Origin of the sequence: Metabacillus hrfriensis (assembly GCF_030127205.1) — a bacterium.
In the GTDB taxonomy this organism is placed as follows: domain Bacteria; phylum Bacillota; class Bacilli; order Bacillales; family Bacillaceae; genus Bacillus_P; species Bacillus_P dongyingensis.
Map to the genome: position 1 here is coordinate 115343 of NZ_CP126116.1, position 55310 is coordinate 170652.

Annotated in this window: 69 protein-coding genes, 2 rRNA genes, 1 pseudogene and 2 other annotated features (2 of these 74 running past the window's edge); of the genes and pseudogenes, 70 read left to right on the top strand and 2 right to left on the bottom strand. The window is 41.9% G+C overall.

Features of this window, described 5'->3' with window-relative positions; translation table 11 throughout:
• The 66 genes and pseudogenes from disA to QLQ22_RS00935 all read left to right on the top strand — a co-directional run.
• Positions 1 to 770 carry the 3' portion of a DNA integrity scanning diadenylate cyclase DisA gene (disA, locus tag QLQ22_RS00610; RefSeq protein ID WP_284015808.1) on the top strand. It extends 313 nt beyond the left edge of the window, so the window shows 770 of its 1083 coding nt (coding positions 314-1083); its start codon lies beyond the left edge, outside the window; it ends in the stop codon at positions 768 to 770.
• A 193-nt stretch (positions 771 to 963) separates the two neighbouring features.
• On the top strand, positions 964 to 2064 hold the full coding sequence (locus QLQ22_RS00615) for a PIN/TRAM domain-containing protein (RefSeq protein ID WP_223438920.1): 1101 nt from the start codon (positions 964 to 966) through the stop codon (positions 2062 to 2064).
• A 12-nt stretch (positions 2065 to 2076) separates the two neighbouring features.
• Entirely contained in the window at positions 2077 to 2763 is a 687-nt protein-coding gene (gene ispD / locus QLQ22_RS00620) for a 2-C-methyl-D-erythritol 4-phosphate cytidylyltransferase (RefSeq protein ID WP_223438921.1), read from the top strand.
• Positions 2763 to 3239, top strand: coding sequence for a 2-C-methyl-D-erythritol 2,4-cyclodiphosphate synthase (gene ispF, locus QLQ22_RS00625; protein ID WP_284015809.1), 477 nt, complete (start codon positions 2763 to 2765; stop codon positions 3237 to 3239). Before ispD ends, ispF begins: the two co-directional genes overlap by 1 nt.
• Before the next feature lie 76 nt (positions 3240 to 3315).
• Positions 3316 to 4773 (top strand): glutamate--tRNA ligase, encoded by a 1458-nt coding sequence (gene gltX, locus QLQ22_RS00630; protein WP_252207853.1) that lies wholly within the window; start codon positions 3316 to 3318, stop codon positions 4771 to 4773.
• Between the two features lie 38 nt (positions 4774 to 4811).
• Positions 4812 to 5054: a binding site (T-box leader), on the top strand.
• A gap of 65 nt (positions 5055 to 5119) precedes the next feature.
• On the top strand, positions 5120 to 5815 hold the full coding sequence (gene cysE / locus QLQ22_RS00635; protein WP_223438924.1) for a serine O-acetyltransferase: 696 nt from the start codon (positions 5120 to 5122) through the stop codon (positions 5813 to 5815).
• Complete coding sequence (gene cysS, locus QLQ22_RS00640) at positions 5766 to 7163, top strand: cysteine--tRNA ligase (RefSeq protein WP_223438925.1); 1398 nt, start codon at positions 5766 to 5768, stop codon at positions 7161 to 7163. Before cysE ends, cysS begins: the two co-directional genes overlap by 50 nt.
• Positions 7164 to 7165: 2 nt before the next feature.
• Positions 7166 to 7582: a Mini-ribonuclease 3 gene (locus tag QLQ22_RS00645; RefSeq protein ID WP_223438926.1), complete on the top strand. Its 417-nt coding sequence runs from the start codon at positions 7166 to 7168 to the stop codon at positions 7580 to 7582.
• A 2-nt stretch (positions 7583 to 7584) separates the two neighbouring features.
• Positions 7585 to 8328, top strand: coding sequence for a 23S rRNA (guanosine(2251)-2'-O)-methyltransferase RlmB (rlmB, locus tag QLQ22_RS00650; RefSeq protein ID WP_223438927.1), 744 nt, complete (start codon positions 7585 to 7587; stop codon positions 8326 to 8328).
• Positions 8329 to 8332: 4 nt separating this feature from the next.
• Positions 8333 to 8842 carry an NYN domain-containing protein gene (locus QLQ22_RS00655; protein WP_223438928.1) on the top strand — a complete coding sequence of 170 codons (510 nt, stop codon included), beginning with the start codon at positions 8333 to 8335 and terminating at the stop codon, positions 8840 to 8842.
• Positions 8843 to 8909: 67 nt separating this feature from the next.
• Complete coding sequence (gene sigH / locus QLQ22_RS00660) at positions 8910 to 9566, top strand: RNA polymerase sporulation sigma factor SigH (RefSeq protein ID WP_284015810.1); 657 nt, start codon at positions 8910 to 8912, stop codon at positions 9564 to 9566.
• 95 nt (positions 9567 to 9661) lie between these two features.
• The gene (rpmG, locus tag QLQ22_RS00665; protein WP_223438930.1) at positions 9662 to 9811 is read left to right on the top strand and encodes a 50S ribosomal protein L33; all 150 of its coding nucleotides are present in this window, start codon (positions 9662 to 9664) and stop codon (positions 9809 to 9811) included.
• Between the two features lie 63 nt (positions 9812 to 9874).
• Entirely contained in the window at positions 9875 to 10054 is a 180-nt protein-coding gene (gene secE, locus QLQ22_RS00670; RefSeq protein ID WP_223438931.1) for a preprotein translocase subunit SecE, read from the top strand.
• A 209-nt stretch (positions 10055 to 10263) separates the two neighbouring features.
• The gene (nusG, locus tag QLQ22_RS00675) at positions 10264 to 10797 is read left to right on the top strand and encodes a transcription termination/antitermination protein NusG (protein ID WP_101569391.1); all 534 of its coding nucleotides are present in this window, start codon (positions 10264 to 10266) and stop codon (positions 10795 to 10797) included.
• A 170-nt stretch (positions 10798 to 10967) separates the two neighbouring features.
• A complete protein-coding gene (gene rplK, locus QLQ22_RS00680; RefSeq protein WP_029282857.1) occupies positions 10968 to 11393 on the top strand; it encodes a 50S ribosomal protein L11 in 426 nt (141 codons plus the stop codon).
• Between the two features lie 101 nt (positions 11394 to 11494).
• Positions 11495 to 12193 (top strand): 50S ribosomal protein L1, encoded by a 699-nt coding sequence (rplA, locus tag QLQ22_RS00685; protein ID WP_223438932.1) that lies wholly within the window; start codon positions 11495 to 11497, stop codon positions 12191 to 12193.
• A gap of 49 nt (positions 12194 to 12242) precedes the next feature.
• Positions 12243 to 12388: a sequence feature (ribosomal protein L10 leader region), on the top strand.
• A gap of 54 nt (positions 12389 to 12442) precedes the next feature.
• Entirely contained in the window at positions 12443 to 12943 is a 501-nt protein-coding gene (gene rplJ, locus QLQ22_RS00690) for a 50S ribosomal protein L10 (RefSeq protein ID WP_223438933.1), read from the top strand.
• Between the two features lie 57 nt (positions 12944 to 13000).
• The gene (gene rplL / locus QLQ22_RS00695; protein WP_070875241.1) at positions 13001 to 13366 is read left to right on the top strand and encodes a 50S ribosomal protein L7/L12; all 366 of its coding nucleotides are present in this window, start codon (positions 13001 to 13003) and stop codon (positions 13364 to 13366) included.
• A 135-nt stretch (positions 13367 to 13501) separates the two neighbouring features.
• Positions 13502 to 14107, top strand: coding sequence for a class I SAM-dependent methyltransferase (locus QLQ22_RS00700; RefSeq protein ID WP_223438934.1), 606 nt, complete (start codon positions 13502 to 13504; stop codon positions 14105 to 14107).
• A gap of 259 nt (positions 14108 to 14366) precedes the next feature.
• Entirely contained in the window at positions 14367 to 17948 is a 3582-nt protein-coding gene (gene rpoB / locus QLQ22_RS00705; protein WP_223438935.1) for a DNA-directed RNA polymerase subunit beta, read from the top strand.
• 46 nt (positions 17949 to 17994) lie between these two features.
• Complete coding sequence (gene rpoC / locus QLQ22_RS00710; RefSeq protein WP_223438936.1) at positions 17995 to 21594, top strand: DNA-directed RNA polymerase subunit beta'; 3600 nt, start codon at positions 17995 to 17997, stop codon at positions 21592 to 21594.
• A 126-nt stretch (positions 21595 to 21720) separates the two neighbouring features.
• Positions 21721 to 21969, top strand: coding sequence for a 50S ribosomal protein L7ae-like protein (locus QLQ22_RS00715; RefSeq protein WP_223438937.1), 249 nt, complete (start codon positions 21721 to 21723; stop codon positions 21967 to 21969).
• A gap of 107 nt (positions 21970 to 22076) precedes the next feature.
• On the top strand, positions 22077 to 22499 hold the full coding sequence (rpsL, locus tag QLQ22_RS00720; protein WP_029282841.1) for a 30S ribosomal protein S12: 423 nt from the start codon (positions 22077 to 22079) through the stop codon (positions 22497 to 22499).
• A 50-nt stretch (positions 22500 to 22549) separates the two neighbouring features.
• Positions 22550 to 23020 (top strand): 30S ribosomal protein S7, encoded by a 471-nt coding sequence (gene rpsG / locus QLQ22_RS00725; protein WP_070875236.1) that lies wholly within the window; start codon positions 22550 to 22552, stop codon positions 23018 to 23020.
• 53 nt (positions 23021 to 23073) lie between these two features.
• Positions 23074 to 25152, top strand: coding sequence for an elongation factor G (gene fusA / locus QLQ22_RS00730; RefSeq protein ID WP_223438938.1), 2079 nt, complete (start codon positions 23074 to 23076; stop codon positions 25150 to 25152).
• Positions 25153 to 25263: 111 nt separating this feature from the next.
• Positions 25264 to 26454 (top strand): elongation factor Tu, encoded by a 1191-nt coding sequence (tuf, locus tag QLQ22_RS00735; protein ID WP_223438939.1) that lies wholly within the window; start codon positions 25264 to 25266, stop codon positions 26452 to 26454.
• A gap of 342 nt (positions 26455 to 26796) precedes the next feature.
• Positions 26797 to 27105, top strand: coding sequence for a 30S ribosomal protein S10 (gene rpsJ, locus QLQ22_RS00740; protein WP_029282834.1), 309 nt, complete (start codon positions 26797 to 26799; stop codon positions 27103 to 27105).
• A gap of 42 nt (positions 27106 to 27147) precedes the next feature.
• Positions 27148 to 27774 carry a 50S ribosomal protein L3 gene (gene rplC, locus QLQ22_RS00745; protein WP_223438940.1) on the top strand — a complete coding sequence of 209 codons (627 nt, stop codon included), beginning with the start codon at positions 27148 to 27150 and terminating at the stop codon, positions 27772 to 27774.
• A gap of 27 nt (positions 27775 to 27801) precedes the next feature.
• On the top strand, positions 27802 to 28425 hold the full coding sequence (gene rplD, locus QLQ22_RS00750; RefSeq protein ID WP_223438941.1) for a 50S ribosomal protein L4: 624 nt from the start codon (positions 27802 to 27804) through the stop codon (positions 28423 to 28425).
• Positions 28425 to 28712 carry a 50S ribosomal protein L23 gene (gene rplW, locus QLQ22_RS00755; RefSeq protein WP_070875231.1) on the top strand — a complete coding sequence of 96 codons (288 nt, stop codon included), beginning with the start codon at positions 28425 to 28427 and terminating at the stop codon, positions 28710 to 28712. The genes rplD and rplW overlap by 1 nt, the downstream gene beginning before the upstream one ends.
• A gap of 29 nt (positions 28713 to 28741) precedes the next feature.
• Positions 28742 to 29572 carry a 50S ribosomal protein L2 gene (gene rplB / locus QLQ22_RS00760; protein ID WP_101569376.1) on the top strand — a complete coding sequence of 277 codons (831 nt, stop codon included), beginning with the start codon at positions 28742 to 28744 and terminating at the stop codon, positions 29570 to 29572.
• Between the two features lie 57 nt (positions 29573 to 29629).
• On the top strand, positions 29630 to 29908 hold the full coding sequence (gene rpsS / locus QLQ22_RS00765) for a 30S ribosomal protein S19 (protein WP_029282824.1): 279 nt from the start codon (positions 29630 to 29632) through the stop codon (positions 29906 to 29908).
• 17 nt (positions 29909 to 29925) lie between these two features.
• Positions 29926 to 30267, top strand: coding sequence for a 50S ribosomal protein L22 (gene rplV / locus QLQ22_RS00770; protein WP_029282822.1), 342 nt, complete (start codon positions 29926 to 29928; stop codon positions 30265 to 30267).
• Positions 30268 to 30270: 3 nt separating this feature from the next.
• On the top strand, positions 30271 to 30927 hold the full coding sequence (gene rpsC, locus QLQ22_RS00775) for a 30S ribosomal protein S3 (RefSeq protein ID WP_223438942.1): 657 nt from the start codon (positions 30271 to 30273) through the stop codon (positions 30925 to 30927).
• A gap of 1 nt (position 30928) precedes the next feature.
• A complete protein-coding gene (gene rplP / locus QLQ22_RS00780) occupies positions 30929 to 31363 on the top strand; it encodes a 50S ribosomal protein L16 (protein ID WP_070875228.1) in 435 nt (144 codons plus the stop codon).
• Positions 31353 to 31556: a 50S ribosomal protein L29 gene (rpmC, locus tag QLQ22_RS00785; RefSeq protein WP_029282816.1), complete on the top strand. Its 204-nt coding sequence runs from the start codon at positions 31353 to 31355 to the stop codon at positions 31554 to 31556. The genes rplP and rpmC overlap by 11 nt, the downstream gene beginning before the upstream one ends.
• A 20-nt stretch (positions 31557 to 31576) precedes the next feature.
• Positions 31577 to 31843 carry a 30S ribosomal protein S17 gene (gene rpsQ, locus QLQ22_RS00790; RefSeq protein WP_070875226.1) on the top strand — a complete coding sequence of 89 codons (267 nt, stop codon included), beginning with the start codon at positions 31577 to 31579 and terminating at the stop codon, positions 31841 to 31843.
• A 38-nt stretch (positions 31844 to 31881) separates the two neighbouring features.
• Positions 31882 to 32250: a 50S ribosomal protein L14 gene (gene rplN / locus QLQ22_RS00795; protein ID WP_223438943.1), complete on the top strand. Its 369-nt coding sequence runs from the start codon at positions 31882 to 31884 to the stop codon at positions 32248 to 32250.
• A 39-nt stretch (positions 32251 to 32289) separates the two neighbouring features.
• Positions 32290 to 32601 (top strand): 50S ribosomal protein L24, encoded by a 312-nt coding sequence (gene rplX, locus QLQ22_RS00800; protein ID WP_070875224.1) that lies wholly within the window; start codon positions 32290 to 32292, stop codon positions 32599 to 32601.
• A gap of 24 nt (positions 32602 to 32625) precedes the next feature.
• Positions 32626 to 33165, top strand: coding sequence for a 50S ribosomal protein L5 (gene rplE, locus QLQ22_RS00805; RefSeq protein WP_029282808.1), 540 nt, complete (start codon positions 32626 to 32628; stop codon positions 33163 to 33165).
• A gap of 21 nt (positions 33166 to 33186) precedes the next feature.
• Positions 33187 to 33372, top strand: coding sequence for a 30S ribosomal protein S14 (rpsN, locus tag QLQ22_RS00810; protein ID WP_010285078.1), 186 nt, complete (start codon positions 33187 to 33189; stop codon positions 33370 to 33372).
• 32 nt (positions 33373 to 33404) lie between these two features.
• Complete coding sequence (gene rpsH / locus QLQ22_RS00815) at positions 33405 to 33803, top strand: 30S ribosomal protein S8 (RefSeq protein ID WP_029282804.1); 399 nt, start codon at positions 33405 to 33407, stop codon at positions 33801 to 33803.
• Between the two features lie 30 nt (positions 33804 to 33833).
• Positions 33834 to 34370, top strand: a complete 537-nt coding sequence (gene rplF / locus QLQ22_RS00820; RefSeq protein ID WP_223438944.1) for a 50S ribosomal protein L6 — start codon at positions 33834 to 33836, stop codon at positions 34368 to 34370.
• A gap of 33 nt (positions 34371 to 34403) precedes the next feature.
• The gene (gene rplR, locus QLQ22_RS00825) at positions 34404 to 34766 is read left to right on the top strand and encodes a 50S ribosomal protein L18 (RefSeq protein WP_284015813.1); all 363 of its coding nucleotides are present in this window, start codon (positions 34404 to 34406) and stop codon (positions 34764 to 34766) included.
• Between the two features lie 23 nt (positions 34767 to 34789).
• Positions 34790 to 35290: a 30S ribosomal protein S5 gene (rpsE, locus tag QLQ22_RS00830; RefSeq protein WP_029282798.1), complete on the top strand. Its 501-nt coding sequence runs from the start codon at positions 34790 to 34792 to the stop codon at positions 35288 to 35290.
• Positions 35291 to 35303: 13 nt separating this feature from the next.
• Positions 35304 to 35486, top strand: coding sequence for a 50S ribosomal protein L30 (gene rpmD / locus QLQ22_RS00835; protein ID WP_101569366.1), 183 nt, complete (start codon positions 35304 to 35306; stop codon positions 35484 to 35486).
• Between the two features lie 31 nt (positions 35487 to 35517).
• Positions 35518 to 35958 carry a 50S ribosomal protein L15 gene (gene rplO, locus QLQ22_RS00840; RefSeq protein ID WP_223438945.1) on the top strand — a complete coding sequence of 147 codons (441 nt, stop codon included), beginning with the start codon at positions 35518 to 35520 and terminating at the stop codon, positions 35956 to 35958.
• On the top strand, positions 35958 to 37253 hold the full coding sequence (gene secY, locus QLQ22_RS00845) for a preprotein translocase subunit SecY (protein WP_223438946.1): 1296 nt from the start codon (positions 35958 to 35960) through the stop codon (positions 37251 to 37253). Before rplO ends, secY begins: the two co-directional genes overlap by 1 nt.
• A 56-nt stretch (positions 37254 to 37309) precedes the next feature.
• A complete protein-coding gene (locus QLQ22_RS00850; protein WP_223438947.1) occupies positions 37310 to 37963 on the top strand; it encodes an adenylate kinase in 654 nt (217 codons plus the stop codon).
• Positions 37960 to 38706: a type I methionyl aminopeptidase gene (gene map, locus QLQ22_RS00855; RefSeq protein WP_223438948.1), complete on the top strand. Its 747-nt coding sequence runs from the start codon at positions 37960 to 37962 to the stop codon at positions 38704 to 38706. The genes QLQ22_RS00850 and map overlap by 4 nt, the downstream gene beginning before the upstream one ends.
• A gap of 17 nt (positions 38707 to 38723) precedes the next feature.
• Positions 38724 to 39058: pseudogene (locus QLQ22_RS00860) on the top strand (KOW domain-containing RNA-binding protein).
• The gene (gene infA, locus QLQ22_RS00865; RefSeq protein WP_070875217.1) at positions 39036 to 39254 is read left to right on the top strand and encodes a translation initiation factor IF-1; all 219 of its coding nucleotides are present in this window, start codon (positions 39036 to 39038) and stop codon (positions 39252 to 39254) included. Before QLQ22_RS00860 ends, infA begins: the two are co-directional and overlap by 23 nt.
• A 32-nt stretch (positions 39255 to 39286) precedes the next feature.
• Positions 39287 to 39400 carry a 50S ribosomal protein L36 gene (gene rpmJ, locus QLQ22_RS00870; RefSeq protein ID WP_003156543.1) on the top strand — a complete coding sequence of 38 codons (114 nt, stop codon included), beginning with the start codon at positions 39287 to 39289 and terminating at the stop codon, positions 39398 to 39400.
• Positions 39401 to 39423: 23 nt separating this feature from the next.
• A complete protein-coding gene (gene rpsM / locus QLQ22_RS00875; RefSeq protein WP_070875216.1) occupies positions 39424 to 39789 on the top strand; it encodes a 30S ribosomal protein S13 in 366 nt (121 codons plus the stop codon).
• Between the two features lie 21 nt (positions 39790 to 39810).
• Entirely contained in the window at positions 39811 to 40200 is a 390-nt protein-coding gene (gene rpsK, locus QLQ22_RS00880) for a 30S ribosomal protein S11 (protein WP_029282777.1), read from the top strand.
• Positions 40201 to 40386: 186 nt separating this feature from the next.
• Positions 40387 to 41331, top strand: a complete 945-nt coding sequence (locus tag QLQ22_RS00885; RefSeq protein ID WP_070875215.1) for a DNA-directed RNA polymerase subunit alpha — start codon at positions 40387 to 40389, stop codon at positions 41329 to 41331.
• An 80-nt stretch (positions 41332 to 41411) separates the two neighbouring features.
• Positions 41412 to 41774, top strand: coding sequence for a 50S ribosomal protein L17 (gene rplQ / locus QLQ22_RS00890; protein WP_070875214.1), 363 nt, complete (start codon positions 41412 to 41414; stop codon positions 41772 to 41774).
• Positions 41775 to 41983: 209 nt separating this feature from the next.
• Complete coding sequence (locus QLQ22_RS00895; RefSeq protein WP_284015826.1) at positions 41984 to 42826, top strand: energy-coupling factor ABC transporter ATP-binding protein; 843 nt, start codon at positions 41984 to 41986, stop codon at positions 42824 to 42826.
• On the top strand, positions 42802 to 43668 hold the full coding sequence (locus tag QLQ22_RS00900; RefSeq protein ID WP_284015827.1) for an energy-coupling factor ABC transporter ATP-binding protein: 867 nt from the start codon (positions 42802 to 42804) through the stop codon (positions 43666 to 43668). The genes QLQ22_RS00895 and QLQ22_RS00900 overlap by 25 nt, the downstream gene beginning before the upstream one ends.
• Positions 43665 to 44462, top strand: a complete 798-nt coding sequence (locus tag QLQ22_RS00905) for an energy-coupling factor transporter transmembrane component T family protein (RefSeq protein ID WP_284015828.1) — start codon at positions 43665 to 43667, stop codon at positions 44460 to 44462. The genes QLQ22_RS00900 and QLQ22_RS00905 overlap by 4 nt, the downstream gene beginning before the upstream one ends.
• A gap of 6 nt (positions 44463 to 44468) precedes the next feature.
• Positions 44469 to 45212, top strand: a complete 744-nt coding sequence (gene truA / locus QLQ22_RS00910) for a tRNA pseudouridine(38-40) synthase TruA (RefSeq protein WP_284016726.1) — start codon at positions 44469 to 44471, stop codon at positions 45210 to 45212.
• 159 nt (positions 45213 to 45371) lie between these two features.
• Positions 45372 to 45809, top strand: a complete 438-nt coding sequence (gene rplM, locus QLQ22_RS00915; protein ID WP_070875209.1) for a 50S ribosomal protein L13 — start codon at positions 45372 to 45374, stop codon at positions 45807 to 45809.
• Between the two features lie 20 nt (positions 45810 to 45829).
• The gene (gene rpsI, locus QLQ22_RS00920; protein WP_029282760.1) at positions 45830 to 46222 is read left to right on the top strand and encodes a 30S ribosomal protein S9; all 393 of its coding nucleotides are present in this window, start codon (positions 45830 to 45832) and stop codon (positions 46220 to 46222) included.
• A gap of 138 nt (positions 46223 to 46360) precedes the next feature.
• On the top strand, positions 46361 to 46807 hold the full coding sequence (locus tag QLQ22_RS00925; RefSeq protein ID WP_307428390.1) for a DUF2521 family protein: 447 nt from the start codon (positions 46361 to 46363) through the stop codon (positions 46805 to 46807).
• A 70-nt stretch (positions 46808 to 46877) separates the two neighbouring features.
• Positions 46878 to 47591, top strand: a complete 714-nt coding sequence (gene cwlD / locus QLQ22_RS00930) for an N-acetylmuramoyl-L-alanine amidase CwlD (RefSeq protein ID WP_223438955.1) — start codon at positions 46878 to 46880, stop codon at positions 47589 to 47591.
• 116 nt (positions 47592 to 47707) lie between these two features.
• Entirely contained in the window at positions 47708 to 48766 is a 1059-nt protein-coding gene (locus QLQ22_RS00935) for a P-loop NTPase (RefSeq protein ID WP_284015829.1), read from the top strand.
• 52 nt (positions 48767 to 48818) lie between these two features.
• On the opposite strand, the gene gerD is transcribed toward QLQ22_RS00935, so the two are convergent.
• Entirely contained in the window at positions 48819 to 49466 is a 648-nt protein-coding gene (gene gerD, locus QLQ22_RS00940) for a spore germination lipoprotein GerD (protein ID WP_223438957.1), read from the bottom strand.
• A 142-nt stretch (positions 49467 to 49608) separates the two neighbouring features.
• Here gerD and QLQ22_RS00945 point away from each other — a divergent pair, with 142 nt between their 5' ends.
• Entirely contained in the window at positions 49609 to 50223 is a 615-nt protein-coding gene (locus QLQ22_RS00945; protein WP_223438958.1) for a KinB-signaling pathway activation protein, read from the top strand.
• Between the two features lie 31 nt (positions 50224 to 50254).
• Here the strand turns inward: QLQ22_RS00945 and pdaB are convergent, their stop codons facing one another.
• Positions 50255 to 51019 carry a polysaccharide deacetylase family sporulation protein PdaB gene (gene pdaB / locus QLQ22_RS00950; RefSeq protein ID WP_223438959.1) on the bottom strand — a complete coding sequence of 255 codons (765 nt, stop codon included), beginning with the start codon at positions 51017 to 51019 and terminating at the stop codon, positions 50255 to 50257.
• A 120-nt stretch (positions 51020 to 51139) separates the two neighbouring features.
• On the opposite strand from pdaB, the gene QLQ22_RS00955 reads away from it, so the two are divergent.
• From QLQ22_RS00955 to QLQ22_RS00965, 3 genes are all read left to right on the top strand, one after another.
• The gene (locus QLQ22_RS00955; RefSeq protein ID WP_284015830.1) at positions 51140 to 51352 is read left to right on the top strand and encodes a hypothetical protein; all 213 of its coding nucleotides are present in this window, start codon (positions 51140 to 51142) and stop codon (positions 51350 to 51352) included.
• A 239-nt stretch (positions 51353 to 51591) separates the two neighbouring features.
• Positions 51592 to 53129, top strand: a 16S ribosomal RNA gene (locus QLQ22_RS00960).
• A gap of 234 nt (positions 53130 to 53363) precedes the next feature.
• Positions 53364 to 55310 (top strand): 23S ribosomal RNA (locus QLQ22_RS00965) (it continues 984 nt past the right edge of the window).
• Together the 16S and 23S rRNA genes form the textbook arrangement of a ribosomal RNA operon.

Sequence of the window (55310 nt, forward strand, 5' to 3'; positions counted from 1 at the left end):
AAACAGGTATGCGTCACCGTACGGCAGAGAGAGTGGCGAAGCAGACAGGCAATCTGGTAGTAGCCATTTCACAAAGAAGAAATGTTATTACTCTTTATTACGGAGAGCTTCGTTATGCACTGAGAGACATCGGGGTAATCTTAACGAAGGCAAACCAGGCCATTCAGACGCTTGAGAAATACCGCACCGTTCTTGATCAGTCAATCATAAATCTTGGAGCACTGGAATTTGAAGAACTTGTAACATTTGATGAATTGCTGCAGGTGATTCACCGGATTGAAATGGTTCTTAGAATAAAAAATGAAATCCTAAATTATATTAATGAACTTGGAACGGAAGGGCACCTGATCCGTTTACAGCTGAACGAATTGCTGTCAGATATAGAAGAGGAAGCAGCGCTTGTCATTAAAGATTATTGTTTTGATAAAACACTTGATCCTAAATATGTTCTCGATCAATTTCAGGTTCTCACAAATACAGAGCTCTTAGATGACATGGTCCTGCTGAGGCTTCTTGGATATTCAGCACATTTTACCAATCTTGAGGATTTAGTTATGCCCCGGGGCTACAGAGTTCTTAAAAAGATTCCTCGCCTTCCGCCTGTAATAATTGAAAATTTAGTGAACAAATTTACAAATCTGAAACTTATTACGCGTGCAACCGTAGAACAGTTGGATGAGGTTGATGGAATTGGCGAAGTTCGGGCGAAAAAAATTAAAGAAGGTCTGCGCAGGCTGCAGGAGCAACTGCTGATTGATCGTCAAATATAGCGAACTTTTTATGAAACTTTTTGTTTGAACGTTTTAATCCGGCAGATTTAGGTTATATTATTCTTGTTTTTCTTTTTTGGGAAAAGGTATAATCTGTTCTAACATTTCAATCTGTTTACAGCTTTTGAATTTCATATCTTTGGCGTTTTAATTGAATTAAAGTGATTATAATAGATAAAAAGGAGGTGGAGGTATGTTAAAGCGTATTGTGCAGATCTTTTTCCTGTTTCTTGGAGGAACTCTAGGCATTTTCTTTATGCCGGAGCTAATGAGATTGTTAAATCTACAAGACATACCTTTTATTAATTCACCATATGCATTAGCCATTTTAGGAGCAATATTATTCTATATAGCAACGTTCTGGCTTGTCGATTATGTAATTAACTGGGTAAAGCTCTTAGAAGAATCACTGGTAAAGGCACCTGTAACGGATGTTCTATTTGGTAGTTTAGGATTGATTGTCGGACTTATAATTGCCTTTCTTATCGTAAATGTTATTCCGTTTAAAGACATCCAATATCAAGTGTTCAGTACGATTATTCCGATCTTTCTTACACTTTTGCTTGGGTACCTTGGTTTTCAGGTCGGATTCAAGCGGAAAGATGAGTTAATCAATCTTTTCTCTATTTCCGGCAAAATCGGAAAGAAAAAAGGCGCTGGCGAGGAAGAAACAGAAACAGAAGACAAAAAGCTTAAAATTTTGGATACAAGCGTAATTATCGACGGCAGAATTGCAGATATCTGCCAGACGGGATTTTTAGAAGGCACAATTGTGATTCCTCAATTTGTACTTGAAGAACTGCAGCACATTGCCGATTCCTCTGATGCATTAAAACGAAATCGCGGAAGACGCGGACTTGATATCTTGAACCGCATTCAAAAGGAGCTGTCCATTAAAGTAGAGATTTATGAGGGCGACTTTGATGAAATACAAGAGGTTGACAGCAAACTCGTAAAACTGGCCAAGCTTACATCAGGCGTCGTGGTAACAAACGATTTTAACTTAAACAAAGTATGTGAGCTTCAGGGTGTAGCAGTATTAAATATCAATGACTTAGCAAACGCTGTGAAGCCGGTTGTATTGCCTGGGGAAGAAATGAAAGTACAAGTCATTAAAGATGGAAAAGAACATAATCAGGGCGTCGCCTATTTAGATGACGGCACGATGATTGTTGTTGAAGATGGAAGAGATTATATAGGCAAGCACATTGATGTTATTGTTACTAGTGTGCTGCAGACATCTGCCGGAAGAATGATTTTTGCTAAACCCAAGCTGCTGGAAAAAGCATTGTAGGGGAGTAAACGAATGAAGTATGAAGTAGTCATTCCTGCTGCAGGACAAGGAAAGCGAATGAATGCAGGGAAGAACAAGCAATTCATTGAGCTTGATGGAATACCTGTCATTGTTCATACATTGAAAGTTTTTGAATATGATCCACAATGTACAGGCATTCTCTTAGTTGTAAATCCGAACGAAAGAGATATTTTTGCCGCCATGGCTGACCAATACGAAATCAGTAAGATTAAAGGTTTGATCAGCGGGGGCAGTGAGAGGCAGCACAGCGTGTATAATGGTCTCAAGGCAGCATCTTCCGAGATTGTTCTTGTCCATGACGGTGCACGTCCATTCATCAAGAAAAACATGATGACAAAACTAGTTAAAGCAGCAAGTGAAGATGGAGCTGCAACGGTTGCAGTCCCTGTAAAGGACACCATTAAACGTGTTCTAAACAGCGAAGTGATTGAAACAGTTGAACGTTCTAGCTTGTGGGCCGTACAGACCCCACAAGCTTTTCGTCTTTCAGATATCCTCACTGCCCACGAGGAAGCGCTGCAGTCTGGGTTCTTGGGAACCGATGACGCGAGTTTGATTGAAAGAAGCGGAAGGAAAGTTCAAGTGATCGAGGGCGACTATACAAATATAAAACTAACGACACCAGATGATCTGCTGCTTGCAAAAGCCATCTTAGAAAGTGAAAGAGGGGAAACGTAATGTTGAGAATTGGACAGGGATTTGATGTGCACCAGCTCGTAGAAGGCCGCCCGCTCATCCTCGGAGGAATCGAGATTCCATATGAAAAAGGACTGCTGGGCCATTCGGATGCAGATGTTTTGCTTCACACAGTAGCTGATGCATGCCTTGGTGCTATTGCTGCCGGTGATATCGGCAAGCATTTTCCGGATACCGATCCTGAATTTAAAGATGCAGATTCCGCAAAATTGCTGCAGCATGTTTGGCAGCTCGTAAAAGAAAAAGGATATACGCTTGGAAATATTGATTGTACTGTCATTGCTCAGAAGCCTAAGATGGCTCCATATATTGATCAAATGAGAGAAAGAATTGCTGAGTTGCTTGAGGCTGATGTCAATCAAGTGAATGTAAAAGCAACAACGACCGAACAGCTTGGTTTTACGGGCAGAGGAGAAGGAATAGCTTCACAGGCAACGGTTCTCATTCAGAAAAAATAATCACGGATCATCTTTTGAACAGAGTGACTTTAGTGATAAAATGAAACGGACGTTAAAGATTATCGGAGGTACAACCATGACAAATGAAGTAAGAGTGCGATACGCTCCAAGTCCGACTGGACATTTACATATCGGGAATGCCCGAACAGCCCTTTTTAATTATTTATATGCGAGAAATACAGGCGGCAAGTTTATTATCCGAATTGAAGACACGGATAAGAAGAGAAATATTGAAGGCGGTGAAGAAAGCCAGCTTAAATATTTGAAATGGCTCGGCATTGACTGGGATGAAAGCATCGATACAGACGGTGAATACGGTCCATACAGACAGTCAGAGCGCAATGATCTTTATAAAAAATATTATGATGAACTTCTTTCTGCCGGAAAGGCGTATAAATGCTATTGTACAGAAGAAGAGCTTGAGCAGGAGCGGGAAGAGCAAAGTGCCCGCGGCGAAACTCCTCAATATTCTGGAAAATGCGCACATTTAACACCAGAAGAGCAGCAAAAGCTTGAGGATGAAGGAAGAAAACCAAGCATTCGTTTCCGAGTTCCAAAGGGAGAGGTCATTACATTTAACGATATCGTGAAAGATGAAATCTCATTCGAAACTGATGGAATCGGCGACTATGTCATTGTAAAAAAAGACGGAACGCCAACTTATAACTTCGCTGTAGCAGTAGATGATTATTTAATGAAAATGACTCATGTTCTTCGCGGGGAAGACCACATTTCAAATACCCCGAAGCAAATTATGATTTTCAATGCATTAGGCTGGGAAGCACCTATATTCGGCCACATGACACTGATCGTCAATGAAAACCGCAAAAAATTAAGCAAACGCGATGAATCAATTATTCAATTTATTGAACAATATAAAGAACTGGGCTATTTACCGCAGGCGCTCTTTAACTTTATCGGCATGCTAGGATGGTCTCCGGGCGGCGAGGAAGAAATCTTCAGCAAAGAGCAGTTCATCGAAATATTCGATCCGAGTCGACTATCGAAATCACCGGCTGTTTTTGATACACAGAAGTTAATGTGGCTGAACAATCAATATGTCAAACAGCTAGAATTAGATCAGCTGGTTGAGCTGTCTCTTCCTCATTTGATCAAAGCTGGAAAAGTATCAGAAGCTGCTTCAGCAGAAGAACTGGGCTGGGCGCAGAAATTAATCGGCCTTCATCAGGACAAAATGAGTTACGGTGCAGAAATTGTTGAGCTGACTGAGCTTTTCTTTAAAGAAGAAATTACTTATAATCGCGAAGCGCGAAATGTTCTTGAAGAGGAACAGGTTCCAGAGGTGCTTACAGCATTTGCAGAGGAAATTGAGAAACTTGAGTCCTTTACGGCTGATCAAATTAAAGCTGCTACGAAAGCTGTTCAGAAGTCTACCGGGCATAAAGGAAAGAATCTGTTTATGCCAATCCGTGTTGCAACAACTGGACAAACTCATGGTCCCGATCTGCCTCAGGCAATCGAGCTGCTCGGAAAAGAAACAATTTTAACCCGATTAAAAAGTGCGAACAGTTAACTTTTTTCTGAAAATGTAATATAGTATGATTAATACATTTAAACGCGTTGATAAGGAGAAGTAGAGAGTCCGTTTCCATGATAGAGAGAACCTCCCCGGCTGAAAGAGGTTTATGCGAAATCATTCTCGAAATGCACCTTTGAGTCTTTTATTGAACCATCAGCCAGTCTGACGCATTAAATAAAAGCGGAGTGCTCACCGTTACAGGAGCCTAAAGTTGAAGCAGGCAATTTTTTGCTTGTTTAAACAGAGTGGAACCGCGCATTTAAAGCGTCTCTGTCTATTAGGCAGAGGCGCTTTTTTAGTTTCAATTAAAAATCATGGGGAATGTTTGGGGGGGAATAGAATGTTCAAAATGCTGAAAGAAGATATCGAGGTTGTTTTCGAACAGGATCCGGCTGCAAGGTCTTATTTAGAAGTCATTCTTACTTATTCCGGGCTTCATGCAATTTGGGCGCACCGGCTGGCACATGCTTTTTTTAGACGGAATCTGTTCTTCATTGCAAGAGTCATTTCTCAAGTGAGCCGCTTTTTTACAGGAATCGAAATCCATCCAGGCGCGAAAATCGGGAGGCGCTTTTTTATAGACCACGGTATGGGTGTTGTGATTGGTGAAACGTGTGAAATCGGTAATAACGTAACAGTCTTCCAAGGGGTAACTTTAGGCGGAACCGGGAAAGAAAAAGGAAAGAGGCATCCGACCATTCTGGATAACGCTTTGATTGCTACAGGTGCGAAAGTACTGGGATCCATTACAGTCGGTGCTTATTCTAAGATTGGTGCGGGTTCGGTTGTGCTCCGTGATGTGCCTGATCATTCCACTGTTGTAGGAATACCAGGCAAGGTCGTGATACAAAATGGGAAGAGAATCAAAAATGATCTTGATCACTGCAATCTTCCTGATCCAGTCGCAGACAGGTTCAAAGAACTGGAAGCAGAAATGCTGCATTTGAGACAAGAACTTGCACATTTGAAAGAAGGGAAGAGTCAAGATGACCATCAAGTTATACAATACGCTAACCAGACAAAAGGAAACATTTAAGCCGCTTGAAGAAGGAAAGGTCAAAATGTATGTGTGCGGACCGACCGTTTATAACTATATCCATATAGGAAATGCCCGTCCTGCCATTGTCTATGATACTGTCCGGAAATATTTGGAGTATAGAGGATACGATGTCACTTATGTATCAAACTTTACAGATGTAGATGATAAGCTGATAAAGGCTGCAAATGAGCTTGGAGAAGATGTTCAGACAATTGCGGACCGTTTTATTGAAGCCTATTTTGAAGATGTCACGGCTCTTGGCTGCGACCGTGCAACAGCTCATCCGCGTGTGACTGAAAGCATGGATATTATTATCGACTTTATTTCAGCTTTAATTGAAAAAGGGTTTGCTTATGAAGCAGATGGGGATGTGTATTATAGAACAAGAGTTTTTAAAGATTACGGAAAGCTCTCTCATCAGTCCATTGATGAACTACGAGTTGGTGCCAGAATCGATGCAGGAGAGAAGAAGCAGGATTCACTTGATTTCGCGCTTTGGAAAGCGGCAAAAGAGGGCGAGATTTCTTGGGAAAGTCCATGGGGAGAAGGAAGACCCGGCTGGCATATTGAGTGCTCCGCTATGGTCCATGATCATTTCGGAGATACAATCGATATCCATGCAGGGGGACAGGACTTAACATTCCCTCACCATGAGAATGAAATTGCACAATCTGAAGCCCTGACAGAAAAACCGTTTGCTAACTACTGGCTGCATAATGGGTATATTAATATTAACAACGAAAAAATGTCGAAGTCACTAGGCAACTTTGTATTGGTTCATGACATCCTGAAAGAACATGATGCCCAGGTTCTTAGATTGTTCATGCTGTCCGTTCACTACCGTCATCCGATTAATTATTCCGTTGATTTGCTTGAGAGCACTAAAAATGCATTAGACCGCCTTCGTACATCTTACGAAAATCTGCTGCACCGTGCACAAAGCAGCACTGACTTAACCGATGATAATGAAAAGTGGCTGAACATTATCTCTGAACAGCGCGCGGTTTTTGTAGAAGCTATGGATGATGATTTCAACACAGCCAACGCCATTTCAGTTATGTTTGAATTGTCAAAGCAAGCCAACTACTATTTGCAGGAAAAGAATACTTCAAAAGAAGTAATTGCTGCTTTCACTGATGCATTTGATGAGCTTGGAGCTGTACTTGGCCTTCAGTTTGGAAATAAAGAACTTTTGGATGCGGAAATTGAAGAATTGATTGAAAAGCGCATTCAAGCCAGAAAAGACCGTAACTTCCAGCTGTCAGATGAAATCCGGGATCAGCTGAAGGGTATGAATATCATTTTAGAAGATACGCCTCAAGGCACGAGATGGAAAAGAGGGTAAGCATGCTTCACTTAGAAGATATTCCGAACCCAAAACAAGTGAACAGCCTGGCTCTTGCCTATATAGGTGATGCTATTTATGAAGTCTACGTAAGGCATCACCTGCTTTCTAAAGGCAACGTCCGTCCAAATCAGCTGCATAAATTAGCAACAAAATATGTTTCAGCCAAGGCGCAGGCAACAATTCTTCATGAATTGTCAAAAGCAGATTATTTTTCTGAAGAAGAAATGGCGATCATACGCCGCGGCCGAAATGCAAAATCAGGCACGGTTCCAAAGAACACAGATGTTCAAACCTACCGCTACAGTACAGCATTTGAAGCATTAATCGGCTACCTGCATCTTGAAAAAAATGCAGACCGTCTAGCAGAAATCATTCAGTCGTCATTTGAATTGATTCAGAACGAAGGGAGGAAATAGGAATGTCAGAAGAATATATTATTGGCCGCAACACCGTCATTGAAGCATTAAAATCGACAAGAAATGTGTATAAAATCTGGATGGCGGAAAACTCCGTCAAGGGACAAGCCCAGCAAATAATGGTGCTTGCAAAAGAAAAGGGAATTTCCATTCAGTCTGTTCCTAAAAAGAAAATTGATCAAATGGTTGAAGGAAATCATCAAGGTGTCGTTGCTCAGGTAGCAGCGTATGAATACTCAGAGGTAGATGATATCCTAAAGGCGGCTGAAGATAAAAATGAAGCTCCATTTATTCTTCTTTTAGATGAAATTGAAGACCCTCATAACCTTGGTTCTATTATGAGAACAGCAGATGCAACAGGTGCGCACGGCATCATCATTCCTAAAAGAAGAGCAGTTGGTCTGACGGCTACAGTTGCGAAGTCTTCTACTGGCGCAATTGAATATATCCCTGTAGCAAGAGTGACAAATATGGCAAGAACCATTGAGGAATTAAAGGAACGGGGCGTCTGGATTGTTGGCACAGATGCTAAAGGGTCAGATGATTACCGTTCTATGGACGGAAAAATGCCTCTTGGATTAGTTATAGGCAGTGAAGGTAAAGGAATGGGAAGACTGGTTAAAGAAAAATGCGATTTTCTGGTCAACTTGCCGATGGCTGGCCGGGTCACTTCGCTCAATGCCTCAGTGGCAGCAAGTCTGCTGATGTATGAGGTCTTTAGAAAGCGTCACCCTTTAGGAGAATAAGGTAATGGATATCCTTCTTGTTGACGGATATAACATCATCGGTGCTTGGGCGAATCTTCAATCATTAAAAAAAGAGAATCTCTCAGAAGCAAGAGAGCTGCTTATTCAGAAAATGGCAGAGTATCAAGCTTACACCGGTTACCGGGTAATCGTCATATTCGATGCTCATCAAGTGAAGGGTATTGAAAAGAAACAAAAAAACCACCGTGTCGAAGTAATTTATACCCGGGAAAATGAAACGGCAGATGAACGCATTGAAAAACTTGCGATTTCACTGAACAATATTAAGACACAGATTCACGTGGCAACTTCCGATTTCACAGAGCAATGGGCCATTTTTGGCCAGGGAGCTCTCAGAAAATCGGCAAGAGAACTTTTAAATGAAGTGGAAGCCATTGAAAAAAGAATTCAAAAAAGAGTAGAGAAAATCAAAGTGAACAGTCCTCAATCAAAGATTCCTATAACAGATGATGTCCTGAAAATGTTTGAAAAATGGCGCAGGGGCGATTTATAGCCTGTTGACGCTTTCAAAAATCATACTGTATAATATTTCTATCTATTGTGCGGTCGGGGGGATCGGCATGAACACACATTTCAGCACGGGTAGACTCAGCAAGGAAGACTTTCATGCTCTTTTGGATGAACAGGTTGTGGAGCTTGTTCATAATGGAGACAGCGATGCTCTTGATTATTTAATAACCAAATACCGTAATTTTGTTAGAGCGAAGGCAAGGTCCTATTTCCTGATAGGCGCTGACAGAGAAGATATTATTCAAGAAGGTATGATCGGTTTGTATAAATCTATCCGTGATTTCAGAGAGGACAAGCTTACTTCTTTCAAAGCTTTTGCAGAACTGTGCATCACGCGCCAAATCATTACCGCTATTAAAACCGCAACCCGTCAAAAACATATTCCTCTTAACTCTTATGTTTCACTGGACAAGCCGATTTACGATGAAGAATCAGACCGGACACTGATGGATGTCATTTCAGGGGCGAAAGTCATGGACCCGGAAGAACTGATTATAAATCAGGAAGAATTTGACGATATTGAATTGAAAATGGGAGAGCTTCTGAGCGACCTGGAACGGAAAGTGCTTGTTCTCTATCTGGACGGCAGATCCTATCAGGAAATTTCTGAAGAGCTCAACCGCCACGTCAAATCAATAGATAACGCCCTTCAGCGGGTGAAGAGAAAGCTTGAAAGATATCTAGAGCTTCGTGAAATCAACATGTAAAAATTATGTAAAACATGTTAGGTGTGATTGACGAAGAACCTTGCGTGTGTTACATTTTTAAAGAAAAAATGAAGGACTAGCGGAAGGTGCCATAAATGCGTAAGAAAGTTACATTGGCTTGCACAGACTGTGGAAGCAGAAACTACACAACCATGAAAAACACGTCAAGCTCCGAAGAGCGTTTAGAATTCAAGAAATTTTGCAAAGCTTGTAACGCACATACGGACCACCGTGAAACAAAGTAGTAATCATCTCATGATTCTTTATTTCTATGACAGGCTTTCTGAATTCTCTTGGAGGTAATGTAAATGCAGCGTATTGTTAATTTTTTCAAAGATGTATCCCGTGAAATGAAAAAGGTCAGCTGGCCAAAAGGCAAAGAATTGACACGCTATACGATTATAGTTATTGCAACTGTCGCTTTTGCTGTAGTCTTTTTCGCCATTATTGATTTGGGAATTTCATCGTTAATTCGTCTAGTGTCTTAAAAAATAAACTGGGATCTTCAATTTCATTTTATTTTTTGAATAATAGATATAAAATCGTGCTATAATAGAGAATATTATATTTCCCCAAAAACCCGTTCGACGGGTTTTTTCATTGTCTTCAAAAGAGTCAGCCAAAGAAATAAGAACAGCAGATTCAAAATATAAGATTTAAAAAGCAGGGAGGGAATGGACAAATCGTCCTATAAAAGATGGAGAAAAATTGGTATGTAGTCCACACTTATTCCGGTTATGAGAATAAGGTAAAGGCGAATCTTGAAAAGCGTGTAGAATCAATGGGCATGCAAGATAAAATCTTCCGTGTAATCGTTCCGGAAGAGGAAGAAACAGATTATAAAAACGGCAAAAAGAAAGTAACAAAGAAAAAGGTATTCCCAGGTTATGTCCTAGTAGAAATCGTCATGACAGATGATTCATGGTACGTAGTCCGGAATACACCTGGTGTAACAGGATTTGTAGGTTCAGCTGGATCAGGTTCAAAGCCAACAGCGCTCCTTCCGGAAGAAGTTGTAACGATCCTTAAGCATATGGGAATGGAAGAAAAGAGAGTTGAACTTGATTTCGATTTGAAAGAGACTGTAAAAGTAATAGACGGACCTTTTGCTAACTTTACCGGATCAATTGAAGAGATTGATAAAGATAAGAGCAAAGTGAAGGTGCTTGTGAATATGTTCGGCCGCGAAACACCGGTTGAGCTGGAATTTTCACAAGTTGATAAATTATAAGAAAAAACTTGAATTCACAAAAGAAAAGTGATAATATTTCATAAGTCAGTATGTCTCGCTTTGCGGGACATAAAACTTGATTAATTTCTATCATTCATATAAAGAATGAACGACATGAGTGGGAGGGTATTACCCTATTACCACATCACGGACTTAAGGAGGTGTGTCTCGTGGCTAAAAAAGTAATTAAAATGGTTAAATTGCAAATTCCTGCTGGAAAAGCAAATCCAGCGCCGCCGGTTGGTCCTGCATTAGGTCAAGCTGGTGTTAACATCATGGGATTCTGTAAGGAGTTTAACGCTCGTACAGCTGATCAGGCTGGACTTATCATTCCTGTTGAAATTACGGTATTTGAAGACCGTTCATTTACATTTATTACAAAAACTCCGCCTGCTGCAGTATTGCTTAAGAAAGCAGCTGGTATCGAGTCAGGTTCAGGTGAACCTAACCGTAATAAAGTAGCAACAGTTAAGCGTGATAAAGTACGTGAAATCGCTGAAACAAAAATGCCTGACTTAAATGCAGCTAATGTTGAATCAGCTATGCGTATGGTTGAAGGTACTGCGCGCAGCATGGGTATCGTCATCGAAGACTAATTGTTGTTTTGTTTTAGGGGTTGCGAGTTTGCTTTTAACAAGTTCGCAACCTTTATTCGTGGGAGGTTATTCCGCTAAAACCACTAAGGAGGAAATTTAAAATGGCTAAAAGAGGTAAAAAGTACGTAGAAGCTGCTAAATTAGTAGACCGTACTCAAGCTTACGGAGTTCAAGAAGCAATTGAACTTGTAAAGAAAACAAACACAGCTAAATTTGATGCAACAGTTGAAGTTGCATTCCGTTTAGGCGTTGATCCACGTAAAAACGATCAGCAAATCCGCGGAGCAGTTGTTCTTCCAAACGGAACAGGTAAAACTCAACGCGTTTTAGTATTTGCTAAAGGTGAAAAAGCGAAAGAAGCAGAAGCTGCTGGAGCTGATTTCGTAGGCGATGCTGACTATATCGCTAAAATCCAACAAGGATGGTTTGACTTCGATGTAATCGTAGCTACTCCTGACATGATGGGTGAAGTTGGTAAGCTCGGCCGCGTACTTGGACCAAAAGGCTTAATGCCAAACCCTAAAACTGGCACTGTTTCATTTGACGTTGAAAAAGCAGTTAAAGAAATCAAAGCTGGTAAAGTTGAATACCGTGTTGACAAAGCTGGTAACATCCACGTGCCAATCGGTAAAGTATCTTTCGAAGACAGCAAGCTAGTTGAAAACTTCACTACAATCTTCGAAACGTTATTAAAAGCAAAACCTGCTGCTGCAAAAGGCACATACATGAAGAACGTAGCTGTTGCTTCTACTATGGGACCTGGCGTTAAAGTTGATTCATCAAGTTTCGGCGTTAAATAATAGTTGACATAAGGGTCAACTTTATATATAATCAAAAATGTTGTTTAACAAATTAACTTCATTTATACCGTAGACAGTAGGTGCTTGCATAAGCTTAATTTCCTGCCGAGGTGTATATATGTGAACTAGAATTATTAGATCGCTTGTATATATACTGCCTCCATGTCTAACGTGGAGGCATTTCTTGTTTTAAGAGAAAACACCGATCGGTATAAGTGTGGGACTTTGATTCTTACAGGAGGTGTATCAATGAGCAGCGCTATCGAAACAAAAAAATCCATCGTAGATGACATTACTGCTAAATTTCGCGACAGCAAAACAACAATCGTTGTTGACTACCGCGGTTTAACAGTAGCAGAAGTTACTGAACTTCGTAAAACTCTTCGTGAAGCTGGCATCGAGTTCAAAGTTTACAAAAACACAATGACTCGCCGTGCAGTTGAAAATGTTGAACTTACTGGTCTTAATGACGCCCTAACAGGTCCTAATGCAATTGCATTCAGTAATGAAGACGTAGTTGCTCCAGCTAAGATTCTTAACGATTTTGCTAAAAAGCATGACGCGTTAGAAATCAAAGCAGGTGTAATCGAAGGAAACATCGCAACTGTAGAACAAATTAAAGCTCTTGCTGATCTTCCGTCACGTGAAGGCTTACTTTCTATGTTGCTTAGCGTTCTTCAAGCTCCAATCCGCAATCTTGCACTTGCTACTAAAGCAGTTGCAGAACAAAAAGAAGAGCAAGGCGCTTAATCTGTTTGACCTGTACCAAAACAAAAAACTAATAGGTTTATAAGGAGGAAATATACAATGACTAAAGAACAAATCATTGAAGCAGTTAAAGAAATGACTGTTTTAGAATTAAACGACTTAGTTAAAGCAATCGAAGAAGAATTTGGCGTAACTGCAGCTGCTCCTGTAGCAATGGCTGGTGGCGCTGCTGGTGGCGAAGCTGCTGCTGAGCAAACTGAATTTGATGTAGTACTTGCTAGCGCTGGTGCTCAAAAAATCAAAGTTATCAAAGTAGTACGTGAAATCACTGGTCTTGGCTTGAAAGAAGCTAAAGAATTAGTTGACAACACTCCTAAAGCTGTTAAAGAAGGAATCGCTAAAGAAGAAGCTGAAGAAATCAAAGGCAAACTTGAAGAAGTTGGCGCTTCTGTAGAAGTTAAGTAATTCCAAAAAGACAAAGCTCGCTTAATTCATATAGCGAGCTTTTTTTTCACGTTTGACATGAAATTGATTTTTTGCAGATACTAGGTATGAAAAATACCATGATTTGCTATACTCCTTTAACATGGAGGGAAAAAGATGACAAATCATTATTATTCACAACAGCCAGAGGCTGAGAGTAACCGTAAATCATGGACGTTTACTTTAAGAGGGAATTCCTTTCATTTTCAAAGTGATCGCGGCGTTTTTTCAAAAAATGAAGTCGACTTCGGTTCAAGACTGCTGATTGAAACATTTACAAAACCTGAACAAAAAGGCGACATGTTAGACGTTGGCTGCGGATACGGACCAATTGGAATTTCGCTTGCTAAAGAATTCAAGGATCTCACAGTTGATATGATCGATGTTAATGAGAGAGCGGTAGAACTTGCGAAAGTAAATGCAGAAGCAAACGGTGTGAAAAATGTCCGTATTATCGCAAGCAATCTTTTTGAAAATGTTGATCCTTCGAAAAAGTATGCGGCTGTCTTAACCAATCCACCTATCCGTGCAGGAAAAAAGGTTGTTCACGAGATTTTTGAAAAAAGCTTTGAATCTCTTTTGCCGGGCGGAGAATTATGGATTGTCATTCAGAAAAAGCAAGGAGCCCCTTCGGCTATTGCTAAATTGGGTGAGATGTTTAAAGAGGTTGTTACAGTCAAAAAGGATAAAGGCTACTTTATTATCAGAGCAGAAAAAGATTGACTCGTATTTTTCGCTATGTTAATATTATAAAATGCCAATATATATATTCCATAAGTCTCTATTTTTTGAGATAAATGTATAAATATAGGACAGATGGAAAAACTTATAAAATCAATAGTACGTTTTACAAAAGTGGTTTTCTAATTTATAGAGACCTTTTTATTTTTGTTTTCTCCTTGTATGTGTATTGGTGGTTAATAGATTGATTTACGAGTACATATTACAAGTTATATTACGCTTGATTTGAGGGGTGAAGCAGTTGACAGGTCAACTAGTTCAGTATGGACGACACCGCCAACGCAGAAGTTATGCACGTATTAGTGAAGTGTTAGAATTACCAAATCTTATTGAGATTCAAACCTCTTCCTATCAGTGGTTTCTTGATGAGGGTCTTAGAGAAATGTTCCAGGACATATCTCCTATCGAAGACTTCACTGGTAACCTCTCGCTAGAATTTATTGATTATAGTTTAGGTGATCCTAAATATTCAGTAGAGGAATCTAAAGAGCGCGATGTTACCTATTCTGCACCGCTTCGTGTGAAGGTGCGTTTAATTAACAAGGAAACTGGTGAAGTAAAAGATCAGGATGTTTTCATGGGTGATTTCCCATTGATGACTGAAACAGGTACATTTGTGATTAACGGTGCTGAGCGTGTTATCGTATCACAGCTCGTACGTTCACCAAGTGTTTATTACAGCGGAAAAGTCGATAAAAATGGTAAAAAAGGCTTTACTGCAACTGTCATTCCAAACCGTGGCGCTTGGTTAGAGTACGAAACAGATGCTAAAGATGTTGCATATGTGCGTATTGATCGCACTCGGAAATTGCCGGTAACGGTTCTTTTGCGCGCACTAGGGTTTGGCTCTGATCAAGAAATCACCGATCTTTTCGGTGAAAATGAATACCTTCGCAACACACTTGATAAGGACAATACAGAAAGCACAGAAAAAGCTCTTCTTGAAATCTATGAGCGTCTGCGCCCTGGTGAGCCTCCAACAGTGGATAATGCGAAGAGCTTGCTTGATTCAAGATTTTTTGATCCAAAACGCTACGATCTTGCAAGTGTAGGACGCTACAAGATCAATAAAAAGCTTCATATTAAAAATCGCCTTTTCAACCAGCGTCTTGCGGAAACACTGGTAGACCCTGAAACTGGTGAAATTATTGCAGAAAAAGATACTTTAATTGATAGACGCACACTTGACCGAATCATTCCTAATTTAGAGAGTGGAGTAGGCTTCAGAAAAATAACGCCATCAGGCGGAGTTGTTGAAGAAGATGTGACGCTTCAATCAATTAAAATCTATGCTCCTATCGATTCAGAAGGTGAAAAAGTCATTAACGTAATCAGCAACGCTTATGTTGAAGAGAACGTTAAAAATATTACGCCTGCTGACATCCTGTCTTCCATTAGTTATTTCTTTAACTTGCTTCATGGAGTAGGAGACACAGATGATATCGACCATTTAGGAAACCGTCGTCTGCGTTCTGTAGGGGAGCTTCTTCAAAATCAATTCAGAATCGGTCTTTCACGTATGGAGCGTGTTGTACGCGAGAGAATGTCCATTCAAGATACAAATACAATTACACCTCAGCAGCTGATTAACATTCGTCCTGTTATTGCGTCAATTAAAGAGTTCTTCGGAAGCTCTCAGTTATCGCAGTTCATGGATCAGACGAATCCGCTTGCTGAATTAACTCATAAACGCCGTCTGTCTGCACTTGGACCTGGTGGTTTAACACGTGAACGTGCTGGATTTGAAGTGCGTGACGTTCATTACTCTCACTATGGCCGCATGTGTCCGATCGAAACTCCTGAGGGACCAAACATCGGTTTGATCAACTCTCTGTCTTCATATGCTAAAGTCAATCGCTTTGGTTTCATTGAAACGCCGTATCGCCGCGTGGATCCTGAAACAGGGAAAGTAACTTCCCGCATCGATTACTTAACAGCAGATGAAGAGGATAATTATGTAGTTGCCCAAGCAAACGCTCGTTTAGCAGATGATGGTTCATTCATTGATGAGGACATCGTTTCCCGTTTCCGCGGTGAGAACACAGTTATGTCCCGTGACAGAATGGATTACATGGATGTATCTCCTAAACAGGTAGTTTCTGCAGCAACAGCATGTATCCCGTTCCTGGAAAATGATGACTCCAACCGTGCCCTTATGGGAGCGAACATGCAGCGACAAGCAGTACCTCTTATGAACCCTGAGTCTCCGATTGTCGGAACAGGCATGGAGTATGTATCAGGCAAAGACTCTGGTGCTGCAGTAATCTGTAAGTTCCCTGGAGTAGTTGAAAAAGTAGAAGCTAAAAACATCTGGGTACGACGCTACGAAGATGTGGATGGCGTGAAAACAAAAGGCAACTTAGATAAGTACAGCCTTCTTAAATTCATTCGTTCTAACCAAGGTACCTGCTACAACCAGCGTCCGATTGTAAGTGTCGGCGATGAAGTTGTTAAAGGTGAAATCCTTGCAGATGGACCTTCTATGGAAAAAGGCGAATTGGCACTTGGACGCAACGTTATGGTTGCCTTCATGACATGGGATGGCTACAACTATGAGGATGCCATCATCATGAGTCAGCGTCTTGTAAAAGATGATGTTTATACTTCTATTCATATCGAAGAATATGAATCAGAATCACGTGATACAAAGCTTGGACCTGAAGAAATCACACGCGATATCCCGAATGTTGGAGAAGATGCGCTTCGCAACTTAGACGACCGCGGTATTATCCGTGTCGGTGCAGAAGTAAAAGACGGAGATCTGCTTGTTGGTAAGGTTACGCCAAAAGGGGTAACTGAACTGACTGCGGAAGAACGCCTGCTTCATGCGATCTTTGGTGAAAAAGCAAGGGAAGTCCGTGATACTTCACTTCGTGTTCCTCACGGAGGCGGCGGTATCGTTCTGGATGTTAAAGTGTTCAACCGTGAAGACGGAGATGAACTTCCACCTGGAGTTAACCAGTTAGTCCGTGCATACATCGTTCAGAAGCGTAAAATTTCTGAAGGGGATAAAATGGCCGGACGTCACGGAAACAAAGGTGTTATCTCAAGAATTCTTCCTGAAGAAGATATGCCGTATCTTCCAGACGGCACACCGGTGGATATCATGTTAAATCCGCTGGGCGTTCCATCTCGTATGAACATCGGTCAGGTGCTTGAACTGCATCTTGGAATGGCAGCGCGCAAGCTTGGTTTACACGTTGCATCTCCAGTATTTGATGGTGCCCGCGAGGAAGATGTTTGGTCAACTCTTGAAGAAGCTGGCATGGCACGCGATGCTAAAACAGTTCTTTATGATGGCCGTTCAGGTGAACCGTTTGATAACCGTGTATCAGTAGGTATCATGTACATGATTAAACTTGCCCACATGGTTGATGATAAATTGCATGCACGTTCAACAGGTCCTTACTCACTTGTTACACAGCAGCCTCTTGGCGGTAAAGCCCAATTTGGCGGACAGCGTTTCGGGGAAATGGAAGTATGGGCACTTGAAGCTTATGGCGCAGCTTATACTCTTCAAGAGATTCTCACAGTTAAGTCGGATGATGTTGTTGGCCGTGTGAAAACGTACGAAGCAATCGTCAAAGGCGAAAATGTTCCGGAGCCTGGGGTTCCAGAATCATTCAAAGTATTAATTAAAGAGCTTCAAAGCTTAGGTATGGATGTCAAGATTCTCTCAAGCGACGAAAAAGAAATCGAAATGAGAGACTTAGAAGATGATGAAGAAGGACAGCAATCAGAAGGTTTATCCTTGAATGATCAGCCGGATGATCTTTCATCAGCAGCCATGGAAAAAGAAAAAGACGCAGTTACTAAAGAATAGTAAGCAATAAGGGTAAAACCTGAAGACGAAAAGGGAGGTAGGCCCCTTGCTAGATGTAAATAACTTTGAGTATATGAACATCGGTCTCGCTTCACCTGATAAAATTCGCTCGTGGTCATTCGGTGAAGTTAAGAAACCAGAAACGATTAACTATCGTACATTAAAACCAGAAAAAGACGGTTTGTTCTGTGAGCGCATTTTCGGTCCTACAAAGGACTGGGAATGTCATTGCGGAAAATATAAAAGAGTTCGCTACAAAGGTGTAGTCTGTGATCGATGCGGAGTTGAAGTAACTCGTGCAAAGGTTCGCCGTGAGCGTATGGGGCATATTGAACTTGCTGCCCCTGTTTCTCACATTTGGTATTTCAAAGGCATTCCTAGCCGCATGGGCTTAGTCCTTGATATGTCTCCGCGTGCACTAGAAGAAGTGATTTACTTCGCTTCTTACGTGGTTACAGAAACAGGCGACACGCCGCTTGAGAAAAAACAGCTGCTTTCTGAAAAAGAATATAGAGCATACCGTGATAAATACAGCTCAACTTTCCAGGCTGCAATGGGTGCAGAAGCAATTAAAAAACTTCTCTCTGACATCGACTTGGACAAAGAAGTTGATCAGCTTAAAGAAGAGCTTAAAACATCACAGGGTCAGCGCAGAACCCGTGCAATCAAACGTTTAGAAGTATTAGAAGCGTTCCGCAACTCAGGAAATGAGCCATCATGGATGATCCTTGATGTGCTTCCGGTCATCCCGCCTGAACTTCGTCCAATGGTTCAATTAGACGGAGGCCGCTTTGCGACTTCTGACTTAAATGATTTGTACCGCCGTGTAATCAACCGCAACAACCGTTTAAAACGTCTATTGGATCTTGGTGCGCCTAGCATCATCGTTCAGAACGAAAAACGCATGCTTCAGGAAGCTGTTGATGCCTTGATTGACAATGGCCGCCGCGGCCGTCCTGTTACAGGACCGGGTAATCGTCCTCTTAAATCCCTTTCACACATGCTGAAAGGAAAACAAGGACGTTTCCGTCAAAACCTTCTTGGTAAACGTGTTGACTACTCTGGCCGTTCCGTTATCGTTGTAGGACCGAACCTGAAAATGTATCAATGCGGATTGCCGAAAGAAATGGCTCTAGAATTATTCAAGCCTTTCGTTATGAAAGAACTAGTAGAAAAAGGCTTAGCACATAACATTAAGAGTGCTAAACGTAAAATAGAGCGTGTATCTCCTGAGGTTTGGGATGTATTAGAAGCAGTTATCAGAGAGCATCCAGTTCTGCTTAACCGCGCACCTACACTTCACAGACTGGGAATTCAGGCATTCGAGCCTACGCTTGTAGAAGGCCGTGCAATTCGTCTTCACCCATTAGTATGTACAGCATATAACGCTGACTTTGACGGTGACCAAATGGCGGTTCACGTACCTTTATCTGCTGAAGCTCAAGCAGAAGCACGCATTCTGATGCTTGCAGCTCAAAACATTCTAAATCCTAAAGATGGAAAACCTGTTGTTACTCCTTCTCAGGATATGGTATTAGGCAACTACTACCTGACATTAGAACGTGAAGAAGCTGTCGGCGAAGGAATGGTCTTCAAGGATACGAACGAAGCATTGATCGCATATCAAAACGGATATGTGCATCTGCATACTCGTATTGCTGTTCAAGCGAGTTCTCTGCCTAATGAATCATTCACTGACGAACAGCGCAAAAAGCTTCTTGTAACAACAGTAGGAAAATTGATCTTCAATGAAATTCTGCCGCCTTCATTCCCTTATATGAATGAACCGACGAAGAGCAATATTGAAGATGAAACACCGGAAAAATTCTTTATTGATGCAAATGTGAATGTAAAAGAATTCATTCAAAGCCAAGAGATTATTCCTCCGTTCAAGAAGGGGATCTTAGGTAAAATCATTGCTGAAATCTTTAAGAAATTCCATATCACTGAAACATCTAAAATGCTTGACCGCATGAAGGATCTTGGATTCAGATACTCTACAAAAGCCGGTATTACGGTTGGTGTATCAGATATCATCGTATTGCGCGAAAAAGAAGAGATCCTTAAAGAGGCTCAAGCTAAAGTAGATAATGTTCTTAAACAATTCAAACGCGGTCTGATTACAGAAGAAGAGCGCTATGAACGTGTTATTTCCATCTGGAGTGCGTCTAAAGATGTTATCCAGGGCAAACTGATGGCTTCTCTTGATAAACGCAACCCGATCTTCATGATGAGTGATTCAGGAGCCCGTGGTAACGCATCTAACTTTACGCAGCTTGCCGGAATGCGCGGACTGATGGCCAACCCGGCTGGACGTATTATTGAACTTCCAATCAAATCAAGTTTCCGCGAGGGCTTAACAGTGTTAGAGTACTTTATCTCAACACATGGTGCGCGTAAAGGACTTGCCGATACAGCCCTTAAAACAGCTGACTCAGGTTATTTGACAAGACGTCTCGTTGACGTTGCACAGGATGTAATCATTCGTGATGAAGACTGTGGAACAGACCGCGGCATCTTGACGAAATCAATTAAAGAAGGCACAGAAGTAATCGAGCATTTAGAAGAGCGTTTAATTGGACGTCATGCACGCAAAACAATTAAACATCCGGAGACTGGCGAAGTCATCGTTTCTGAAAATGATCTCATTACAGAAGACCTTGCTTTAGCGATTGTTGAAACAGGTATTGAAGAAGTATGGATCCGTTCTGCATTTACATGTAACACCCGTCATGGTGTATGTAAAAAATGCTACGGACGCAACTTGGCTACAGGTACAGAGGTTGAAGTTGGAGAGGCAGTCGGAATTATCGCTGCTCAATCTATCGGAGAACCAGGAACTCAGCTTACAATGCGTACGTTCCATACAGGCGGTGTTGCCGGAGATGACATCACTCAAGGTTTACCTCGTATTCAAGAACTATTTGAAGCGAGAAATCCTAAAGGTCAAGCAACCATTTCTGAAATTGATGGGGTAGTAGTGGAAATAAATGAAGTTCGTGACAGACAACAGGAAATCGTTATTAAAGGCGATGTTGAAACACGCACTTACACAGCTGCTTACAACGCTAGACTTAAAGTGGCTGAAGGCGACCAAATTAAACACGGTCAGGAACTTACAGAAGGTTCAATTGACCCTAAAGAATTGCTCAAAGTAACAGACATCACTTCTGTTCAGGAATATCTGCTTCGTGAAGTTCAAAAAGTATACCGTATGCAAGGGGTAGAAATTGGAGACAAACACGTTGAAGTAATGGTTCGCCAAATGCTTCGCAAAGTAAGAGTAATGGATGCAGGAGATACAGATGTATTGCCTGGAACATTGCTTGATGTTCACCAATTTACGGATGCCAACAAAAAGGTATTGCTTGACGGCAAACGCCCTGCAACAGGACGTCCGATCCTTCTTGGTATTACAAAAGCATCACTTGAAACAGATTCATTCTTATCGGCTGCATCATTCCAGGAAACAACTCGTGTCCTTACTGATGCTGCGATTAAAGGCAAACGTGATGAACTGCTCGGCTTGAAAGAAAATGTTATCATCGGTAAGCTTGTGCCTGCCGGAACTGGAATGCAGCGCTATAGACGCGTTAACCCAATCCCGCGCACACAGCCGGAAGATGAAACTGTAACTGTAGATTAACTAACTGAAAAAGAGATGGACGATTCTAGAAAAATGTTTCATTGATCTAGTTGACATCCATCTCTTACGATGTTAGTATGTTCTAGGTGCTTAATTAAAACCTGTTGCTTTGGAGGATATATTATTATGTCTTATGAAAAAGTATCGCAGGCACATAAAATTATTGTTGGTACGAAGCAAACAGTAAAGGCTCTAAAACTTGATCAAGCAAAGGAACTGATCATTGCTGAAGACGCAGATTCAAGAATCATACAAATGATTATTGAACTTGCTAAACAGAAGGACATTCCCTTTAGTATGGTTGACTCTATGAAAAAGCTTGGAAAAGCTTGCGGAATAGAAGTAGGAGCAGTAACTGTAGCTATTATCAATTAAAACCGTTTTTGCCAAGGGTTTTAAATCCTCTGCAAAAACTTTGTTTTTGCCCAAATATGAACCACCTGGATGTGTGGTATTAAACTTCGAGAAGGGAGGACATAAACATGCCTACTATTAACCAATTAGTGCGCAAGGGACGCGTAAGCAAAGTTGAAAAATCAACTTCTCCTGCGTTAAACAAAGGTTACAACAGCTTCAAAAAAGAGCAAACAAACACTTCATCACCGCAAAAACGCGGAGTATGTACTCGTGTTGGTACAATGACACCGAAGAAACCGAACTCGGCTCTTCGTAAATATGCTCGTGTTCGCTTAACTAACGGAATTGAGGTAACTGCCTACATTCCTGGTATCGGACACAACCTGCAAGAGCATAGTGTTGTACTTATCCGCGGCGGACGTGTAAAAGATTTACCGGGTGTACGTTATCACATCGTACGCGGTGCATTAGACACTGCTGGTGTTGACAAACGTATGCAAGGCCGCTCTAAATACGGTACAAAACGACCAAAAGCACCAAAAAAATAATGCCTTAAGTATATAAAGCTTAAGATTATAGCATGAAGGGAGGATATAACATGCCACGTAAAGGTCCTGTTACAAAAAGAGACGTATTACCAGATCCACTTTACAACTCAAAGCTTGTTACTCGTCTAATTAACAGAATTATGGTTGACGGTAAGAGAGGTAAAGCACAAACTATTCTTTACACTGCTTTTGACTTAGTGAAAGAGCGTTCAGGTAAAGAAGCAATCGAAGTGTTTGAACAAGCACTTAAAAACATCATGCCAGTTCTTGAGGTAAGAGCTCGTCGTGTGGGTGGTGCAAACTATCAAGTTCCTGTTGAAGTTCGCCCTGACCGCCGTACTACTCTTGGTCTTCGCTGGTTAGTAAACTACGCTCGTCTTCGCGGTGAAAAAACGATGGAAGAGCGTTTAGCTAACGAGATTCTTGATGCAGCTAACAACACTGGCTCATCAGTTAAGAAACGTGAAGATACTCACAAAATGGCTGAAGCTAACAAAGCATTCGCTCACTACCGCTGGTAGGATTCTAACAATAAAATATAATAATCCTTATAATAGGAAGGAGAAAAAACCAAATGGCAAGAGAGTTCTCCTTAGATAAAACTCGTAATATCGGCATCATGGCTCACATCGATGCCGGTAAAACGACTACTACTGAACGTGTATTATTCTACACTGGACGTATCCATAAAATTGGTGAAACACATGAAGGTGCTTCTCAAATGGACTGGATGGAGCAAGAGCAAGAACGTGGTATCACTATCACTTCTGCTGCTACAACTGCTCAGTGGAAGGGTCATCGCGTAAACATCATCGATACACCGGGACACGTAGACTTCACAGTTGAAGTTGAACGTTCTTTACGTGTACTTGATGGTGCAGTAGCAGTACTTGATGCACAATCAGGTGTTGAGCCACAAACTGAAACAGTATGGCGCCAGGCAACAACTTACGGAGTACCGCGTGTAGTATTCGTTAACAAAATGGATAAAATCGGTGCGGATTTCTTATACTCTGTAAAAACATTGCATGACCGTCTTGAAGCAAACGCTCATCCAATTCAGCTTCCAATCGGTGCTGAAGATGAGTTTGAAGGGATCATCGACTTAGTAGATAACGTAGCATACTTCTATGAAGATGACCTTGGTACTCGTTCAGAAGCAAAAGAAATTCCTGATGAGTACAAAGAGCTTGCTGAAGAGTGGCGCGGAAAGCTTGTAGAAGCTGTAGCGGAACTTGACGAAGAGCTTATGATGAAATACCTTGAAGGTGAAGAGCTTACAATCGATGAATTGAAAGCTGGAATCCGTAAAGGTACAGTAAATGTAGAGTTCTACCCAGTTATCTGTGGTTCTGCATTTAAAAACAAGGGTGTACAGTTAATGCTTGACGCAGTTCTTGATTACCTGCCATCACCACTTGATGTACCTTCAATCAAAGGTATCACTCCTGACACAGAAGAAGAAGTAACTCGTGAATCAAGCGATGAGGGTCCATTCTCAGCTCTTGCTTTCAAAGTTATGACTGACCCTTATGTTGGGAAATTAACTTTCTTCCGCGTATATTCAGGTGTTCTTAACTCTGGATCTTACGTACAAAACTCAACGAAAGGCAAGCGTGAGCGTGTAGGACGTATCCTGCAAATGCATGCTAACTCTCGTGAGGAAATCTCAACTGTATATGCTGGAGACATCGCTGCTGCAGTAGGTCTTAAAGATACTACTACTGGTGACACTCTATGTGATGAAAAGAGTCTTGTTATCTTGGAATCAATGGATTTCCCAGAACCAGTTATCTCTTTATCTGTTGAGCCAAAATCAAAAGCTGACCAAGACAAAATGTCTACAGCGTTGACGAAGCTTTCTGAAGAAGATCCAACTTTCAAAGCACATACTGATACTGAAACTGGTCAAACGATCATCTCTGGTATGGGTGAACTTCACCTTGATATCATTGTTGACCGTATGAGACGTGAATTTAAAGTAGAGGCTAACGTTGGTGCTCCTCAGGTTGCATATCGTGAAACTTTCCGCGGATCTGCAAAGGTTGAAGGTAAGTTCGCACGTCAATCTGGTGGTCGCGGTCAATTCGGACACGTTTGGATCGAATTCGAACCAAACGAAGAAGGAAAAGGCTTTGAGTTCCACAACAAAATCGTCGGTGGTGTAGTTCCTCGTGAATACATCCCAGCTGTTGGAGCTGGCCTAGAAGACTCTATGAAAAATGGTGTTCTTGCCGGTTACCCTCTAATCGATGTTAAAGCTTCATTGGTTGACGGTTCTTACCATGATGTTGACTCTAGTGAAATGGCGTTTAAGATTGCTGCATCAATGGCTCTTAAAAACGCTGTATCTAAGTGTAACCCTGTTATCCTTGAGCCTGTTATGAAGGTTGAAGTTGTAATCCCTGATGAGTACATGGGAGATATCATGGGTGATATCACTTCTCGTCGCGGACGAGTAGAGGGTATGGAAGCACGCGGAAATGCTCAAGTTGTACGTGCAATGGTTCCACTTTCTGAGATGTTTGGCTACGCAACTGCGTTACGTTCAAATACTCAAGGCCGCGGAACATTCTCAATGCATTTTGATCATTACGAAGAGGTTCCAAAATCAATTTCTGAAGAAATTATCAAAAAAAATAAAGGTGAATAATTGATTTTCACCTTTTATTGAAGTATAACTACTTATGTATGAATAGAAAGTGGACAAGTTTCATTTTCTGCAATCTATATAATTAATCATGACTCTAAGGAGGAATTTAGAATGGGTAAAGAAAAATTCGACCGTTCCAAAACGCATGCCAATATCGGTACAATTGGACACGTTGACCACGGTAAAACAACTTTAACAGCTGCTATTACAACTGTATTAGCTAAACGTAGCGGTAAAGGTGCTGCAATGGCATACGACATGATCGATGCTGCTCCAGAAGAGCGCGAGCGCGGAATCACAATCTCAACTGCACACGTTGAGTACGAAACTGAAACTCGTCACTATGCACACGTTGACTGCCCAGGACATGCTGACTATGTTAAAAACATGATCACTGGTGCTGCTCAAATGGACGGCGGAATCTTAGTTGTTTCTGCTTCTGACGGTCCAATGCCACAAACTCGTGAGCACATCCTTCTTTCTCGTCAAGTAGGTGTTCCTTACCTAGTTGTATTCATGAACAAATGTGACATGGTAGACGACGAAGAGTTACTTGAATTAGTTGAAATGGAAGTTCGTGACCTTCTTTCTGAATACGACTTCCCTGGCGATGACATTCCAGTAATCAAAGGTTCTGCTTTAAAAGCTCTTGAAGGTGACGCAGCTTGGGAAGAAAAAATCGTTGAACTTATGAACGCAGTTGACGAGTACATCCCAACTCCAGCTCGTGACACTGAAAAACCTTTCATGATGCCAGTTGAGGATGTATTCTCAATCACTGGTCGTGGAACAGTTGCTACAGGACGTGTAGAGCGCGGCGTAGTTAAAGTTGGAGATGTTATCGACATCATCGGCTTCACTGAAGAGCCAAAATCTACAACTGTAACAGGTGTTGAAATGTTCCGTAAGCTTCTTGACTATGCAGAAGCTGGCGACAACATCGGTGCACTTCTTCGTGGGGTTTCTCGTGAAGACATCCAACGTGGACAAGTTCTTGCTAAGCCAAAAACAATCACTCCACACACTAAATTTAAATCAGAAGTTTACGTTCTTTCAAAAGAAGAGGGTGGACGTCACACTCCATTCTTCTCTAACTACCGCCCACAGTTCTACTTCCGTACTACGGATGTAACTGGTATCATTCAACTTCCAGAAGGCGTTGAAATGGTTATGCCTGGCGATAACATCGAAATGACTGTTGAACTAATTGCTCCAATCGCGATTGAAGAAGGTACTAAATTCTCAATCCGTGAAGGCGGACGTACAGTAGGCGCTGGTGTCGTAGCTACGATCACTGAGTAATTCTACTTTTAAAAAGACGAGCTTTAATGCTCGTCTTTTTTTATATGAAAAAATCTCTTCTATTAGAAGTATTTTATCCAATCAGCAAAAAGATTTTCCAGCTGCTGATTCTCTTGTCATACGACTATGAAGTATGTATAATAGTAAAAGTGCGCAAGAAAGTAAAAACTTTATTTTCTTCTTGCATTGGGCACGGATTTTTTATATAATAGACAATGTTGGTCTTTGACTGCGATGAAGTAGGAGGTTGCCGATACACACGGCCGCTTTGCCATGGCGAGTGTACGGAAAATTTCTACGGAGAAAGTCTATTTTAAAAGTAGGCGAAAAGGAGGGAAAATAATGGCAAAACAAAAAATTCGTATTCGTTTGAAAGCATATGATCACAGAATTCTTGATCAATCTGCTGAGAAGATCGTTGAAACAGCAAAACGTTCAGGTGCTAACGTTTCTGGTCCGATCCCGTTGCCAACTGAAAAATCGATTTATACGATTCTTCGTGCGGTACACAAATACAAAGATTCTCGTGAGCAATTTGAAATGCGCACGCACAAACGTTTGATCGATATCATTAACCCAACACCACAAACTGTTGATGCATTAATGCGATTAGACTTACCGTCAGGCGTTGACATTGAAATCAAACTTTAATTTCAAAAATAGATTTATAACACATTATAGGAGGTGTGACTAATGACCAAAGGAATCTTAGGTAAAAAAATTGGTATGACTCAAGTATTTACGGAAAAGGGTGACCTTATCCCGGTAACAGTAATTGAGGCTACTGGAAACGTGGTTCTTCAATTGAAAACTGTTGAAAGTGACGGCTATGAAGCTGTTCAAGTTGGTTTCTCAGACAAACGCGACAAACTTTCTAACAAACCTGCAAAAGGACACGTTGCAAAAGCTAATACTGCACCTAAGCGCTTCGTAAGGGAATTCCGCGGAGAAGCTGGTGAGTATGAAGTTGGTCAGGAAGTCAAAGTTGATATTTTCTCTACTGGAGATGTAGTAGATGTAACAGGAATATCGAAAGGTAAAGGTTTCCAAGGCTCAATCAAACGCCATAACCAATCTCGCGGACCGATGTCACATGGTTCTCGTTACCACCGTCGCCCAGGTTCAATGGGTCCTGTTGCTCCAAACCGTGTATTCAAAAACAAATTATTGCCAGGACGTATGGGCGGAGAGCGCATCACTGTTCAAAACCTTGAGATCATCAAAGTTGACGTTGAACGTAACTTGCTATTGATCAAAGGAAATGTACCTGGACCTAAAAAAGCACTTATCACAGTAAAGAGTGCCGTTAAATCTAAATAATTTTTTCAAGAAAGGAGGAATTCGATAATGCCGAAAGTAGCATTATTAAACCAAAGCGGATCAAACGTTGGTGAAATCGAACTGAATGATTCTGTATTTGGTATCGAACCTAATCAGCACGTTTTATTCGAAGCGGTTATCATGCAAAGAGCTTCCTTACGTCAAGGAAATCACAAAGTTAAAAATCGTTCAGAAGTTAGTGGCGGAGGTCGTAAACCTTGGCGCCAAAAAGGCACTGGACGTGCTCGTCAAGGGTCTATCCGTTCACCACAATGGCGCGGCGGTGGTATCGTATTCGGTCCAACACCACGCAGCTATGCTTACAAATTACCAAAAAAAGTTCGCCGTTTAGCGATCAAATCAGCTTTATCATCTAAAGTACAAGAAAACAACGTATTAGTATTAGAAGACTTACTAATGAATGCTCCTAAAACAAAAGAAATGACTTCTATTCTAACAGGTCTTTCTATTGAAAAGAAAGCATTGATCGTTACTGCTGATGTAAACGAAACAGTTGAATTATCAGCCCGTAACATCCCTGGCATTACAGTTCTTACAGCTAATTCTATTAACGTTTTAGATGTACTTAACCATGAGAAGCTTGTTATTACGAAAGCAGCGGTGCAAAAAGTAGAGGAGGTGCTTGCATAATGAAAGATCCTCGTGATATTATTAAGCGCCCCGTAATCACTGAACTTTCAACAGACTTAATGACTGAGAAAAAGTACACGTTTGAAGTAGACGTTAAAGCTAACAAAACTCAAGTTAAAGATGCTATCGAAGCGATCTTTGGCGTAAAAGTTGAGAAAGTTAACGTACTTAACTACAAAGGCAAATATAAGCGTGTAGGTCGTTATACAGGTCTTACTAATAAGCGTAAAAAAGCAGTTGTTAAATTAACAGCTGACAGCAAAGAAATCGAATTATTCGAAGTCTAATACATTTTTCAAGATAGGAGGGAAACGAGATGGCGATTAAAAAGTACAAACCAACCTCAAATGGTCGTCGCGGCATGACAGTTTCTGATTTCGCTGAGATTACAACAAACAAACCAGAAAAGTCATTACTTGCGCCTGTACACAGAAAAGGCGGTCGTAACAACCAAGGTAAAATTACTGTACGTCATCAAGGCGGCGGTCACAAACGTCAATACCGTATTATCGACTTTAAACGCGATAAAGATGGTATACCAGGACGCGTTGCTACAATCGAGTATGATCCGAACCGTTCTGCAAACATTGCACTTATCAATTATGCAGATGGTGAGAAAAGATATATCCTTGCTCCAAAAAACCTAGAAGTAGGTTTACAAGTTGTTTCTGGACCTGAGGCTGATATTAAAGTAGGAAATGCACTTCCTCTTCAAAATATCCCAGTAGGTACAGTTATCCACAACATCGAATTAAAACCTGGAAAAGGCGGACAATTAGTACGTTCTGCCGGTACTTCTGCACAAGTGCTTGGTAAAGAAGGCAAATACGTATTAGTTCGTTTAACTTCTGGTGAAGTTCGCATGATCCTTGCTACTTGCCGCGCTACAGTTGGTCAAGTAGGAAATGAACAGCATGAACTTATCAACATTGGTAAAGCTGGACGTTCACGCTGGTTAGGCATCAGACCTACAGTTCGTGGTTCTGTAATGAACCCTAACGATCACCCGCATGGTGGTGGTGAAGGTCGTGCTCCAATCGGACGTAAGTCTCCAATGACTCCTTGGGGTAAACCAACTCTTGGTTACAAAACTCGCAAGAAATCCAATAAGTCCGATAAATTCATCGTACGTCGTCGTAAAAAATAACGTGATGGTACTACGGTTCGAAGGAACCGTAGCGCAATCGCGAAGGGAGGTACAAGTATGGGCCGTAGCTTGAAAAAAGGACCATTCGTAGATGAGCATTTATTCAAAAAAGTTGAAAAGTTAAACGAGTCAGAGAAAAAGCAAGTGATCAAAACTTGGTCTCGTCGTTCTACTATTTTCCCACAATTCATCGGTCAAACGATCGCTGTATATGACGGTCGCAAACATGTTCCTGTATACGTTACTGAAGATATGGTAGGACACAAACTCGGTGAGTTTGCACCTACACGTACGTATAAAGGTCATGCAGCTGACGACAAAAAAACAAGACGTTAATGAGAGGAGGCTTTTAAATGCAAGCTAAAGCCGTTGCAAGAACAGTACGTATTGCTCCTCGTAAAGCTCGTTTAGTAATTGATCTTATCCGAGGAAAGCAAATAGGTGAAGCGGTAGCGATTCTTCGTCACACACCGAAAACTGCTTCTCCAATTATTGAAAAAGTTCTAAAATCTGCTGTGGCAAATGCAGAGCACAACTATGAAATGGACATTAACAACTTGGTTGTAACTGAAGCTTATGTAGGCGAAGGTCCAACTCTAAAACGTTTCCGTCCACGCGCAATGGGTCGTGCTAGTGCTATCAACAAACGTACGAGCCACATTACAATCGTTGTATCAGAAAAGAAGGAGGGATAATCCGTGGGTCAAAAGGTAAATCCAGTCGGTCTTCGCATTGGTGTCATTCGTGATTGGGAATCTAAATGGTTCGCTGGTAAAGATTATGCTAATCTTTTACACGAAGACATCAAAGTTCGTGAATATATCAACCAACGTTTAAGCGATGCTTCTGTTTCAAAGATTGAAATTGAGCGTGCTGCTAATCGTGTAAACATTACGATCCACACTGCTAAGCCAGGTATGGTAATCGGTAAAGGCGGTACTGAAGTTGAAGCACTTCGTAAAGCTCTTAACCAATTAACTGGCAAGCGTGTACACATCAACATTCTTGAAATTAAAAGAGCTGATTTAGATGCTAAATTAGTAGCTGAAAACATCGCTCGTCAATTAGAAAACCGTATTTCTTTCCGCCGTGCTCAAAAGCAAACAATTCAACGTGCTATGCGCGCTGGTGCACAAGGAATCAAAACAATGGTATCTGGTCGTCTTGGCGGTGCTGATATCGCTCGTTCTGAACATTACAGTGAAGGAACTGTTCCACTTCACACACTTCGTGCTGATATTGACTATGGTACAGCTGAAGCTGACACTACTTATGGTAAATTAGGCGTTAAAGTTTGGATCTATCGTGGAGAGGTTCTTCCTACTAAGAAGAAAAAAGAGGAAGGAGGAAAATAATATGTTGTTGCCAAAACGCGTTAAGTATCGCAGAGAACACCGTGGAAAAATGCGCGGTCGTGCTAAAGGCGGTACAGAAGTTCACTTCGGTGAGTTCGGTATTCAAGCTCTAGAAGCTTCATGGATTACAAATCGTCAAATCGAGGCAGCTCGTATTGCGATGACTCGTTACATGAAACGTGGCGGTAAAGTCTGGATCAAAATTTTCCCTTCTAAGCCATATACGGCGAAACCTCTAGAGGTACGTATGGGATCCGGTAAAGGGGCTCCAGAAGGCTGGGTAGCAGTCGTTAAACCTGGAAAAGTTTTGTTTGAGATTGCTGGTGTTTCTGAAGAAGTAGCACGCGAAGCATTGCGTCTTGCATCTCACAAATTACCAATCAAAACAAAATTCGTTAAACGCGAGGAAATTGGTGGTGAATCAAATGAGAGCTAATGAAATTCGTGATCTTACCACTGCTGAAATTGAACAAAAAGTAAAATCACTTAAAGAAGAGTTGTTTAACCTTCGTTTCCAATTAGCGACAGGTCAACTTGAAAACACTGCTCGCATTCGTGAAGTACGTAAATCGATCGCTCGTATGAAAACTGTGATCACTGAAAGAGAGATCGCTGCTAATAATCGATAATCCTGAGAGGAGGTTGCAGAATGAGTGAACGCAACAACCAGCGCAAAGTCTACACTGGACGTGTAGTTTCTGATAAAATGGATAAAACGATCACTGTTCTTGTCGAAACTTATAAAAAGCATTCGCTTTACGGCAAGCGTGTTAAATACTCCAAAAAGTTCAAAGCTCATGATGAGAACAACCAAGCTAAAGTTGGCGATGTAGTGAAAATCATGGAAACTCGCCCTTTATCAGCTACTAAACGTTTCCGTCTAGTTGAAATTGTTGAAGAAGCTGTTATTATCTAATATTGTTCGGATTATTTTTCCGAAGGGAGGTAACGTAAATGATTCAACAAGAATCCCGTTTAAAAGTTGCTGACAACTCCGGTGCTCGTGAAGTTCTTACTATTAAAGTTCTTGGCGGATCTGGACGTAAAACTGCTAATATTGGTGATGTAATTGTTTGTACGGTCAAACAAGCAACACCAGGAGGCGTTGTTAAAAAAGGTGACGTTGTTAAAGCAGTTATTGTCCGCACTAAAAGTGGTGCACGCCGTCAAGACGGATCTTATATCCGCTTCGATGAAAATGCATGTGTAATCATTAAAGATGACAAGAGCCCTCGCGGAACTCGTATCTTTGGACCAGTTGCACGTGAATTGCGTGAAAATAACTTTATGAAAATTGTTTCTCTTGCTCCAGAAGTATTATAAATCGAAAATAGACAGCCTTACTAAGGAGGTGCGACTAGGATGCATGTAAAAAAAGGTGATAAGGTAATGGTTATCTCAGGTAAAGATAAAGGTAAACAAGGCACTGTTCTTGCTGCTTTCCCTAAGAAAGACCGAGTACTTGTTGAAGGCATCAACATTATGAAGAAGCATTCAAAACCTTCTCAATCAAATCCTCAAGGCGGAATTATCAGCCAAGAGGCACCTATCCATGTATCAAATGTTATGCCACTAGATCCTAAATCTGGTGAACCAACTCGTGTTGGATTCAAAGTGGTTGATGGCAAAAAGGTACGTGTTGCAACAAAATCTGGTGAAACTTTAGATAAATAGTAAATAAGGAAGGGAGGTCCTCGCATGAACCGCCTTAAAGAAAAGTATCAAAAAGAAATTACACCTGCTTTAATGAGCAAGTTCAACTATAAATCAGTGATGCAAGTTCCAAAGCTTGAGAAGATCGTAATCAACATGGGTGTTGGTGACGCAGTATCTAACTCAAAAGCTCTTGACACAGCTGTTGAAGAGTTAACAACTATCTCAGGTCAAAAGCCGGTTATCACTAAAGCTAAAAAATCAATTGCAGGATTCCGTCTGCGTGAAGGCATGCCTATCGGTGCGAAAGTAACTCTTCGCGGCGAGCGTATGTATGAATTCCTAGATAAATTAGTTTCTGTATCATTACCACGTGTACGTGACTTCCGCGGTATCTCTAAAAAGTCTTTTGACGGACGCGGCAACTACACACTAGGTGTTAAAGAACAATTAATCTTCCCTGAAATTGATTATGATAAAGTATCAAAAGTTCGTGGTATGGACATCGTTATCGTTACAACTGCTAACACTGACGAAGAATCTCGTGAGTTATTAACTCAGTTCGGTATGCCATTCCAAAAATAATCGAAATAGGGAGGCGAAAACGTGGCTAAAAAGTCAATGATTGCGAAACAAAAACGCACTCAAAAGTTTAAAGTACAAGAGTACACTCGCTGCGAACGCTGTGGTCGTCCACATTCAGTTCTGCGCAAATTTAAACTTTGCCGTATTTGTTTCCGTGAACTCGCATATAAAGGTCAAATTCCAGGCGTTAAAAAAGCTAGCTGGTAATACCCCATAATCGGGAAGGAGGTAATTTTGATATGGTAATGACAGATCCAATTGCAGATATGCTTACTCGTATTCGTAACGCGAATATGGTTCGTCATGAAAAATTAGAAATTCCTGCATCTAAAGCGAAAAAAGAGATCGCTGAAATTCTTAAGCGTGAAGGTTTCGTTCGTGATGTTGAATATGTAGAAGATAACAAACAAGGTATCATTCGTATTTTCTTGAAATACGGATCAAACAACGAGCGTGTTATCACTGGTTTGAAACGTATCAGTAAGCCAGGATTACGCGTTTACGCTAAAGCTAACGAAGTACCACGTGTACTTAACGGTTTAGGAATTGCAATCGTATCTACTTCTCAAGGTGTCTTAACTGACAAAGAAGCTCGTGCGAAGCAAGCTGGCGGAGAAGTTCTAGCATACGTTTGGTAAGAACCTGAAATAGAATGGAGGTGTACATGAATGTCTCGTATTGGTAAAAAACCACTTGAAATCCCTGCTGGTGTAACAGTTGCGATCAACGAAAGCACTGTAACTGTTAAAGGACCTAAAGGTGAATTAACTCGTACTTTTAACTCTGATATCAACGTTAAAGTTGAAGATAACGTACTTACTGTGACACGTCCTTCTGATCAAAAAGAACATCGTGCTCTTCACGGTACTACTCGCAGCCTTTTAGGCAACATGGTTGAGGGCGTTTCTAAAGGATTTGAAAAAGGTCTTGAATTAGTAGGTGTCGGTTACCGTGCTACTAAATCTGGCAACAAGCTAGTTCTAGCTGTTGGATACTCACATCCTGTAGAAATCGTTCCTGAACAAGGAATCGAAATTGAAGTACCATCAAATACGAAAATTATCGTAAAAGGTACTGATAAAGAACGTGTTGGAGCTATCGCTTCAAACATCCGTGCTATTCGTCCGCCAGAGCCTTATAAAGGCAAAGGTATCCGCTACGAAGGTGAATATGTACGTCGTAAAGAAGGTAAAACAGCGAAGTAATATCGCCTAGATGATAAGAAAGGAGTGACCTAGATGATTACGAAACTTGATAAAAACGTTGTGCGTAAGAAAAGACACGGCCGTGTTCGCGCGAAATTATCTGGAACAACTGTTCGTCCTCGTTTAAACGTATTTCGTTCTAATCAGCACATCTATGCTCAAGTAATTGACGATCTTCAATCAGTTACAATTGCAAGTGCTTCTACTTTAGATAAAGATCTTAATCTTGACGCAAAAGCTAATATCGATGCAGCTCAAAAAGTTGGCGAATTAGTTGCTAAGCGTGCGATTGAAAAAGGTGTTAAATCTGTTGTATTTGACCGCGGGGGTTACTTATACCATGGTCGTGTAAAAGCTTTGGCTGAAGCTGCTCGCGAAGCTGGATTAGAATTTTAATAAAAAAAGGAGGGACACAGAGAATGGGTCGTATTGAACCAAACAAATTAGAGCTTGAAGAACGCGTTGTTACCGTAAACCGTGTAGCTAAAGTAGTTAAAGGTGGACGTCGTTTCCGCTTTGCTGCATTAGTAGTTGTCGGCGACAAAAACGGTCATGTAGGTTTCGGTACTGGTAAAGCACAAGAAGTGCCAGAAGCGATTCGCAAAGCGATCGAAGACGCAAAGAAAAATCTTGTTGAAGTACCTATGGTTGGTACTACTATTCCTCACCAAGTCATCGGAAGATTCGGTGCTGGAAACATCCTTTTAAAACCTGCATCTGAAGGTACTGGCGTTATCGCTGGTGGTCCTGTTCGTGCGGTACTAGAATTAGCAGGAGTTAGTGACATCTTGTCAAAATCACTAGGTTCTAACACTCCAATTAACATGATTCGTGCTACAATTTCTGGATTAACAGAACTTAAACGCGCTGATGAAGTTGCGAAGCTACGTGGCAAGTCGGTTGAAGAATTGTTAGGATAAGGAGGGAAACATGATGGCAAACAAATTAGCGATTACCCTCACTCGTAGTGTAATTGGTCGCCCAGAAGACCAACGTATTACTGTTAAAACACTAGGTCTTAAAAAAATGCATCAAACTGTTGTACTTGATGATAATGCTGCTATTCGCGGCATGATCGGTAAAGTATCACATCTGGTTACAGTTAAAGAACAATAATATAGATCTCTAATATCAAGGAGGTGTCCCGATGAAACTTCATGAATTAAAACCAGCAGAAGGGTCACGCAAAACACGCAATCGTGTTGGCCGTGGTACAGGTTCTGGTAACGGTAAAACGTCTGGTAAAGGTCATAAAGGACAAAACGCTCGTTCTGGCGGCGGTGTTCGCCCTGGATTCGAAGGTGGTCAAACTCCTTTATTCCGTCGTCTGCCTAAACGCGGATTTACGAACATCAACCGTAAAGATTACGCGATCGTGAGCTTAGACAAATTAAATCTTTTTGAAGACGGTACTGAAGTAACAACTGAACTTTTACTTGAAGCTGGCATGATCAGCAAAGTAAGATCAGGCGTGAAAGTACTTGGCGACGGCAAGCTTGAGAAAAAGCTTACTGTAAAAGCTAACAAATTCTCTGCATCTGCTAAAGAAGCTATTGAAGCTGCTGGCGGTTCAGCTGAGGTGATTTAATGTTTAAGACAATCTCCAATTTTATGCGCGTGGGTGATATCCGCAATAAAATCTTGTTCACCCTTTTAATGTTAATTATATTTCGCATCGGTACTTTCATCCCTGTGCCTAACGTCAACGCTGACGTTTTAAAGGCTCAGGATGAAATGAATGTTTTCGGAATTCTTAACACGTTCGGCGGTGGTGCACTGTATAACTTCTCTATCCTCGCGATGGGAATTATGCCTTACATTACAGCATCCATTATCGTGCAGCTTTTGCAGATGGATGTTGTGCCGAAATTTACTGAGTGGTCAAAGCAAGGTGAAGTTGGCCGTCGTAAACTAGCACAATTCACTAGATATTTTACGATTGTACTAGGTTTCATCCAAGCGTTGGGTATGTCTTATGGTTTTAATAATCTCGCTGGGGGATTATTAATTGAAAACCCAGGTATTACAACGTACCTTTTAATTGCAGTTGTCTTAACAGCAGGTACTGCTTTTTTAATGTGGTTAGGAGAGCAAATTACCTCTAGAGGTGTTGGCAATGGTATTTCCATTATCATCTTTGCAGGGATTGCAGCAGGAATCCCTACAACTCTTAACCAAATCTATGCACAACAATTCCAGGACGCTGGAGATCAGCTTTTCTTGAATATTGTAAAAGTTGCGCTGATAGTTTTAGCGATAATCGCAATAATAGTTGGAGTTATCTTCATTCAGCAGGCGCTTCGCAAGATTCCTATTCAATATGCGAAGAACTCAGCAGGTCGTGCACCGGCGAAAGGTCAGTCTACTCACCTTCCGCTTAAAGTGAACCCGGCTGGCGTAATCCCTGTCATCTTTGCGGTTTCGTTCATTATTACACCGCCAACGATTGCATCATTCTTTGGGTCCAATGATGTTACAGACTGGATTCAAAAAACGTTTGACTATACACAGCCAATCGGCATGGTAGTCTATGTTGCTCTAATTATTGCTTTCACTTATTTCTATGCATTCGTTCAGGTTAATCCGGAACAAATGTCAGAGAATCTGAAAAAGCAAGGCGGATATATTCCAGGCATTCGCCCTGGTAAAAATACGCAAGAATATTTGACAAAAATTCTATACAGACTGACGTTTGTTGGTTCTCTTTTCTTAGCAGCTATCTCAGTTCTTCCTGTATTCTTTATTAAGTTCGCTAACTTGCCAGCTTCTGCACAGATTGGCGGAACGAGCTTGTTGATCGTAGTAGGGGTTGCTCTTGAAACGATGAAACAACTTGAAAGTCAGCTTGTTAAGCGTCATTACAAAGGATTCATTAAACAGTAAGGTTATGGGACTTGGGTCCCTTTCCTTCTAAATAGAGACTGAGGGGGGTAATATTCTTGAATTTAGTTCTTATGGGTCTGCCAGGAGCCGGAAAAGGCACACAGGCAGAACGAATCGTTGAAAAATATGAAGTCCCTCATATCTCAACAGGGGATATGTTCAGAGCTGCTATTAAAGGTGAAACAGAATTAGGTCTTAAAGCAAAATCCTTCATGGATCAGGGTGCACTTGTTCCTGATGAAGTAACAATTGGTATCGTCCGTGAGAGATTGGGCAAGAATGATTGTGAAAAAGGTTTCCTCTTAGACGGTTTCCCGCGCACAGTTGCTCAAGCTGAAGCTTTAGAAGGAATTCTGTCAGATCTTAATAGAAAAATTGATTATGTCATTAACATCGAGGTTGATAAAGACATCCTTATGGAGCGTCTTACAGGTCGCCGTATTTGTAAAAAATGCGGATCAACATATCATCTCGTTTTCAACCCTCCTGCGGCTGAAGGAATCTGCGACAAATGTGGCGGAGAGCTTTACCAAAGAGAAGATGATAACGAAGAGACTGTTGCAAACAGACTTGAAGTGAATCTCAAACAGACACAACCTTTGCTGAATTTCTATGAAGAAAAAGGATATTTGCGTAATATTAATGGACAACAGGACATTAAGCAGGTTTTCGTTGACGTTAATGAGCTGCTTGGAGGATTAGGTGAATGATCATTTGTAAGACTCCACGTGAAATTGAAATCATGCGTGAAGCTGGTCGCATTGTCGCATTGACCCACCAGGAACTCCAAAAACATATACAGCCTGGAATTACTACAAAAGAACTGGATGTAATTGCCGAAAAGTTTATACGCGGAAGCAATGCAATTCCATCTTTTAAAGGTTATAATGGTTTTCGCGGGAGCATTTGTGCTTCAGTGAATGAGGAGCTCGTTCACGGAATACCTGGAGATCGAGTATTGCGTGAAGGAGACATTATCAGCATTGATATTGGTGCTAAATATAATGGCTATCATGGTGACTCTGCTTGGACATATCCTGTTGGAAAAATCTCTGAGGAATCCGAAAGACTTCTTGAAGTAACGGAGGAATCCTTGTACAAAGGGCTTGCTGAAGCAAAGCCTGGCGAGAGACTATCCAATATATCACACGCTATTCAGACGTATGTTGAACAGCATCAATTCTCGGTCGTTCGGGAATATGTTGGACACGGCGTTGGACAGGATTTACATGAAGATCCGCAGATTCCGCATTATGGTCCGCCAAACAAAGGTCCGAGGTTAAAACCAGGCATGGTCTTGGCAATTGAGCCAATGGTTAATGCCGGCAGCCGTTATGTAAGAACTCTTTCTGACAACTGGACAGTTGTTACGCAAGACCGCAAGATGTGTGCTCATTTTGAACATACAATTGCTATTACTGAAACTGGCTATGAAATTTTAACTAAAGCCTGATCCGAAGGTGATATTGTTTGAACGAAGCCGAATCGAGTCCGCGCATAGGTCAGTTTGTCCATATTACTGAAGGCAGAGAAGCTGGACAATATGCTGTTGTGATCAGAATTCTCGATGAACGATTCGTTTTAATAGCTGATGGAGAGAATCGATTGTTTCACTCCCCGAAAAAGAAGAATGTTAATCATCTAGAATTTATTGATTGCGTATCTCCGGAAGTTCAGAACAGTATATATGAAACAGGTCGTGTGACAAACGGGAAACTTCGGTTTGCCTTAACAAAGTTTGTCAATGAGCAAGTTGCTGATTTGAAGAAGGGAGAAAAGTGAATGGCGAAAGACGATGTAATTGAAGTAGAGGGTACTGTACAGGAGACATTGCCAAATGCAATGTTCAAAGTTGAGCTTGAGAACGGTCATACGGTTTTAGCGCATGTATCTGGAAAAATCCGCATGCATTTTATTCGTATTTTACCTGGAGACAAAGTTACGGTAGAATTATCACCATATGATCTATCTCGTGGCAGAATTACGTACCGTTTTAAATAAAACACTCCGCAACTAAGGAGGTAAGAGAAATCATGAAGGTAAGACCATCGGTTAAACCAATCTGTGAGAAATGCAAAGTTATTCGCAGAAAAGGCAAAGTAATGGTAATTTGTGAAAATCCAAAACATAAACAAAAACAAGGCTAAAACTAAAGGAGGTGCAGCTTTAAATGGCTCGTATTGCTGGTGTAGATATTCCTCGTGACAAACGCGTTGTTATTTCATTAACTTACGTTTTCGGTATTGGTCGTCCAACTGCTGAAAAAGTACTAGCTGAGGCTGGTGTTTCTGAAGATACACGTGTGCGTGACTTAACAGAAGAAGAATTAGGTAAAATTCGTGATATCGTAGACAAGCTGAAAGTTGAAGGAGACCTTCGTCGTGAAGTTTCTTTAAACATCAAACGTCTGATTGAGATCGGCAGTTTCCGCGGTTTGCGTCATCGTCGCAGTTTACCTGTTCGTGGTCAAAATACCAAAAATAACGCTCGTACTCGTAAAGGACCTCGTCGTACGGTTGCGAACAAGAAAAAATAAGGTAAAGGAGGTTAACCCACAATGGCTCGTAAAACGAACACTCGTAAGCGTCGCGTAAAAAAGAATATTGAGGCTGGTATCGCTCATATTCGTTCAACATTTAACAACACGATTGTTACTATTACAGACGTACATGGTAACGCTCTTTCTTGGTCAAGTGCAGGTTCACTGGGATTCAGAGGATCACGTAAATCAACTCCATTTGCTGCACAAATGGCTGCTGAAGCTGCAGCTAAAGGATCAATTGAACACGGTATGAAAACTCTTGAAGTAACTGTTAAAGGACCAGGTGCAGGCCGTGAAGCTGCAATCCGTGCACTTCAAGCTGCTGGTCTAGAAGTAACAGCTATCAGAGACGTTACTCCGGTTCCACATAACGGATGCCGTCCGCCAAAACGTCGTCGTGTATAAATTTTCTGTATAGATTTTGTATCCCTGTCAATAATGGGTTATGATACAGTAAAAAGTTCTCGCAGAAATGACTATTCTGTTGTTGTGCACATTCGGGACTTTATAATGGGGAATTTCGGTTAGACACACCTAAATGCAAAATATTTGTCTAGCCGGGGTTTCGACGTTTTGAAGGAGGGTTTATAGATGATAGAAATTGAAAAACCAAAAATCGAAACGGTTGAAATCAGCGACGATGCCAAGTACGGTAAATTCGTCGTCGAACCACTCGAGCGTGGATATGGTACTACTTTGGGTAACTCCTTACGTCGTATTCTCTTATCCTCACTCCCTGGTGCCGCTGTAACATCAATCCAGATAGATAGTGTACTCCATGAATTCTCTACAATTGAAGGCGTTGTTGAAGATGTTACAACAATCATCTTAAACATTAAAAAGCTTGCTCTTAAAATCTACTCTGAGGAAGAAAAAACGCTTGAGATTGACGTACAGGATGAAGGAGTTGTAACGGCTGCAGATATTACTCACGACAGTGATGTTGAAATTCTAAATCCGGACCTTCATATTGCTACATTAGCGAAGGGTGCACATTTCCGTATGAGATTGACTGCGAAGCGTGGACGCGGATATACTCCGGCTGATGCAAACAAAAGAGAAGATCAGCCAATTGGCGTTATCCCAATCGATTCTATTTTCACACCTGTATCCCGCGTGTCTTATCAAGTTGAAAATACACGTGTAGGTCAAGTGTCGAACTATGATAAACTTACTTTTGATGTGTGGACAGACGGAAGCACAGGTCCAAAAGAAGCTATTGCACTTGGTGCAAAGATTCTGACTGAACACCTTAATATCTTCGTTGGGCTTACTGATGAAGCTCAAAACGCTGAGATTATGGTGGAAAAGGAAGAGGACCAAAAAGAAAAAGTTTTAGAAATGACGATCGAAGAATTGGATTTGTCAGTTCGTTCTTATAACTGTTTAAAACGTGCAGGCATCAACACTGTACAGGAGCTTGCTCATAAAACAGAAGAAGACATGATGAAAGTTCGTAACTTAGGTCGTAAATCTTTGGAAGAAGTTAAAGCGAAACTAGAAGAACTTGGCTTAGGTCTTCGTAAAGACGACTGACGACTAGTTAACAAGTTAACTAGCGTTTTCGCGTGTTTCTAAAATTAACATACAGTATTAAACGAAGGAGGGAACACATAATGCCTTACAGAAAATTAGGACGTACAAGTGCTCAACGTAAAGCGTTACTTCGTGATCTAACTACAGATTTAATTATCAGCGAGCGCATTGAAACTACTGAGGCGCGTGCGAAAGAATTACGTTCAACTGTAGAAAAAATGATTACTTTAGGTAAACGTGGGGATCTTCATGCCCGCCGCCAAGCTGCTGCTTACATCCGTAACGAGGTAGCAAACGAAGAAGGCACGCAAAATGCACTTCAAAAACTATTCGGTGATATCGCACCACGTTATACAGAGCGTCAAGGTGGATACACTCGCATAATGAAACTTGGACCTCGCCGCGGCGACGGAGCACCAATGGTCATTATCGAATTAGTTTAATTATATTTAGTTACTCCAAGGGCGGGTCAGTTTTTAGAAACTGGATCTATGCCCTTTTTTTATACACTTAAAGCCCCTTTATTCTATTCATAGAATGAAGGGGCAATCTAAGTGTGAGCAGAGAGAGAATAGAAGAGTACAGGTGTTTTTTTGCGTGAAGGTTGCACCATTACATTAAACGCACAAAAACACAGGTGAGGGAGGCAGCAATGGAACAACCGATCATTCATGTGAATGACGTGACATTCCGTTATCACGAAGAGGATGAAAGACCCGCATTGAATTCCGTTTCCTTAAGTGTAAACAAAGGAGAATGGCTTGCGGTCGTCGGTCATAACGGCTCGGGCAAGTCTACACTTGCGAGAGTCCTGAATGGTCTGATCCTGCCTCAGAAGGGTAACGTAATCGTAAACGGCATCACTCTAAATGAAGATTCAGTTTGGGAGATTCGAAAACAGATTGGCATGGTTTTTCAAAATCCTGATAATCAATTTGTCGGTACAACCGTAAAAGATGATGTGGCTTTTGGTTTAGAAAATCACGGAGTGCCGCGGGAAGTAATGAAAAAGCGCGTGGAATGGGCTACACATAAAGTGAAGATGGAAGCATTTCTCGATCAAGAGCCGCACCATCTATCAGGAGGACAAAAGCAGCGTGTTGCCATTGCCGGCGTAATCGCTGTGCAGCCTCAAATTATCATCTTAGATGAAGCAACCTCCATGCTTGATCCCCAAGGAAGAAAAGAAGTCATGGAAACAGTAAGAGAGCTAAAAGATCAGGGCATCGTGACAGTCATATCGATTACTCATGATTTAGAGGAAGCTTCAAAGGCTGACAGGATTGTTGTCATGAATGGCGGGGAAAAGTTCGCCGAAGGTACACCTGAGACAATCTTCAAACTAGATCAGAAGCTAGTTGAAATTGGCCTTGATCTCCCTTTTCCATACAGAGTAAGCATGAAGCTGAGAGAAGCAGGGGTTAACCTGACGAGCAACCATCTAGATGAAGAAAGCCTGGTGAATGAACTATGGACATTACATTCAAAGAGTTAGAGCACAGGTACCAAGTTCATTCCCCTTTTGAACGTCTTGCCCTATATGATATTAATCTGGCGATTAAAGATCATTCTTTCGTTTCGATTATCGGACATACGGGATCAGGGAAATCTACCATCCTGCAGCATTTAAATGGTCTGCTGAAGCCAACAAAGGGATCGATCTCTATTGGGGACCGCAAGATTGAAGCCAACAAGAAAAATAAGAACCTGAAATCAATCCGCCAACTGGTTGCGATTGTCTTTCAATTTCCAGAGCATCAGCTGTTTGAGGAAACGGTGGAACGAGATATTATGTTTGGCCCTTTGAATTTCGGCGTACCCCCTGAAGAGGCAAAAGTGAAGGCAAGAGATGCATTAATACGTGTCGGTCTTCCTGCAGAGGTTCTTCAAAAATCTCCATTTGATTTAAGCGGCGGACAAATGAGACGTGTCGCCATTGCAGGTGTCCTGGCCATGGAGCCGAAGGTGCTGGTACTCGATGAACCGACAGCAGGACTTGATCCAAGCGGCAGAAAAGAGATCATGGATCTTTTCTATACCCTCCATCAAGATCGATCGCTTACCACCATCCTTGTCACGCACAGCATGGAAGACGCTGCCTGTTATTCAGATGAAATTGTTGTCATGCACAAAGGAACGGTTCAAATGAAAGGAACGCCTGAAGAAGTATTCAGCCATTCTGAAACGTTAATTTCTGCAGGACTTGATCTTCCGGAAACCGTAAAGCTTCAAAGGATAATAGAAAAAAAGCTTGGCAAGGAACTGAAAGGGATCTCACTTTCCATAGATGACTTGGTTGATCAGGTTGCATCTGAGATAAAGGGTGACCCGAAATGATGAACAGTATGATCATTGGAAAATATGTCCCTGGAAGTTCACTCATTCATAAGATGGATCCGCGTTCAAAACTAACGATGATCTTTTTATTTGTCTTTATTGTCTTTTTTGCGAACAATGCACTGACCTATTCAATCCTTGGTTTGTTCACGCTCTTTATCGTTGCTTCTACCAAACTGCCGCCGAGATTTTTGCTGAATGGCTTGAAGCCGATTATCTGGATTATTCTATTTACATTTATTCTGCACATTCTGGTCACGAAAGAAGGTCTGCTTCTGTTTGAATTCGGTTTTCTTTCGATTCATGAAGAAGGTGTCAGACAAGGGATATTCATTTCCCTGCGGTTCCTGTTTCTTATTCTGCTTACAACAATCCTGACGTTAACTACTACTCCTATTGAAGTAACAGATGGGATGGAAAGTCTGCTGAATCCGTTTAAAAAAATCGGTCTTCCTGTCCATGAGCTCGCGTTAATGATGTCGATCTCACTCCGGTTTATTCCAACACTGATGGAAGAAACGGATAAAATCATGAAAGCGCAGATGGCAAGAGGAGTTGATTTTGCGAGCGGGCCTGTAAAACAAAGGATCAGTGCAATCATACCGCTGTTAGTACCGCTGTTTATAAGCGCCTTTAAACGGGCTGAGGAACTTGCAACAGCCATGGAAGCGCGGGGATATCAGGGCGGCGAGGGCAGAACAAAGCTGCGTGAGCTGAAATGGGGAATCCTCGATACAGTTATTCTAACCATATTAATCGGTGTAGGCATTGTTCTATTACTATTTCGTTCATAGGAGCTTATCATGAGGTTAAAATGCACAATCGGATATGATGGCACAAGATTTAACGGTTTTCAAATTCAGCCGAATATGAGAACTGTACAGGGTGAGGTTGAGAGGGGCCTTAAAAGGCTTCATAAAGGAAAAGAAGTAAAAGTATTTGCATCAGGAAGAACGGATGCAGGAGTCCACGCAGTTGGTCAGGTTCTGCATTTTGATACAGATATTTATATTCCTGAGAACCGCTGGCCCAATGCATTAAATTCCCTGCTCGCTGAGGACGTTGCGATCCAATCCGTTGCGTTTGTAAACGATGACTTTCATGCGAGGTATCATGTCCGAGCCAAGGAATACCGCTATAAAATAAGCCGCTCAGCGATACGGAATGTATTTAATCGAAATTATTCTTATCATTATCCTTATAAACTTGATTACGTCAAAATGAGAGAAGCGATTAAATTTCTTATCGGCACTCATGACTTTACGAGCTTCTGTTCTGCGAAGACGGATAAAGAAGACCGGGTAAGAACATTATATGATATCGAATTTTATGAAGAAGATGACATGCTTACTTTCCGGTTTGTAGGCGACGGATTTCTTTATAACATGGTAAGAATATTGGTCGGCACTCTGATCAATGCAGGACGCGGAGCGCTGGATCCTTATCAGATTCCGGAGATACTGAAGGCACAGGATCGTTCCCTTTGCGGCAAAACAGCCCCGGGGTGCGGATTATATTTGTGGAAAGTTTATTATGACAACTAAACCAGGTGTAACATTTTCTTGACAATGTTGCCTGAACGTTATAATATATCATATGGTATGTATTTCAACCCCACAAATAAGCCCCGGAAGAGTTTAATTTGTGTTTTGAAATAGAATGATTAAATTTTAACAATTGAAAGATATTTAGGAGGGAAAAACATGCGTACAACATATATGGCGAAAGCAACTGAAGTTGAACGTAAATGGTTCGTAGTAGATGCGGCTGGCAAAACTTTAGGTCGTCTAGCTAGCGAAGTAGCATCTGTACTTCGTGGTAAACACAAACCAACTTACACACCACATGTAGACACTGGTGATCATGTTATCATCATTAATGCAGCACAAATCGAACTTACTGGTAAAAAATTGACTGACAAGATTTACTACCGTCACAGCCAATTCCCAGGCGGTTTGAAATCAAGAACAGCTCTTGAAATGCGTACAAACTATTCTGAGAAAATGCTTGAATTAGCAATTCGCGGAATGCTTCCTAAAGGTTCATTAGGACGTCAAATGTACAAAAAATTACATGTATATGCTGGCAACGAACATCCACATCAAGCACAACAACCAGAAGTTTACGAACTTCGCGGTTAATTATTAAGGAGGTTATTAATTTGGCACAGGTTCAATATTACGGTACTGGCCGTCGTAAAAGCTCAGTAGCGCGTGTTCGTCTGGTTCCAGGCGAAGGCCGTATTGTTATCAACGATCGTGAAGTAAAAGATTACATCCCATTCGCAGCTTTAATCGAAGATATTAAACAACCATTAAACTTAACTGAAACAGCTGGAAGCTATGATGTTTTAGTTAGCGTTAACGGCGGTGGATTTGCTGGTCAAGCTGGCGCTATCCGTCACGGTATCTCTCGTGCATTATTAGAAGCTGACCCAGAATACCGCGGCACTTTAAAGCGCGCTGGTCTTCTAACTCGTGACGCTCGTATGAAAGAACGTAAAAAATACGGTCTTAAAGGCGCTCGTCGTGCACCTCAGTTCTCAAAACGTTAATTCGTTTTCCAAAAACCACAACATTATGTTGTGGTTTTTTTGTTGTTTCTAAAACACCGTCTTCCTATTTGAGATTTGAAATCTTTACCGCGTATGATAACGATTAGCAGTAGGACAATAAAGTGAGGGGGCATTTATATGATGGAAAATATCACTTCACTTTCAGATAAAAGAAGAGAGAAGCAAATCAACTATGAACGCAGCATACTAAAAGACCTTACGTTAACTCAGCTGAAAACAAAAGCTTACGAGTGCTTTGGCGTTTTTATGCATTCCGGAAAGTTTGACTACTCAGCTATAGAAGATGGCTGCATTGATTTTTCCATAGAGGCATATCTGCTCGGTGCAAGCTACAGCAGGTTTGGCTTTTTTGGAGAAACCATGCAGACTGTAAATGCAAGATCAAGACGGGAAGAAAAACTGCTTGTTGACCAGCTGTTTGACTACATGCTGATATGGGGGAACCCTGGCGAAAATGACTTCAAAAATGAATCGATCTATTATGCATGCGAGTTTTTAATTCATTTGTGGTGGTCGGAGGGTTTTGAAAAAGGAGAAAAACGGCTTAAGCTTCGTCTCCATTAAAACTGGATAACTTATCATATTTCCTGCTGGTCCGCCATATAGTGTTAAAGGACGAGCAGGAGGGGAAAAAATGAGAAGAAAGCTAAGATGGTTTGGCTTCGGTGCAGGCTTTATTTTATTACTCCTATTATTTCAGTTTCAATTCAACAACGACAGCTCCTGGAAGTCGTGGAATCTCCCTTTAACAGGAAAGGTCATTTACATAGACCCAGGCCACGGAGGACCAGACGGAGGGGCAGTCGGGAAAGAACATCTTGAAAAAGATATCGCACTCTCCATATCCAAGCAGATCAGAGATTATCTTCAGGAACAGGGAGCATTGGTCCTCCTCACTCGTGAAAAGGATACTGATCTAGCTGAAAAGGATACAAAAGGATATTCAAAAAGAAAAGGGCAGGATTTAAGAAAAAGACTCCAAATAATAAACGAATCAGAAGCAGACCTTTATTTAAGTATTCACTTGAATGCCATTCCTTCTAATCAGTGGAGCGGGGCACAGACTTTTTATCATTCAAAAATGAAAGAGAATGAAAAGGTGGCAAAATTCATTCAAGATGAATTAAGAAGGAATTTAGAGAATACAGACAGAAAAGCAAAACAAATGAATACAATCTATTTAATGAAACATATCGATAAGCCAGGTGCATTAGTAGAAGTAGGTTTCTTATCAAACCCTGAGGAAGCCCGGCTTCTCGGAACAGAAAAATATCAGGATAAAATAGCTGCTTCCATCTATAATGGCATCTTAAGATATATGACCCATGAAAAAAATCCTCCAGAATGAAGGATTTTTTTGTTTTGCTGCTGCGCATTCCTCCATTTAGGTTCAAATGTGCGATACCTCTTTTTTGTCTAAATATGTTATACTGATGTAAACGAATACAACAAAGGGTGGTTATCATGCTGAAAGAGGAAACAGCTCGTAAAGTCGTCGGGAATTTAAAAGAACCTTTTTTACATAGAACCTTAGAAGAATTAAATGCGATTGAAGAAGTTTCGATAAAAGAAGAGAAAAATCATATAAGTATGAAAGTAGCGATTGCCAAAACTGGTACATCAGAACAAATGCAGCTGCAGCAGGAGATCGTCGCTAAGCTGAAGGAAGCAGGTGCTGCAACAGTCGGTCTCCGTTTCACAGAGCTGCCTCAAGAAGTAACTGCGAAATATCAAACAGCAAAGCCTGAAGATCCTTCCTTGCTCACTGAAGGAAAGCAGCCGACATTTATAGCGATAGCAAGCGGAAAAGGCGGCGTCGGAAAGTCTACCGTATCGGTTAATTTAGCAGTAGCATTAGCTCGCTTAGGCAAGAAAGTCGGTTTAATTGATGCGGATATTTATGGATTTAGTGTTCCTGATATGATGGGAATCACCAAAAGACCGGTTGTAAGGGGCGAAAGAATCATCCCTGTTGAGCGGTTCGGTGTTCAAGTTATTTCAATGGGATTTTTCGTTGAAGATAATGCTCCGGTCATTTGGAGAGGTCCTATGCTTGGTAAAATGCTCAACAACTTCTTTCAGGAAGTAGAGTGGGGAGATCTGGATTATCTGCTGCTTGATCTGCCTCCGGGTACTGGCGATGTTGCACTCGATGTGCATGCTATGCTTCCGTCATGTAAAGAAATCATCGTGACAACTCCTCATCCGACAGCAGCATTTGTAGCGGCTAGAGCGGGTGCTATGGCTCTCAGAACCGAGCATGAGGTAATCGGGGTAGTTGAAAATATGTCTTACTTTGAAAGCAAGCTCACTGGCGAAAAAGAATATGTATTTGGCAAAGGCGGAGGAGAAAAGCTTGCGCATGAACTTGATGTGCCTGTGCTTGGAAACATCCCCCTTCAGCAGCCGGACTGGAACGAAGAAGACTTTGCTCCATCTGTTTATGCGAAAGATCACCCTACAGGTGAGATTTACTTAGGTATTGCCAAGAAGGTAACAGAACTTGTGCCTGTGAGTGTATAAAGGAAAAGCGCCAAGTGATTGGCGCTTTTCTCTTTTTTTAGATTTACGGGAATTATTGACCGCCTTCTCCAGTTTCACCTTGACCGCCTTCTGATTGCTGTCCGCCGCTTTCAGTGCCGCCTGAGCTTCCTTGTCCGCCGCCTTGCTGATTCATTTCTTTAGCAGCTTTTAGAAGGGTTTCTTCCATTTTTGTTTTGAAAAGCGGGCTATTAATGGTTTCTGTTATCACTTGTTGAAGATGCTTGCGGAATTCCTGACTTTGAAGCACCTTTACTGTTTGTTTTTCCATTTCGGGATTTTGAAGGACTCCAATAAGCATTTCTTGATACTCCGGGTCTTTCATTAAGCCCTTAATTACTTTTTCATGCTCCGTCTGTAGGCTTTTGGCGAAGCTTTCACTGAACTTTGGATCTTCAAAGGTTTTTTTCCAGAATTCCGCTCCTTTTTCAGATGTCAGTGTTTTAGAAATGGTATCTGAGACAACTTTTTGATCCATGATCAAATTTTGCTTCATGTCATCATTTTTCAAAATTTCCTGGATCGCTTTTTTTCCATCATCAGTCTTTAATATATCAACAACCATCTTTTTTGTTTCTTCATAATCCAGTTGTCCTGCGGGCTGGTCTTTTGGAGAACAGCTTGCAAGGAAGGAACAGATGGCTATTAGTGTAAATAATGAGAGCAACCTTCGCTTTTTCATCTGTGCAAAGCTCCTTTCATTTTCAAGTTGCCTATTTTTAATATGAATTATCTAAAGCTTTTTATACTGGTAAATAAAATAGCTTTTTTAGAAAGACATTGGTAAAATTTCATGAGTAGATTACATATTGGGGGAAACTGCATTGAACAGTAGAAATTGGGTCCGTTTGTTTTTGACGACTCTGCTTGTCGGGGGCATTAGTACAAGCATCGTCGGTTTTGCATTAAGGTGGGGAGAGTATCAGAAATTTTTCACATCTTTTGATCTTATTGAAATCCTCTCTATTTTATTTTGGCTGATCGGTGTAGGTTTTATTTTCAGTATTATTAGCCAAATGGGCTTTTTTGCGTATTTAACAATCCACCGCTTTGGTCTTGGCATTTTCAGAACAGCAGCATTATGGAATGCGATTCAAATCGTGCTGATTTTGTTTGTGGTGTTTGATTTGATTTATTTCCGCTACCAGCTTTTCGCGGCAGAAGGCGAATCACCTCTGTCATATATTCTTCTTGCATTATTCCTGGTCATTTTCAGCTTGGCTGTAGCATATATCAAGATGCAGCAAACCAATAAAATGGCGTTCATTCCAGCTTTATTCTTTATGATTGTCGTTACAGCTGTCGAATGGGTCCCTGCTCTCCGTGTAAATGAAGGAAACTGGCTGTATCTCATGCTCATTCCGCTTCTCATATGCAATGCGTATCAGCTTTTATTATTAACTAAATTATCTCAAGTCAAAAAAGCTAAGCCGATGTGAGCTTAGCTTTTTTTCTATAATTCGGCATTCATTATTTAACTTCTGTTGATTTCGCATTTCCATTAGCGATTAATTCAGCTATGGATACATTCTTTAATCCTTTTTGTTTCAGGCCGTCAACAATTTGGGGAAGTGCTTTTTGTGTTTGCTTAGCGGAGTCTGATGCATGCAGCAGGATAATGTCCCCGCCTTGAACACTGTCATTGACGTTTTTAACAATGGTGCCTACACCGGGATTTTTCCAATCATCAGAATCAACACTGTAATGGACAACCGTATATCCGTATCTTTCGGCAATTGTAAGAATTTCTTCATTGAAATTGCCTGTTGGCGGTCTGAGGAGTTTAATATCCTTAAGACCGAGCTCATTAAATACATCCTGTGCCATGAGAATGTCCCGGCGTATATCCTCAGCCTCCAAAGCGGTGTAATTTTTATAGGCATAACCCATGCTTCCCACCTGGTGTCCGTCCTTCACAATTTGCTTGACGATTTCAGGATGACGTTCTGCCCATGCTGCAGAGAGGAAGAATGTTGCATTCGTAATGCCGTTATTCTTCAACGTATCAAGAATGGGCTTTGCCTTTTCGTCGCCCCAGCTGATATCAAATGTAAGAGACACTTTATTTTCCTTCTCCTCACCCCTGAAAACGGCTTTAGGTCCATCTGCGGTTGAGAAAACAGGAAATTGCATGACGTTTTCTATATATAAAATCCCGGCTGTAAAAAGCGCAGCTATTACAATAATGATAAGTTGTTTGATCTTTTTAACATGTAAAACATAAAAATTGTTCATCCTCATCAACCCCGTCCCAATGTTCTTGTCTCATATGTATGCCAAGCTGTTAATAATATGATTAGAAAATTACACGTTGTGCAATAATGATAAAACTTAGGCAGCTTAGAGGAGGATCATATGTCAAAAGGATTCATTTTTAATGATAAAGAAGCACGGGAAATGGAACTGCTGGTCGAACAGGAATTATCAATTATCAGCAATATACTGATAGATGAGAATCTGACATTTGTTCAAAAAAGATCTCTTTTAGAAAAAAGAGAACTCCTCAGTAATTTGTATAAAATTATCAGCGGAAAATTCGATCAGCATTTAAATGAAAATATCAAATAATTTCTATTGACCATGGTTGGAATAGATGTTATATTATTATTCGTCGCTAAGAAACAATCTGAATTTGAAATAACGAAAAAAATTATTCAAAAGGTTGTTGACACAGCGATAGTGACCATGTTAAATTATATAAGCCGTCACCACTGATGACGGAAATGATCTTTGAAAACTAAACAAAACCAAAAGCGTACCAAACGTTTTAAATTTTTGAAGTCAGCAACAAATTGAGTCACAAATTTTCTTCGGAGAGTTTGATCCTGGCTCAGGACGAACGCTGGCGGCGTGCCTAATACATGCAAGTCGAGCGGACCTCTTCGGAGGTTAGCGGCGGACGGGTGAGTAACACGTGGGCAACCTGCCTGTAAGACTGGGATAACTCCGGGAAACCGGAGCTAATACCGGATAGTATCTTGAACCGCATGGTTCAAGTTGGAAAGACGGTTTCGGCTGTCACTTACAGATGGGCCCGCGGCGCATTAGCTAGTTGGTGAGGTAATGGCTCACCAAGGCAACGATGCGTAGCCGACCTGAGAGGGTGATCGGCCACACTGGGACTGAGACACGGCCCAGACTCCTACGGGAGGCAGCAGTAGGGAATCTTCCGCAATGGACGAAAGTCTGACGGAGCAACGCCGCGTGAGTGATGAAGGTTTTCGGATCGTAAAACTCTGTTGTTAGGGAAGAACAAGTGCGAGAGTAACTGCTCGCACCTTGACGGTACCTAACCAGAAAGCCACGGCTAACTACGTGCCAGCAGCCGCGGTAATACGTAGGTGGCAAGCGTTGTCCGGAATTATTGGGCGTAAAGCGCGCGCAGGCGGTTTCTTAAGTCTGATGTGAAAGCCCCCGGCTCAACCGGGGAGGGTCATTGGAAACTGGGAAACTTGAGTGCAGAAGAGGAGAGTGGAATTCCACGTGTAGCGGTGAAATGCGTAGAGATGTGGAGGAACACCAGTGGCGAAGGCGACTCTCTGGTCTGTAACTGACGCTGAGGCGCGAAAGCGTGGGGAGCGAACAGGATTAGATACCCTGGTAGTCCACGCCGTAAACGATGAGTGCTAAGTGTTAGAGGGTTTCCGCCCTTTAGTGCTGCAGCTAACGCATTAAGCACTCCGCCTGGGGAGTACGGTCGCAAGACTGAAACTCAAAGGAATTGACGGGGGCCCGCACAAGCGGTGGAGCATGTGGTTTAATTCGAAGCAACGCGAAGAACCTTACCAGGTCTTGACATCCTTTGCCACTTCTAGAGATAGAAGGTTCCCCTTCGGGGGACAAAGTGACAGGTGGTGCATGGTTGTCGTCAGCTCGTGTCGTGAGATGTTGGGTTAAGTCCCGCAACGAGCGCAACCCTTGATCTTAGTTGCCAGCATTCAGTTGGGCACTCTAAGGTGACTGCCGGTGACAAACCGGAGGAAGGTGGGGATGACGTCAAATCATCATGCCCCTTATGACCTGGGCTACACACGTGCTACAATGGATGGTACAAAGGGCTGCGAGACCGCGAGGTTTAGCCAATCCCATAAAACCATTCTCAGTTCGGATTGCAGGCTGCAACTCGCCTGCATGAAGCTGGAATCGCTAGTAATCGCGGATCAGCATGCCGCGGTGAATACGTTCCCGGGCCTTGTACACACCGCCCGTCACACCACGAGAGTTTGCAACACCCGAAGTCGGTGGGGTAACCGCAAGGAGCCAGCCGCCTAAGGTGGGGTAGATGATTGGGGTGAAGTCGTAACAAGGTAGCCGTATCGGAAGGTGCGGCTGGATCACCTCCTTTCTAAGGAAGATATGAGGACGCTTTTGGTTTTTGTTTAGTTTTGAGAGATCATTCTCTCTATGATAGAAGACAAATCATCCGATTTGTCGGTTGTTCTTTGAAAACTAGATAACGTAATTGATAACAAGTAATTCACTGAGATTTACGCTTACCATAATTAGTGATTTTCTAGACATTTATGTCTAAACAAACAACGAAATGCGAAACGCATCTTATGATGCGGATGACCATTTAGGTTAAGTTATGAAGGGCGCACGGTGGATGCCTTGGCACTAGGAGCCGATGAAGGACGGGACTAACACCGATATGCTTTGGGGAGCTGTAAGTAAGCTTTGATCCAGAGATTTCCGAATGGGGAAACCCACTGTTCGTAATGGAACAGTATCTTTATCTGAATACATAGGATAATGAAGGCAGACCCGGGGAACTGAAACATCTAAGTACCCGGAGGAAGAGAAAGCAAACGCGATTTCCCAAGTAGCGGCGAGCGAAACGGAATTAGCCCAAACCAAGAGGCTTGCCTCTTGGGGTTGTAGGACACTCTATACGGAGTTACAAAGGAACGGGGTAGATGAAGCGACCTGGAAAGGTCCGTCAGAGAAGGTAATAACCCTGTAGTCGAAACTTCGTTCCCTCCAGAGTGGATCCTGAGTACGGCGGGACACGAGAAATCCCGTCGGAAGCAGGGAGGACCATCTCCCAAGGCTAAATACTCCCTAGTGACCGATAGTGAACCAGTACCGTGAGGGAAAGGTGAAAAGCACCCCGGAAGGGGAGTGAAAAGATCCTGAAACCGTGTGCTTACAAGTAGTCAGAGCCCGTTAATGGGTGATGGCGTGCCTTTTGTAGAATGAACCGGCGAGTTACGATCCCGTGCAAGGTTAAGTTGATGAGACGGAGCCGCAGCGAAAGCGAGTCTGAATAGGGCGTTTTAGTACGTGGTCGTAGACCCGAAACCAGGTGATCTACCCATGTCCAGGGTGAAGTTCAGGTAACACTGAATGGAGGCCCGAACCCACGCACGTTGAAAAGTGCGGGGATGAGGTGTGGGTAGCGGAGAAATTCCAATCGAACCTGGAGATAGCTGGTTCTCTCCGAAATAGCTTTAGGGCTAGCCTCAAGTATGAGAGTCTTGGAGGTAGAGCACTGATTGGACTAGGGGCCCTCATCGGGTTACCGAATTCAGTCAAACTCCGAATGCCAAAGACTTGCTCCTTGGGAGTCAGACTGCGAGTGATAAGATCCGTAGTCAAGAGGGAAACAGCCCAGACCACCAGCTAAGGTCCCAAAGTATACGTTAAGTGGAAAAGGATGTGGAGTTGCTTAGACAACCAGGATGTTGGCTTAGAAGCAGCCACCATTTAAAGAGTGCGTAATAGCTCACTGGTCGAGTGACTCTGCGCCGAAAATGTACCGGGGCTAAACGTATCACCGAAGCTGTGGACTGTTCTTACGAACAGTGGTAGGAGAGCGTTCTAAGGGCGTTGAAGCTAGACCGTAAGGACTGGTGGAGCGCTTAGAAGTGAGAATGCCGGTATGAGTAGCGAAAGAGGGGTGAGAATCCCCTCCACCGAATGCCTAAGGTTTCCTGAGGAAGGCTCGTCCGCTCAGGGTTAGTCGGGACCTAAGCCGAGGCCGAAAGGCGTAGGCGATGGACAACAGGTTGATATTCCTGTACCACCTCCTCACCATTTGAGCAATGGGGGGACGCAGGAGGATAGGGCAAGCGCGCTGTTGGATATGCGCGTCCAAGCAGTTAGGCTGAGAAGTAGGCAAATCCGCTTCTCATATAAGGCTGAGCTGTGATGGCGAGGGAAATTTAGTACCGAAGTTCCTGATTCCACACTGCCAAGAAAAGCCTCTAGCGAGGTGAGAGGTGCCCGTACCGCAAACCGACACAGGTAGGCGAGGAGAGAATCCTAAGGTGAGCGAGAGAACTCTCGTTAAGGAACTCGGCAAAATGACCCCGTAACTTCGGGAGAAGGGGTGCTTTTTAGGGTTCATAGCCCTGAAAAGCCGCAGTGAATAGGCCCAGGCGACTGTTTAGCAAAAACACAGGTCTCTGCGAAGCCGCAAGGCGAAGTATAGGGGCTGACGCCTGCCCGGTGCTGGAAGGTTAAGAGGAGAGGTTAGCGCAAGCGAAGCTTTGAATTGAAGCCCCAGTAAACGGCGGCCGTAACT

Bases quoted from the DNA above. Each gene is read 5' to 3' on its own strand.
- QLQ22_RS00645 (WP_223438926.1), top strand. From the start codon at position 7,166: ATGCTTCACTTAGAAGATATTCCGAACCCAAAACAAGTGAACAGCCTG.
- rplA (WP_223438932.1), top strand. From the start codon at position 11,495: ATGGCTAAAAGAGGTAAAAAGTACGTAGAAGCTGCTAAATTAGTAGAC.
- sigH (WP_284015810.1), top strand. From the start codon at position 8,910: ATGAACACACATTTCAGCACGGGTAGACTCAGCAAGGAAGACTTTCAT.
- gerD (WP_223438957.1), bottom strand. From the start codon at position 49,466: ATGAAAAAGCGAAGGTTGCTCTCATTATTTACACTAATAGCCATCTGT.
- QLQ22_RS00655 (WP_223438928.1), top strand. From the start codon at position 8,333: ATGGATATCCTTCTTGTTGACGGATATAACATCATCGGTGCTTGGGCG.
- map (WP_223438948.1), top strand. From the start codon at position 37,960: ATGATCATTTGTAAGACTCCACGTGAAATTGAAATCATGCGTGAAGCT.
- rpsQ (WP_070875226.1), top strand. From the start codon at position 31,577: ATGAGTGAACGCAACAACCAGCGCAAAGTCTACACTGGACGTGTAGTT.
- rplM (WP_070875209.1), top strand. From the start codon at position 45,372: ATGCGTACAACATATATGGCGAAAGCAACTGAAGTTGAACGTAAATGG.
- rplP (WP_070875228.1), top strand. From the start codon at position 30,929: ATGTTGTTGCCAAAACGCGTTAAGTATCGCAGAGAACACCGTGGAAAA.
- cysE (WP_223438924.1), top strand. From the start codon at position 5,120: ATGTTCAAAATGCTGAAAGAAGATATCGAGGTTGTTTTCGAACAGGAT.
- rplO (WP_223438945.1), top strand. From the start codon at position 35,518: ATGAAACTTCATGAATTAAAACCAGCAGAAGGGTCACGCAAAACACGC.
- QLQ22_RS00700 (WP_223438934.1), top strand. From the start codon at position 13,502: ATGACAAATCATTATTATTCACAACAGCCAGAGGCTGAGAGTAACCGT.
- rpsG (WP_070875236.1), top strand. From the start codon at position 22,550: ATGCCACGTAAAGGTCCTGTTACAAAAAGAGACGTATTACCAGATCCA.
- QLQ22_RS00900 (WP_284015827.1), top strand. From the start codon at position 42,802: ATGGACATTACATTCAAAGAGTTAGAGCACAGGTACCAAGTTCATTCC.
- rplW (WP_070875231.1), top strand. From the start codon at position 28,425: ATGAAAGATCCTCGTGATATTATTAAGCGCCCCGTAATCACTGAACTT.
- rplB (WP_101569376.1), top strand. From the start codon at position 28,742: ATGGCGATTAAAAAGTACAAACCAACCTCAAATGGTCGTCGCGGCATG.
- rpsK (WP_029282777.1), top strand. From the start codon at position 39,811: ATGGCTCGTAAAACGAACACTCGTAAGCGTCGCGTAAAAAAGAATATT.
- pdaB (WP_223438959.1), bottom strand. From the start codon at position 51,019: ATGAACAATTTTTATGTTTTACATGTTAAAAAGATCAAACAACTTATC.
- rpmG (WP_223438930.1), top strand. From the start codon at position 9,662: ATGCGTAAGAAAGTTACATTGGCTTGCACAGACTGTGGAAGCAGAAAC.
- rplD (WP_223438941.1), top strand. From the start codon at position 27,802: ATGCCGAAAGTAGCATTATTAAACCAAAGCGGATCAAACGTTGGTGAA.
- tuf (WP_223438939.1), top strand. From the start codon at position 25,264: ATGGGTAAAGAAAAATTCGACCGTTCCAAAACGCATGCCAATATCGGT.
- QLQ22_RS00885 (WP_070875215.1), top strand. From the start codon at position 40,387: ATGATAGAAATTGAAAAACCAAAAATCGAAACGGTTGAAATCAGCGAC.
- rpsM (WP_070875216.1), top strand. From the start codon at position 39,424: ATGGCTCGTATTGCTGGTGTAGATATTCCTCGTGACAAACGCGTTGTT.
- fusA (WP_223438938.1), top strand. From the start codon at position 23,074: ATGGCAAGAGAGTTCTCCTTAGATAAAACTCGTAATATCGGCATCATG.
- infA (WP_070875217.1), top strand. From the start codon at position 39,036: ATGGCGAAAGACGATGTAATTGAAGTAGAGGGTACTGTACAGGAGACA.
- ispF (WP_284015809.1), top strand. From the start codon at position 2,763: ATGTTGAGAATTGGACAGGGATTTGATGTGCACCAGCTCGTAGAAGGC.
- secE (WP_223438931.1), top strand. From the start codon at position 9,875: ATGCAGCGTATTGTTAATTTTTTCAAAGATGTATCCCGTGAAATGAAA.
- gltX (WP_252207853.1), top strand. From the start codon at position 3,316: ATGACAAATGAAGTAAGAGTGCGATACGCTCCAAGTCCGACTGGACAT.
- rpsJ (WP_029282834.1), top strand. From the start codon at position 26,797: ATGGCAAAACAAAAAATTCGTATTCGTTTGAAAGCATATGATCACAGA.
- rpsH (WP_029282804.1), top strand. From the start codon at position 33,405: ATGGTAATGACAGATCCAATTGCAGATATGCTTACTCGTATTCGTAAC.
- QLQ22_RS00955 (WP_284015830.1), top strand. From the start codon at position 51,140: ATGTCAAAAGGATTCATTTTTAATGATAAAGAAGCACGGGAAATGGAA.
- secY (WP_223438946.1), top strand. From the start codon at position 35,958: ATGTTTAAGACAATCTCCAATTTTATGCGCGTGGGTGATATCCGCAAT.
- rplQ (WP_070875214.1), top strand. From the start codon at position 41,412: ATGCCTTACAGAAAATTAGGACGTACAAGTGCTCAACGTAAAGCGTTA.
- rpsS (WP_029282824.1), top strand. From the start codon at position 29,630: ATGGGCCGTAGCTTGAAAAAAGGACCATTCGTAGATGAGCATTTATTC.
- QLQ22_RS00925 (WP_307428390.1), top strand. From the start codon at position 46,361: ATGATGGAAAATATCACTTCACTTTCAGATAAAAGAAGAGAGAAGCAA.
- rplN (WP_223438943.1), top strand. From the start codon at position 31,882: ATGATTCAACAAGAATCCCGTTTAAAAGTTGCTGACAACTCCGGTGCT.
- rplL (WP_070875241.1), top strand. From the start codon at position 13,001: ATGACTAAAGAACAAATCATTGAAGCAGTTAAAGAAATGACTGTTTTA.
- rpsE (WP_029282798.1), top strand. From the start codon at position 34,790: ATGGGTCGTATTGAACCAAACAAATTAGAGCTTGAAGAACGCGTTGTT.
- cysS (WP_223438925.1), top strand. From the start codon at position 5,766: ATGACCATCAAGTTATACAATACGCTAACCAGACAAAAGGAAACATTT.
- rplC (WP_223438940.1), top strand. From the start codon at position 27,148: ATGACCAAAGGAATCTTAGGTAAAAAAATTGGTATGACTCAAGTATTT.
- rplE (WP_029282808.1), top strand. From the start codon at position 32,626: ATGAACCGCCTTAAAGAAAAGTATCAAAAAGAAATTACACCTGCTTTA.
- rplF (WP_223438944.1), top strand. From the start codon at position 33,834: ATGTCTCGTATTGGTAAAAAACCACTTGAAATCCCTGCTGGTGTAACA.
- rplJ (WP_223438933.1), top strand. From the start codon at position 12,443: ATGAGCAGCGCTATCGAAACAAAAAAATCCATCGTAGATGACATTACT.
- QLQ22_RS00715 (WP_223438937.1), top strand. From the start codon at position 21,721: ATGTCTTATGAAAAAGTATCGCAGGCACATAAAATTATTGTTGGTACG.
- rplR (WP_284015813.1), top strand. From the start codon at position 34,404: ATGATTACGAAACTTGATAAAAACGTTGTGCGTAAGAAAAGACACGGC.
- rplV (WP_029282822.1), top strand. From the start codon at position 29,926: ATGCAAGCTAAAGCCGTTGCAAGAACAGTACGTATTGCTCCTCGTAAA.
- QLQ22_RS00615 (WP_223438920.1), top strand. From the start codon at position 964: ATGTTAAAGCGTATTGTGCAGATCTTTTTCCTGTTTCTTGGAGGAACT.
- QLQ22_RS00905 (WP_284015828.1), top strand. From the start codon at position 43,665: ATGATGAACAGTATGATCATTGGAAAATATGTCCCTGGAAGTTCACTC.
- rlmB (WP_223438927.1), top strand. From the start codon at position 7,585: ATGTCAGAAGAATATATTATTGGCCGCAACACCGTCATTGAAGCATTA.
- QLQ22_RS00935 (WP_284015829.1), top strand. From the start codon at position 47,708: ATGCTGAAAGAGGAAACAGCTCGTAAAGTCGTCGGGAATTTAAAAGAA.
- rpsL (WP_029282841.1), top strand. From the start codon at position 22,077: ATGCCTACTATTAACCAATTAGTGCGCAAGGGACGCGTAAGCAAAGTT.
- nusG (WP_101569391.1), top strand. From the start codon at position 10,264: ATGGAGAAAAATTGGTATGTAGTCCACACTTATTCCGGTTATGAGAAT.
- cwlD (WP_223438955.1), top strand. From the start codon at position 46,878: ATGAGAAGAAAGCTAAGATGGTTTGGCTTCGGTGCAGGCTTTATTTTA.
- QLQ22_RS00895 (WP_284015826.1), top strand. From the start codon at position 41,984: ATGGAACAACCGATCATTCATGTGAATGACGTGACATTCCGTTATCAC.
- rplX (WP_070875224.1), top strand. From the start codon at position 32,290: ATGCATGTAAAAAAAGGTGATAAGGTAATGGTTATCTCAGGTAAAGAT.
- rpmJ (WP_003156543.1), top strand. From the start codon at position 39,287: ATGAAGGTAAGACCATCGGTTAAACCAATCTGTGAGAAATGCAAAGTT.
- ispD (WP_223438921.1), top strand. From the start codon at position 2,077: ATGAAGTATGAAGTAGTCATTCCTGCTGCAGGACAAGGAAAGCGAATG.
- rpmD (WP_101569366.1), top strand. From the start codon at position 35,304: ATGGCAAACAAATTAGCGATTACCCTCACTCGTAGTGTAATTGGTCGC.
- rpmC (WP_029282816.1), top strand. From the start codon at position 31,353: ATGAGAGCTAATGAAATTCGTGATCTTACCACTGCTGAAATTGAACAA.